This window comes from Peribacillus sp. FSL P2-0133 (genome assembly GCF_037975445.1).
GTDB lineage: Bacteria > Bacillota > Bacilli > Bacillales > DSM-1321 > Peribacillus > Peribacillus simplex_E.
Genome location: NZ_CP150254.1, coordinates 1,897,643 through 1,955,313, shown reverse-complemented (window position 1 = coordinate 1,955,313; position 57,671 = coordinate 1,897,643). Strand labels below are relative to the sequence as shown.

The window sequence follows — 57,671 nt, the reverse complement described above, 5'->3', positions numbered from 1 at the left end:
GCGGAATCGTAGACTTCGATTTTATTTCAACCATCCCATCGATGTCATCGGCAGCTACCGGTTGTTCAAGCCAATCAAGCTGGCATTCACGCAATTGATCAATCGCTACAAGAGTTACAGCACTGTTCCGCCATCCTTGATTAACATCTGCACGTATAGCGATATTATCACCTACACGGTCGCGGACAGCTTGAATGCGTGCCACATCTTCACTGACATTGGTGCCAACCTTCATTTTAAATGACTGATAGCCCTGCTCAACCATAACTGCCGCTTCTTCGGCCATTTTTTCAGGAGGAGCTATACTTAAGACATGGGTAATAGGGAACTCATCATGATAACGTCCCCCGATTAACTGGTAGACTGGCTGCCCCAGCTTCTTTCCCATGATATCAAAGCAGGCAATGTCAATGGCCGCCTTAGCTGTAGGAGCTCCATAAATCGCTTTGTCCATCAAATCATGAAGCCTTTCGATTTCAAATGGATTCTTGCCTAACAGTATGGGGCCCAACGTATTTTTCAACACCTGGTAGGTCCCTTCCAGAATCTCACCAGTCACATGTTCGTCTGCCACACCTTCCCCGTACCCAACAAACCCTTCATCCGTCTCTATTTTGACAATGATCGAGGGCATAAATTCGTAAGTATGGTAACTAACCACAAAGGGCTCTTTAAGAGGCAGATGGATTGCATAAAGGTGGATCGCTGTAATTTTCATTTCTAATACTCCCTTTCGATTCACAAGATTGTACGAGTTTGATATAGTTGTCGTTAATAAACCGTTATTTAAGAATACATTAGCTGTTTCACTTGGAGGTTAACAATGAATACAAGAATTGCTGTCATTGGTTCCACTGAATTTATCGAAAGAATTGAATCCATCACATCCGAAATTGCTGAAATTGATTTCGACGCCTATGTATATGAGAAACCAACTGAGGCCGGTATGCTTGTTAAGAAACTCAAGCCGTGTGATGCTGTGTTGTTCTCCGGGGCGTTGCCGTACTACTTTTCAAAAAAATATCATGAGCACCTTCCGATTCCATCTTTTTATTTAGCACAAGATGAAATGTCGGTCGCTTCTTCCTTACTATCCGTGCTTTATCATAAAAAAATCTCTCCTCATCGAATTTCCGTCGATGTTAGCAACGCCTTGATCGTAAAGAACGTATTAACTGACCTCGAAATCGAGATGGATCCAAGCTATATCATGGATTATCAGGAGATGCTGAATGACTCATTTGATATTTCACTGATCACTTCTTACCATTATGAACTTTGGAAGGAGGGTTTCATTGATCTTGCATTAACAAGCATCCATTCTGTATTTGATCAACTGCAACTTATTGGGGTACCATCCATGCGCATGGTTGATCCTCGAAGCTCCATCTTTAAAGCGCTGCAGGATATTAAAGCCAATACAGAACTAATTAAAAGCAGATCTTCACAGATTGCCGTTTGCTATGTCATATCGGATGAAGCGAACACTCATGAACTGGTAGATGGTTTAGCACATGAAATACAAGCCTCGGTTCAGCTTCTTGAAGACTTCCACTTCATCCTGTACAGCACTCGTGGTGAAATCGAATCGTTGATAAAGAAAAACGGCCTGAATTATTTTTTTGACAAATTCAAGAACAAGAGTAAAGTTGGTTTCGGATATGGTTCAACCATTATGGATGCAGATCGTCATGCAAGGATTGCCCTCGGATTTGCTGAAAAACATAGTGAGTACAAATGCGGATACATTCTCACGGAAGACAAAGATTTGCTTGGACCGATTCCACAGCAAACCAAACAGCAACGCTTGAAAAACGACCATCCCGAACTTCTTCAGGTTGCCAAACAGACAAAATTGAGTCCTGCAAACATATCTAAAATCATCCAGTTCAGTCATTCCCGCCAATCCGTCCAATTCACAGCTGCTGAACTAGAGGATTATTTACAGGTGACCCGTCGTACTACTGAAAGAATTTTAAAAAAGCTATCCGATCATGGGCATGTCACCATCGTCGGTGAAGAAATGACCTATTCGAAGGGACGCCCCAGAGCTGTTTATGAACTTAATTTGCCAGTATACTAGATTTAAATGTAGAGAAAGGTTCTTTTGGAAGGAACCTTTCTTCGCTAGAGGTCTCTTGCTTTATTGCAGGTCATATTTAAAATTTGGCAAGTTTTTCATATAGGTAAAGTTGCTTCCTCTTCTTTCTTGATATTCTGAATTTCGGCTTCTGTCAATTTCGTAATGGTAAAGCCAGTCATCGCATAAATGATAGAAATAACTGGGATGATAAAATTCAGAATCGCATATGGTGCATAATCGAATGCATGCACACCAAGTGTTGCAAGGATAAATACTCCGCAAGTATTCCAAGGAACAAATACTGAAGTCAATGTTCCGCCATCCTCAAGTGCACGGGATAGGTTCTTCGAGTGAAGTCCTTTATCTCGGTAAGCTTTTACATACATACGTGAAGGAATGACGATGGAAATATATTGTTCTGAGCATGTTACATTCGTCGCAAAGCATGATAAAACTGTTGACGCAACTACACTTCTCGATGTTTTTGCGAATTTTAATATTTGCTTTACGATCGCTTGAAGCATGCCTGTGTTTTCAAGTATTCCACCAAATGTCATTGCAACAATCGTCATGGACACGGTGTACATCATTGAATCCAATCCGCCGCCGTTAAATAGCTTGTCGACCATATTATTGCCCGTATCAATCACGAAGCCGCTTTGCAAAGCTGCTATTGCATCAGCCATGTTGCCTCCTTGAATGAAAATTTGTGATAAGAAGCCGAGCAACACCCCTATAATCAACGCTGGAATGGCTGGAACTTTTTTAGCAACTAGAATAATGACGATTAACGGAATGATCAATAGAAACGGAGAAATGACAAAGCTATCCTGCAATACACGCATCGTTTGTTCAATATTCTCAGCATTCATATCTCCTTTACCAAAATCATTCCCAAGAATGGCGTATATAACCAAGGCAATGATAAATCCTGGAATCGTCGTGTAAAGCATATGGCGAATATGCACGAATAAATCTGTCCCTGTAAGTCCGGATGCAAGATTGGTCGTGTCTGAAAGCGGTGACATTTTGTCACCAAAATATGAGCCTGAAATAATAGCCCCCGCAATCATTGGTGCTGGTATTCCCATACTTAGACCAATCCCCATCCCAGCAACACCGATTGTCCCCATCGTTGACCAAGAACTGCCGATTGCCAATGATACCACTGCACAAATAACGGAAATGCTAACAAGAAAAAATGAAGGAGTGAGGATTTTAAGACCATAATATATCATGGTGGCAACAATTCCTCCGCCCATCCAAGCCCCGATTGTCATCCCTACTAGAATAATGATGACGACTGCTGGCAGGGCGAGACGTATTCCCTTGTACATAGACTCTTCAATTTCGTTCCACTTATAACCTGAAATCCAAGCAACAATAGCAGCAGCTGATGTGCCTACAATAAGTGGAATATGCGGACCCTGTTCCAGCCAGACCACCGTAATTGCCATCATTACAATCATGACGATGAGCGGTATTATTGCTACACCGAATGACATTTCTTTTTTCATAAAGCATCCCCTTTGTTATTAATTTTCATGACTCTATTATTTGATGACTATTTAAAACGAATAACATGTCGCTAAATAGCCGTTAATAGAATTATCATAATATTTTTACGATTAATCGTCAATTAATATTTAGAAAGTTAGCTCTCTTAAACAAACCGGGATAAAAAAAAAACTCCCCAAAGGGAGCCTTTCTAAACATCGAAAAATCCAATTTTTATCAATCCACGTTTTTCTTACACAGCTAAATCTCACAATGTAATATCGATCATTTTCGACTCCAACAATTCTGCCCATTTTATAACTGTTCCATTTGTTCTTTCTTTTCCTTGCATTAAATACATGGACTCCCAACGGAGTGAACGGATCTGTAATAGAATGCTTGGCAACCATATCTTGCGCTCCATCATCAGTTAAAGCCGCTGAATAAGCTACTACATTGTTCCAAGATAATGTAGCTCCAGCTTCTACAAAGTTCGCTTCACTGGCAGTAGGTATTTAACGGTCAAGGATAGACCGTAGGAACTGGGATTGGACCTCTAACGCGAGTCGCCATTATATATAACCTTCCATAAAGTAATTTTCATCAGGGTCGATCTTTACCGACTTCTTTGGTTCTTCTTTTGGCTAGTTATCACATGAAACCTGGCATTCCTATCAAAGAAAATATGACAGGGATAATAAATCAATAATGATAGGCAACTTTTACAGAATGTTGAATTGATTCCCATCCAGAAAATTGATTTATGGAACTATGCATGTGGTATCTCAGTAAAATAAATACTAAACTCAAATCAAGAATAGGAATCCTCCTAATACGACGTACTGTGTACCCATTCCTTATATAACTAATCCACCTACTGACGTGCCGGTTGTTACCCCTAAGTTACCAGATACTAAAAACAATCCATTTGAGAATTCAGGAGCTACAGGATCTGCAGTCGTAATTGTATCTCTAGTCAATCACGTCATCACCATCCCATGAGAGGCGGCAACATAAGGATTCGCAAACTTGTTTCGATTTTCCGTCTTAAAGATTCATTTTCTTTAGAAAGCTGCACAACCGGTAGCTGTAAACTCTTCATAACCATCACCTCGTTTTCTTTTTATACACATGTTCAAAGAGCCTCAATGATTACTGAGATTCCTTGTCCTCCTCCAATACAGAGGGAGGCTAGTCCATACTTCTTTCCTCGATTCTTTAACTCTAGGGCCAATGAATATATAATTCTAGCTCCACTAGCCCCAACTGGATGACCTAATGCGATTGCTCCACCATTGACGTTAACTTTTTCCCTTTTCAAACCAAGCTCTCTCTCTACTGCAAGATACTGGGCAGAGAATGCTTCATTGATTTCGAACAAATCGATATCTTCAATATTGAGTCCTACTTTCCGTAAAGCTAATTGACTAGCAGGAACTGGTCCAATGCCCATAATATTTGGGTCTACCCCTGCAATCCCCCAGGATATAATTCTTGCCAATGGCTTCACATTGTGATTGGTTTGAAGGAAGGATTCACTTCCAAGTATTAAGGCAGCTGCCCCATCATTAATACCACTGGCATTACCTGCCGTTACGGTCCCATCCTTTTTAAAGGTTGGTTTCAGTTTCGCTAATCCTTCCATTGAAGTATTATGGCGAATATGTTCATCTTCCAAAATGGTTATTTCCTTTCCTTTTTTGGTGAATATCGTGACAGGGGAAATCTCTTGTTGAAATCTCCCCGTCAGTTGGGCATTTGCTGATTTTTGGTGTGATTGGACAGCCAAACTATCTTGATCGTCTCGGGTTAGTTCATATTTTTCAGCAAGAGTTTCCGCTGTTGCTCCCATCCCGCACCCTATATATTCATCGCTCAAAGTCGCCCAAAGCATGTCGTCCATTTGTGGAGACTGTAAACCCGTACCAAAGCGGACATCTCGTAATACGTGAGGAGATTGGCTCATATTTTCGGTTCCCAAGGCTAGAGCGACTTCAGCATCCTTTAAAATGATCGACTGAGCTGCCGATACGACCGCTTGCAATCCAGAACCGCATAAACGATTGAGAGTTAAAGCGGGGCTCTCGATTGGAATCCCAGCTTTCAAAGCAATATGCCTGGATAGGTAGGAGGCATTTTTCGAAGTATGTATCACATTCCCTGCAAAAACATGCTCAACCTCTTCAACTGAAATATTACTTTTTTCAATGGCTCCTTTACTTGCGATCACTCCAAGATCGATGGCAGAAACATCCTTTAATACCCCTCCAAAACTTCCGAATGGCGTCCTAGCTCCACCTAAAATGTAAACATTACTCATAATTCATTCTCCTTTATTGAAGGTTGTTTGATTCGATTTAATGGATGGAAAACATCTTTTCCATTTCTTTATTTCACCCTCTAATTTTATACCGTTATTAGGTACATGATATTAATTAACGGTATATGTCAAGGTATTATATTTTACCTTTGTGAATAAATGTAAAAATAAGTGATACATAAGTACAATTTGATTGCGAACCCATTCCTTAAAAAAAGGATAACTTCTTAATTCTATTTGGTTATAAACATTTTGTGATTTTTCCATTGCTCCTCTAATTGATCACGAATGTCTAGATGGTCTATAGAAATTAATTCTTTTGCCCGATCTTTTAATGACTTACCGAAAAGACAAGCAATTCCATATTCAGTAACAACGTAGTCAATCTCAGACTTTAAGGATGTAACCTTAATCGCAGTTTCCTTTTTCCATTGCACTTTTTAACCCTGAAGTGGATAAAAATGTAATGATTTGAAAATAGGGCACTGCATACAATAAAGGGCATCCTGCTACATTTATGTATAAAGCAGAACCTTTTAAACGTTCTTTCTGATTGACCAATTCTTCTACTAAAGTTTGTGATTCGTTACAATATCCGGAAAAAAATATTTTGATTTGGTCGAATCCTACTTATGGCATCACTAACTGAATGCGTACGAGAACGATATAATATCTCCCAATGGTTCATTATTTTCACCCTGCTTTTTTTTTGTACCCATTAACAAACATATGAAATGCTTGATTTAGAAACTTATTTTTATAATCAGATAAATTACTAATCTATTGATAACTATAAAAGCCTATTCCACTCTTTTTCCCAAGATGTCCTGCCCTTACTAATTTCTTAAGTAACGGGCATGGCCGATACTTGGAATCTGCCGTTTCGGAATATAAAGTTTCAATGACGTATAACAACGTATCAAGTCCGATTAGATCTGCTAATGCTAAAGGACCAATTGGATGATTTGCTCCTAACATCATTGCTTGATCAATGTCCTCAGCACTAGCAGTTCCTTCGTACCGAAGAAAGATTGCCTCATTAAGCATTGATGCTAATATACGATTCACTACAAATAGAGGGGCGTCATTAACCAAAATACTCTTTTTTCCTATACGATCAACCAAATTACTGATCAACTGAATAGATTCCTCCGAAGTACGCGATCCTTTAATAATTTCTACTAACTCCATCACAAGGACTGGATTGAAAAAGTGCAGTCCTATAACCTTATCGGGTCTGTTCGTAGAGCCTGCAATTTCCGTAATACTTAAACCAGAAGTATTTGATGCTAAAACTGTAAATTCTTTACATATTGAATCAAGGCGTTTGTATATTTCCTTTTTCACTTCCATTTTTTCTATAATTGCCTCAATAACAACGTCAACTTCTGACAAGTCATGCAAGTTCACTGTGCCATGAATTCGCGATAATATCTCCTGAGCCTCTTTCTCTTCCATTTTTCCTTTAGTGACCTTACTGTGGAGATTTTTTTTTATTGCATCTAGTCCTACTTGTACATATTTTTCATCGATATCCTGAAGTATGACTTGATAACCGGCCTCAGCAGCTACCTGAGCAATCCCATTCCCCATTGTTCCAGCTCCAACTACTCCTATCGTTTTTACCATGAACAATTCCCCCTTTCTATACTTTCTTGTGTTCAATATGGCTTATTAGGCTATACCCGGTATCCCTTTCTTTTCTTAATGAAAAACCTTCATTATCCTATCCATTTTCATCATAAATGTTGAATAATTGTTGGACTGCGAGTGTTGGGGAAGTATGGCCGCTAAGAAGTAATCCTTCCATTTTAGTAATGTTTTTTTTCATCGATGGATTACCATAAAATCTCGCCTTTAATTGGTCCTCTATCATAGAATGAACCCAGTCAATCATTTGTTCTTTTCTTCTTTTTCCAAAGAAGCCATTCCTACTGGTAACTTGTTTATATTTCTGAATGACCTTCCAAATGTTAGATACGCCTTCACCCGTTATGGCAGACACAGTAAATGCTTTTGATTCCCAACCCTCGGTGATTGGCTGTAAGAAATGAAGGAGGCGATTGTATTCCACCTTTGCATTCATGGCAGCTTGTTTGTTTAAGCCATCCGCCTTATTAATGAAAATGGCATCAGCTAATTCCATCACCCCTTTTTTCATTCCTTGTAGATCATCCCCTGCACCAGTCAGCATAATAACTAGAAAAAAATCCACCATGGACCGGACGGTTATTTCACTTTGGCCGACTCCAACGGTTTCCACGATTATTACGTCATACCCTGCTGCCTCACAAATAAGAAGGGTTTCACGGCTTTTTCTAGTAACCCCTCCTAACATCCCACTTGACGGTGACGGTCGAACATATGCATGTGGGTGGCGAGAAAGATGTTCCATTCGTGTTTTGTCACCTAGAATACTCCCTCTAGATACACTGCTAGTTGGGTCAACGGCTAAAACCGCTACACGGTGATTTTGCTCACAGAGCATCATACCAAAGGATTCAATTAACGTGCTCTTACCAGCCCCAGGAACGCCTGTAAACCCGATTCGAATTGATTTTCCTGTATACGGAATCAGTTCTTTCAGCACTTTTTGTGCCATTTCCATGTGTTTGGGTAAATTGCTTTCAACTAAGGAGATTGCTTGAGCAATAATTGCACGATTACCATTCATCACACCCTGCACATAATCATCAACCGTAAGGTGTCTTCGTCTTGGCGATAAGAGTTGCTTGGATTGAATGCTTTCTTTTTCTGTCATTTAAGTAACCAATCCGAGACGACGATTTAATTCTTTTATCACCTGTTGTGCGGCAATCGGGATAACCGTTCCTGGTCCAAATATGGCAGCTGCTCCTTTTTCTATTAAGTAACTGTAATCTTGAGCAGGAATAACACCGCCAATCACGACAGCAATATCTTCACGGCCTAAACGCTTCAGCTCTTCCACGACTTGAGGAAGTAATGTTTTATGACCAGCAGCAAGAGAGCTCATCCCTAGAACATGTACATCATTTTCCACGGCCTGTAAGGCTGCTTCCTCTGGGGTTTGGAATAAGGGACCAATATCAACATCAAAACCAAGGTCTGCAAATGCAGTCGAAATCACTTTAGCTCCACGGTCATGTCCGTCTTGTCCCATCTTTGCAATCATAATTCGAGGGCGTCGGCCTTCATTCTCTTCAAATTGATCGGACATTTCACGGACAATTTTCACTTGTTCCTCTTCCCCAAACTCTGCACTGTACACTCCGCTAATCGAACGAATAACTGCTTTATGTCTCCCTACTACTTGTTCGTATGCATTCGAAATTTCTCCTAGGCTCGCTCTAGCGCGAGCTGCATTTACCGCTAGCTCTAAGAGGTTTCCTTCTCCAGTTTCAGCCGCTTTTGTAATCGCTTGAAGTGCTGCTTCTACCTTTGCTTTATCTCTTTCTGCCCGGAGCTGCTCTAAGCGGCGAATTTGCGCTTCACGGACAGCAGTATTATCAATATCTAATATCTCAAGCGGATCCTCTTTTTCTAAACGGTATTTATTCACTCCAATGATCGATTCTTTACCAGAATCAATATGCGCTTGTCTTCTAGCAGCCGCTTCTTCAATTCTCATCTTTGGCAGGCCTGTTTCAATGGCTTTGGCCATTCCGCCAAGTGCTTCGATTTCTTCAATATGTTCCCAGGCTTTTTCAAGTAATTCAGCCGTAAGTGACTCCACGTAATAGGAGCCGCCCCATGGGTCTAAGACGTTGGTTATCCCCGTTTCATCCTGAAGGTATAATTGGGTATTTCGAGCTATTCGGGCAGAAAAATCGGTCGGTAAGGCAATCGCCTCATCCAGTGCGTTCGTATGCAGGGATTGTGTATGACCAAGAGCAGCAGCCATCGCTTCAATACAGGTGCGTGTCACATTATTAAATGGATCTTGCTCTGTCAGACTCCATCCAGAAGTTTGTGAATGGGTTCGAAGGGCTAGCGACTTTTCATTTTTAGGATTAAAACGTTTCATTAATTTTGCCCAAATTAATCGTGCAGCTCGCATTTTAGCCACTTCCATATAGTAATTCATTCCGATTGCCCAGAAGAAGGAAAGACGTGGAGCAAATCGATCAATATTAATCCCTGCTTTTAAACCCGTTTTGACATACTCTAATCCATCTGCAAGGGTATAGCCCAACTCTATATCGGCCGTAGCCCCCGCTTCTTGCATATGATAACCGGAGATGCTAATGGAATTAAATTTCGGCATATGCTGGGACGTGTATTCAAAGATATCTGCTATAATTTTCATTGACGGTTCTGGAGGATAAATGTACGTATTACGAACCATATATTCTTTTAAAATATCATTTTGAATGGTTCCAGAAAGCTTCTCTTGGGGAACTCCTTGTTCTTCAGCTGCCACGATGTAAAAAGCCATGATTGGCAGGACAGCTCCGTTCATCGTCATTGAAACAGACATTTGGTCTAATGGGATTCCATCAAATAAGACCTTCATGTCTAGAATGGAATCAACGGCAACGCCGGCTTTTCCCACATCGCCTACGACTCTAGGATGATCTGAATCATACCCACGATGTGTAGCTAAATCAAAGGCGATCGAAAGCCCTTTTTGTCCTGCAGCTAAGTTTCTGCGGTAAAACGCATTACTTTCTTCCGCCGTAGAAAAGCCAGCATATTGACGAACCGTCCAAGGTTGTGATTTATACATAGCTGGGTAGGGACCTCGAAAGAATGGTGCGATTCCCGCCACATAATCTAAATGATTCATTCCTATTGTGTCCATATTTGTGTAAAGAGACTTTACATCAATTTTTTCATAAGTCGGAACGGCTAAATTATCAAAAGACATTCCAGAAAGTTTCTCAGCATGTTTACTCCACTTGCTAAATTCTCCTTCTATTTCATCTGTATATGCTATTTGGGTAAAATCTGGTTTTGTCATGAAACAGCCACTCCTTTCTCCTGTAGAAGTTGACTTAATACGTCATAGCAATTTGAGCCAACATGAACAAATTCAGCTACTCCAGCCTCTTTAAATTTGATTTCATCTACTTCGCTAGGCTTTCCTGCTAATAATACGGTTATTTGTGCATCTGTTTTTTTAATAGACATTGCAAGTGGAATGGCAGCTTGTTGATAGTCTTCATCTTTTCCACAAATGATTACAAAATCTGCCATGGACGCAACGACTGCCTCGGCAGCTTCTTTTATAGAACCAAATCCATTGTTTTGAATAACATCGAAACCGCCTACTTCAAAAAATCCTGCAGCAAAATCTGCTCGCACTTTATGATCTGAAATAGGTCCTAAGTTTGCTAGAAATATAATCGGTCGATTTCCAGTTTTCTGTGCCATTTCATCAATGGATTGACGAAGTTCTTCAAACTGAAGTGCACCTCTGGTTGGCTTGATTGCTTTAACACAAACCGCAGCTTCTGACTTCCTACCTGTTGCTTTGGCTATTTCACCTAACGATGCACCTTGTTTTGCTGCTTGGATCGCGGTCTCTGTTTTATTTGAGATTACGGCTAAACTTCCTACCGATATATGTGCTCGGCCTACAACTTGATTAATATGATCATTAATTTGGGGCGTTTCATTTAACGCTATCCAATCTACCCCTTTTTCTGCCAAATTCACATACATATTGGTACCAACGAATATATCTTTTCGGTGAGCGATGCTCCTCACTCGCTTTGAAGCTGTTTGTTGAACCATATTTTGCGGTAATTCTTTTATTAATGACTGGAAAATACCACCTTTTCGCTCTGTTTCCTGGAAAAGTTCCCATGCCTTTTTGGCAACCTCATTTGTCAGTACTTCTACGTACCAAGAGCCACCGGCTGGATCGATTGTCCTCGCAATATGAGCTTCTTCTTTTAAAATAATGGAGGCATTCCGTGCAATTCGTCGTGAAAAAGCGGTAGACTTTTGAATCGCTTCATCAAAGCAACTAACATGAATGCTGTCAGCTCCACCGACTGCTGCAGAAAATGCTTCTGTTGTAGCACGCAGCATATTCACATAGGGATCAAAAACAGTTTTTGTCCATGCAGATGTTCGTGCATGCATCGTCATCTTCTGGGCTTCTTCATTCCCACCAAACGTTTCTACAATTCTGGCCCAAAGAGTTCTTGCGGCTCGAAGTTTGGCAATTTCCATAAAATAACCGGTACCGATTGAGAACGAAAAACGGATACTCCTGGCGGCTTTATTTATATCAATTCCTTGGGAAGTTAGTGCTTGTAAATATTCGACACCTGTTGATAAGGAAAAAGCTAATTCTTCAACCGCACTACTTCCACCGTCATGATAGACACTTCCATGGATTAGAACTGTTTGTAAATGGGGGGTATTCTCATTTGCCCATTTTGTTATGTCCGCCATCAATGCATAACAATCTTCCAACTCGTAAGCCAATGTTCCATTTGCTACCAGTTCCGCGAGTGGATCCATTCCTATACACCCATGTAATTCCTCCACTTGTCGTCCGGACTGTTCTAGATGAGCGATAATCAAAGCAAGGATTGGCAATGAATTTGCCCCAGCACCTACGTGAATAGGAACATTACCAAAGTCAATATCTTTTAGTGCATCGGCTACATCAGATACCCCTGAAATCGATAGTCCTGCTTTCCCTACTTCTGCAGTAGCTTCACTCGCATTTATTCCACGTTTCGTTGGTGTATCAAGGACAATATTTAATGAGGTTTGCCCCTTGCTAAGGTCATGCCGTGCTACTTTATTAAAAGAAGTTGGTATTCCAACATTGATTTCCTGATTGATTTCCCATCCATTTATAAGCTTTTTAGTGCCGCGAGTAAAAGGAGCCATACCTGGCAAAGAGTGCAGAAAAGGAAGATTGGCGGCATCCTCCTTTCGATACATCGGCTGAAGTAAAATTCCTTCATATGTTTCTGTAATAAGACTTTTTTCAAAAGAAGCTCCTTTTAAAGATTTTTCTGTTAGGTCACGCCACTGCTCATAACTTGGGATCTCAAACTCTGAAAATTGATGTACTATTTTTTTATCCATTTTAAGTTGCGTTCAGCATCAATCCCCATGCTATCGCTCTCTCCCTTCTATATCATTTTACGGTGAGCGTTTTTTTCATTTGTCGTCTTCACACGTTTTTCTTCTATTAATATAGGTAGTTCATAAACTAATAAGAAAAGGTTTATAAAGGGATATTTCCATGCCTTTTCTTAGGTAATGCTTTCTTCTTGTTTTTTAGCATTTCCAATGCACTAGCGATACATTTTCTCGTATCCCTCGGGTCAATTACATCATCAACAATGCCATTAGCTGATGCAACGTAAGGATTGGCAAACCGTTCGCGGTATTCGTTGATTTTTTCTTGCTTAAAGGCCTCCGGATCTGCACTTTCACTAATCTCTTTTGCAAAAATGATATTGGCCGCACCAGCTGGTCCCATAACCGCAATTTCTGCATTAGGCCAAGCAAATACTAAGTCTGCCCCGATTGCTTTACTGTTTAAAGCAACGTAAGCCCCACCATATGCTTTTCGAAGGATCACGGTAATTTTGGGAACCATAGCTTCCGAATAGGCATATAAAATTTTCGCTCCATGCCGGATGATCCCTCCATGCTCTTGTTGGATTCCTGGGATAAAGCCACTCACATCTTCAAATGTAATTAATGGAATCTTAAAGCAATCACAGAATCGGATGAATCGAGCACATTTGTCAGATGAATCAATATCAAGACCACCTGCCATCATCTTCGGATTATTTGCGATAATACCGACTGTATCGCCGTTTATACGGCCAAAGCCAACGACAATATTTTTGGCAAATTTCGGCTGAACTTCCATAAAATTTTGATCATCGACAATTAAATGAATCACCTTACGCACATCATAAACCTTCGTTCCATCAATCGGGACAACATCAAGAAGTTCATCGATTCTTTCATCTAAAGGAATTTTATTTACTGGCTCTTTGTAAGGTGGATTTTCTTCATAGTTTGATGGCAAGTAGCCAATTAATCTCCTGACTTCGTTTAATACGTCTTCTTCTGTTGGTCCAGTAAAATGGGCATTTCCACTTATTGTGGAATGAACGGACGCACCACCTAAATCCTCACTATTAATCTTTGCTCCCGTTACCGACTCAATTACCTTTGGACCTGTGATAAACATTTGACTTGTTTTTTCTACCATGAAAACGAAATCTGTAATCGCAGGAGAATAAACAGCTCCCCCGGCACACGGTCCCATAATCACGGAAATTTGTGGAATTACGCCTGAATACATGGAGTTTCGGTAGAAAATGTGTCCATATCCGTCTAGTGATAAAACACCTTCTTGAATTCGTGCTCCACCTGAGTCATTTAACCCGATTATAGGTGCTCCATTTTCTGCTGCTAAATCCATGATTTTGGTAATCTTCGTCGCATGCATTTCGCCAAGGGCTCCCCCGAAAACAGTAAAATCTTGAGCAAAAAGGAAAATAAGGCACCCACCAACCTTACCGTATCCTGTAACAACCCCTTCTCCTGGAGCCTCCCCGGATCCATATTCAAGGCCGCGATTTTCTATGAATGGGTTTAATTCAACGAATGTCCCTTCATCCACTAATATTTCGATACGCTCTCTAGCAGTAAGCTTCCCGCGATCATGCTGGGCATCAATCCGTGCATAACCGCCACCCAGCTTCACTTTTTCCCGTTGTTCTTCCATGATCTCGATTTTATCGAACATATCCATGCTGTGAGTCCTCTCCTATCAGTGTTTAAATTTTATTGCTTATGCTGTTTTTACGAGGAACAAGGGCTGGCCATATTCAACAACCTGACCATTTTCCACAAAGATTTCAACAATTTCACCACTAACTTCCGCTTCAAGCTCATTCATAAGCTTCATGGCTTCCACAATACATACCACTGTGTCTTCTTTTATTTGATCCCCCACTCTTACATAGACATCAGAATCAGGTGATTGAGCCGAATAAAATGTTCCCACCATTGGGGAAGTAATTTTATGAACCGATGTGTCCTCAGTAATTGTCGATGGTGTTTGTATTTCTTCCTGCTTTTGAACGGGAGCGGCTTCCACTTTCACAGGTGCGACAGCAATAGTCGTTGGGACTTGTGTTTCTTCGATAAGCGCTACTTGTCCGACATTCATCTGTTTACAAATCGTTATTTGCTGATCATTTTCACCTTTAATCGTTAATTCTCCAATTGAAGAACGGTCCACTGCTCGAATTAATTCTTTAATGTCATTCATTTTAAACATGAGGAAACACTCCTTCTATAATTTAATTTCTGTTATTTTTTTTACTCATTTCAGATTTCTTAGGATCTATGAAATCTCCACCCATAGGTTCAGTACCGATTATCCGGTCATTCTCATCAACAATTACAAAAATCTTTTTTCCTCCATTACCTCTTCTCTTTTCTAAATAATCTAGTGCCACCGAATACTTCAAATCACCACTAGTTACTTAGTGGAAACCGTTAAATCATTCATTTCTAAAAATTTCGTGTTAAAATTACCAGCTTTAAAATCCGGATGTTCTAATAAACGAAGGTGGAAAGCGATTGTTGTATCAATTCCTTCAATGACGAACTCGCTTAAGGCTCGCTTCATCCTTGCCATTGCTTCTTCACGATTTTTTCCATGTACGATTAATTTCGCAATCATCGAATCATAAAATGGTGAGATCGTATATTCTGGATAAACTGCGCTATCGACTCGGATTCCAAATCCACCTGGAGGTAGGTATAATCCAATTTTCCCAGGGGATGGCATAAAGTTTTTATCAGGATTTTCTGCATTAATCCGGCATTCGATCGCCCAACCATTGATATGAATATCTTCTTGTTTGACAGATAGCCTATGACCTGAGGCAACAAGTAATTGTTCTTTGATTAAGTCTACCCCTGTTATAAGTTCTGTAACTGGGTGTTCAACTTGAATACGGGTATTCATTTCCATAAAGTAAAAATTTTTATGTTTATCTAGTAAAAATTCAATCGTACCTGCCCCTGAATATTGTACGGCCTTCGCGGCTTTTAATGCCGCCTCTCCCATTTTCGTTCTTAGTTCTTCATCAAGTGCAGGGGATGGCGCTTCTTCAATTAGCTTTTGATGGCGTCTCTGGATTGAGCAATCACGTTCCCCTAAGTGCACGACATTGCCAAAGGAATCACCCATAATTTGGATTTCAATGTGTCGAGGCTCTTCAATGTACTTTTCTAAATAAACACCTGCATTACCAAAAGCTGTAGCTGCTTCTTGCTGCGCCATTGAAATCGCATTTTTTAACTCTTCCTCGCATTCAGCAACCCGCATCCCTTTTCCACCACCACCAGCAGTGGCTTTAACAATAACGGGATACCCGATACTTCTTGCTATAAACACAGCTTCCTCAATATCTTCAATAATCCCATCCGTACCTGGAACAATTGGTACGCCAGCGGCTTCCATCGTTTCTCTCGCTACCGCTTTCGCCCCCATCTTACTGATTGCCTCAGGTGATGGTCCAATAAAAATGATATCGTTTTCAATACATATATTAGCGAATTCTGCACTTTCTGCTAAAAATCCATAGCCAGGATGGATAGCATCTGCATGTGATACTTGAGCAACAATTAATAAATTGGTCATATTCAAGTAGCTCTTAGATGATAGGTGTGGTCCAATGCAATAGGCTTCATCTGCTAGTCGTACATGCAGAGCTTCACGGTCTGCTTCAGAATATACAGCGACCGTAGATATCCCCATTTCCTTACACGCCCTAATCACACGGACAGCAATTTCTCCTCGATTAGCAATAAGAACCTTTTTAAACATATAGGATTTCCTTTCCAAAAGTTTATTATTGTCTATCAATCACTCCATTGATAGCAGATTTATTGAGAAGAGATGCACTTATTAATCAGGAGTAATACATGTTCTATCCCGGATTTTTTTAAGAATTTACTAGTACTTTTTTAATTTCTTTCGTTAGAGGCGGGATCACCTCAAACAAATCCCCCACAATACCGGAGTCCGCTACTTGGAAGATAGGGGGCTTCCGGATCTTTGTTCATCGCAACGACAACTTTAGAGTTAGACACCCCGGCTAAATGCTGAATGGCACCTGAAATTCCGCAAGCAATGTACAAATCAGGGTTTCACCTAGCACATCGGCCAATTCTTTTATTTTTCCTTTTTCCACTGCCATGCTGTAAGGCTCTAATTCATGCCCAAGCAAATCTTTCACGTTTGACAAGCCCATTCGCCTCTTTTTAATAGATTACATTCCTGTTTTCATTAATTTTGAGTTTTTTCTATGCTTTAAGCAGATTTCCGGCAATAACAAGACGCTGAATCTCTTGCGTACCTTCATAGATTTGGGTGATTTTAGCATCTCTCATATACCGTTCTACCGGATATTCCCTTGTGTATCCATATCCGCCAAATACTTGAACAGCCTCCACCGCTACCTCCATGGCGGTGTCTCCAGCAAATAGTTTGGACATTGCAGATTGAAGTCCGTAAGGAATTCCTTGTTCCTCACGCCATGCTGCCTGATACGTCAATAAACGGGCAGCTTCGATTTTTGTGGCCATATCGGCTAATTTGAATTGAATAGCTTGAAGTGAGCTAATAGGTCTGCCAAATTGGACGCGATCCTTTGCAAATGCTACAGCATTATCAAATGCTCCTTGAGCTATTCCAACAGCTTGGGAAGCGATTCCGTTCCGACCGCCGTCGAGAGTCATCATGGCAATCTGGAACCCTTCACCAACTTGGCCCAAAAGATTGTCCTTTGGAACGCGGCAGTCCTCAAAAATGACCTCTGTCGTGGCGGAAGAGCGAATGCCCAGCTTTTTTTCCTTCTTTCCTACCGAGAAACCTGGGAAGCCCTTTTCCACAATAAACGCAGAAATGCCTTTATGCTTTAGTGCCGAGTTGGTCTGTGCGAAAACGATATAGGTGTCGGCATAGCCTCCGTTGGTGATAAAAATCTTCGATCCGTTCAAGACCCATTCATCTCCGTCTAGAACGGCTGTTGTTCTCATTCCACTGGCATCAGATCCGGATCCAGATTCCGTCAAGCAATACGCACCCATGTTTTTTCCTTCCGCCATGGCCCGCAAATATTTTTGCTTTTGATGTTCCGTTCCAAACTTGAAAACCGGCCATCCGGCTAACGATGTATGTGCGGAAAGCGTGGTCCCAATTGAAGCGTCCACCCGTGACAATTCCTCCACCGTGATCACATAACTCAAGTAATCGGCACCTGCACCTCCGTACTCTTCTGGCCAAGGAATGCCGCATAAACCAAGTTCCGCCATCTTGTGCCAAATCTTGATATCAAAGCATTCCTCTTCATCACGTTGACCAGCAGTAGGTTCACATTCGTTTAGAGCAAACTCTCGCACCATTTTTTGCATCATTTGATGTTCCTTAGATAATAAAAAATTCATCATTAGTCCCCTTTTTTGATTTTGTTATTCCAAACAAAATATCTTCTGAAAAACTATGTAAGCTATTTGCCATCGTAAATCTATAAAGATAATACTTTTAAAAACTCCAACCCTTTCAAGGATAGAACTTTAATGCTATTTACACTTTTTGTTCGATAAGCTTTCGGGTATAGATGGTTACCCATTTCCTTGGCAGCAATCCCACAGATTTAGCCATGAGCTTATTTTTAAAGCCTGGAATAATCACCGTTTTATTCTTCATTAACCCTTCAAATCCGCACTTGGCAACAGCTTGCGGTTCAATTAAGTTCTTAATGAAAATTTTTGTTCTTGTTGAGGCCAAGCCTTGCGTGAGCGGCGTTTTGGTAGAAGGGGGACATAATACAGAAGCTTGAACTCCGGTTCCTTTAAGTTCTTCCGCAATTGCTTCCGTAAAGAATAAGACGTAAGATTTGCTGGCCCCATACATCGACATCCGTGGAGTTGGCTGAAAGGCCGCTGTTGAAGCCACGTTTAAAATTTTACCTTGCTTTCGTTTCACCATGTCATCCGCAATAAGTCTAGTTAAATACGTGAGCGAAATCATGTTGAGCTGCAGGTATTCCATTTCTTTTTGAATATCCAATTCCGTCATCAACCCTAATCCGCCAGCTCCAGCATTATTAATCAATATATCGATGTCGATTCTTTCGCTTTTCAAGTATCGATGCAAGCTCTCTACCGTTGTATGGCTACTCAAATCGCCGGCAAAAGTATTCACTTGCACGCCATATTCCTTTTTTAGACTTTCGGCTTGTTGTTCCAACAACGCCGAATCTCTGGCAACTAATACCAAGTTATAACAATGCTCTGCAAAAACTTTTGTGAATTCATATCCGATCCCTTTTGTAGCACCAGTAATCAAAACCGTCTTTGCTGTCATTAATCATTATTCCTCCCAGCATTATTATCTTTTAAATTTGAATATTAAAAATTTTAAAAATATTATTATGTTAATGATTATACTTATAAGTTTTAATAAAATAAAATTAAAAATATTAATTTGTAAATTATTATAACTAATATTTAAAATGAAAAAGCCAAGAAAAAAGAGAAGCCTCTTCGTCATGTGGACGCCGGACTTCTCTTTTTTTCAAACTATCAAAATTTAGTCACATCAATAGGTTCAATTCCTTCAGCCGCGCAATGTTCATAGTATCTTTTCAGGAATGTTTCCCAATTGTCTCTGGCAAGAATTTCTCCTTCTTCACCTATATAGTCTAATGTTCCTTCTACAATATTGAAGGTGATAACATCTTCATCCCCTACAGCTGTCGGCGTATGTTTGGAGCCTGCAGGCTCATAAACCATGTCACCAGGTTTGGAGATCCAAGGCTCCTCGAGATATCTCCAAGTCCCTTGGACGGTATATACAATGACTGTTCCAGGATGGAAATGGGCCGGAAGCTGCATTTTCGCAGGAACAGATAATAAAGTAACCGTTTGTCCTGTAACAGGGTTGGCTTTAAGCAATTTAAATTTCGCATCTCCAAAATATGGAATCCAAGGCAATTCATCTACACTAACATTACCTGCATGAAATACTTCTACTTCTTTTACATCTTTTAAATTACCCACTTAAAATCCCCTCTTCCAATAAATTTTTATTAAATTCGCATATTGTTATCGCTTTCATCAGCAAGCAAATTAACTGGGTTCGAATTTATAATTTCAGTATATTCTTAATTTTCAGTTAAGTAAAATTGATATTTTTTAATTGCAATTAAGTATGATTAATTTACGCAACCACGTTATTTGGATGAAATTTACTTAGCCCCAAGTCCACCATCAAGAGTCAAAATTTGTCCAGTACAATAATCAGATGCTGCTGAAGCCAAGTAAAGGAGTGCACCTACCAAATCATTGTCACTGCCTAATCTTCTAACTGGAACTTGTGAGGCAATGAAAGGGCCTGCTTTGTGTACAAGTGTTCCCGGTATTTCTGGGTTATTCATTCCTGTAGTGAAAACTCCAGGAGCAATTGAATTTACATACACTCCATGTCGTCCCCACTTAACTGCCAGATCCTTCGTTAAAGTCATGACTGCACCCTTACTAGTTGTATATCCGACAGAATCTACAGCTTCCGGGTCAACACCTTTAAAACCGATACTAGAAGAAATGTTAATGATTTTACCGTATTCGTTATTAATCATATGTTTACCAACTGCCTGACACATCAAGAATGTTCCTGTCACATTTGTATCCAGCATAGCTTGCCATTGTTCTAAAGGCATATCCGTAGCAGGAGACTCAAAAACTGTTCCACTGCCGTTGACTAAAATTTTGATTTCCCCAAAATGAGAAACCGCTTTCTCCACACCTTGAACGACTGATTCCCGATCTGTGACATCCAATGATAGAGCAAGTGCCTGTCTTCCTAACGCCTCGATTTCTTTTACAACTGCTTCGCAAACTTCTAAACGCCGTGAACATACAACAACGTTTGCTCCGGCTTCTGCCAACGCCAGTGCCATTACACGCCCTAACCCGCTGCCGCCTCCGGTAACGATTGCTGTCTTACCATTTAAATCAAACAATTGGTTCAATGACATTCTAGTTCTCCTCCCGTTTTTAGAATATTCAAAGATTTTAAAATATTATTGATATTGATTATACTAATAAATTATAATTAAATAAAATTAAAGATTTTAATCTGTAAGTAAGTATTACTAATATTTAAAAAAGGAGAACAGTCATGAATATTGAACAATTACTATATATCGTAGAAGTCGCAAAATACAGTTCTCTGTCTATCGCAGCACAGAATCTACATGTGACTCAATCCAACATCAGCCAGTCCATAACCAACTTGGAAAAGGAGTTGGGGATTAAAGTTCTTAAGCGGTCACGGGGACACGGCGCTGTCCCAACCGATGAAGGAAGAATCATTCTGAAACTCGCCTATGAAGTACAAAAAAAACTTGAGGAAATAAAAGTGACTGCTAACTTATTGAATTCCACGGAAGTGGGGGAACTAAAAATTTCGTCATTACCTGGATTGATGACGTTCCTGGTAAAAGCGATAGCATCGTTTAGACATGATTATCCGCACGTAAATTTGGAGGTTTCCGATAAAAGTGGATCTGCTGTAATTGAAGATGTTCGACAGCACAAGACTGACATTGGACTGATTACGTATTCAAGTGATTTGAACATAAACATGGAAGGAATAGCTTTTGAAGCATTAATCGAAGGGAAGCAGAAAGTTTATGTTTCTAAGCATTCTCCCTTAGCCATCCTTGGTACTATAACTCCGCATGATATACTTGATCAAACTCTCGTGACATATAAGGGTGAATTTATGCAGTATTTTGTACAAGAATTCTTTCATAAATATAAGCCCTTGAAAATCTTATTTACATCAAATAATATGGATGGAGTTCTCCAAGCCGTCAATGAAAATTTGGCAATTACATTTGCTCCTGATTTCGTAATGAAAAACTATCCCCTTATCATTAATGGTGATATCGTTCCAATTGATTTGGTGTATCATCCGACTGTAAATATTTCTTTAGGATTAGTTCGATCAGAAAATAAACATTTGTCCACTTTTGCCAACAAATATATTCATTATTTAAAATCAGAAATTATTAAGAATTAAAAAAGAAAAAAAAGAGAAGGTTCTTCGTCTCAAGGTGGGCGAAAAAGCTTCTCTTATTACAAATCTATCTCTACCCTTAGCAGTGTAATCTCTTTACCTTGTAATAGAAGTCTTTTGGCGATCCCCTTTACCACATGTCAAATTGGTGCTGATCGTAAAGGAAGCCTCCGTCTTTTCTATCACTTCATCAAGTGAAACACCTTCTTGAGTTTCCACAAGAATCATTCCCTCGGGAGTAAAATCAAATACAGCCAAGTCAGTAATCAGTCGATTTACAACCTTTTGACCTGTCAATGGAAGGGAACAGCTTTTTTTGATTTTGGATTCATTGTACTTATTGGTGTGCTCCATTATGACCACAATTCTTTTGGCACCATGGACAAGATCCATCGCACCTCCCATCCCTTTGACCAATTTCCCCGGAATCATCCAATTTGCCAAGTCACCTTGTTCGGAAACCTCCATACCTCCCAAGATAGCCAGATCAATGTGTCCCCCACGAATCATGGCAAAGGACTCAGCACTGTCAAAGAAAGATCCACCGATTACCGCTGTAACCGTTTCTTTCCCTGCGTTAATAAGATCAGGATCTTCCATCCCTTCAACTGGATAAGGTCCGATGCCAAGCAACCCATTTTCGGATTGCAATAATACATGTAATTCTTTCGGTATTTCGTTCGCAAGTAAAGTAGGCATTCCAATTCCTAGATTCACATTCATCCCATTTTGAATCTCTTGAACCGCACGCTTAATGATTTTTGTCCTGGTATCCATACTGTTAATCCTCCTGAAAAATCGCATTGTAATTTTTGCGGTAAGTTACCCTTTAAAGGTAAGTTAAGTAGGTATGACGGTACGGCGTTCAATTCTTTTCACATAATTTTTTCCTTCCAATATGCTTTGAACATAGATCCCAGGTGTATGAATCTCATCCGGATCAAGAGCACCTACTTCAACCATTTGCTCCACTTCGGCAATCGTAATCCTGCCTGCCGTTGCTGCTAGTGGATTAAAATTGCGCGCTGTTTTCCGGTAAACAAGATTTCCTAACGGTTCACCTTTCCATGCCTTGACGAAGGCAAAATCCCCAACAATTCCTTCTTCAAGAATATGCGTTCTGCCATTAAATAATCGGTGCTCTTTGCCCTCTGCAATCGGTGTACCCACTCCAGTCGGCGTATAGAATCCAGGGATGCCAGCTCCTCCTGCCCGAATTCTTTCCGCCAGTGTACCCTGGGGAACAAGCTCTACTTCCAATTCTCTACTTAAAAATTGCTTTTCAAAGATCTTGTTCTCACCTACATAGCTTGCCACCATTTTCTTAATCTGTTTATTGGCAAGCAGTAAACCCAGTCCCCAATCATCCACCCCACAATTGTTACTGACAATCGTAAGGTCTTTTGTTCCCTTTTCTCGCAATGCTAGAATTAGATTCTCGGGAATTCCCGACAGACCAAACCCACCAACAATGATGGTTGCACCATCTTGAATATCTTGAATCGCTTCATAAAATGTTGTGTTTAACTTTCCTTGCCCAGCCAATATTTTCACTCCCTGCATTATTAACTTAATTAATAGAATTTTTTTATTATGATACCGACCATACTCATAAGTAATAATTAAATAAAATTAAATTTTTTAATCGGTAAGTAAGTATTCTTTATATACTACAAACTATAATCTTAAGTATAAGCTGTGTTAAACTTACCTGTTGATTTCCGCTCCAGGCACTTCGCTCCAATCAACATAGTTTGAAAAATCAACAATTATGTTTAACATAGCCTAAGAATAAATAAGGACCTCCGTAATAAAGAAGTTCCTTTTACAGTTCAAATCATTTACGAAACTAACTAATTTACTTAATCCTCCGCTTCAATATGATCATCAGCGTAAGTCTCGGATATCTTATCCTGACAACTCCAGCACTTACTGCGATTTCGCTCCATAATGGCTAATTCCTCATGACACAATACACAACTGTCCATCTCAGAAACGGCCTTTTCATTTTTACACATAGTCTATTTCCCTCCTTGATTCACCAATTAATGATTTTTATACAATAACTTGTTCCTCAGGTTTTATCGTTGTTTGACTTCGGTTCGCGGGACGGACAATACTCCAAAACAATAATCCGATTACTAACATAACCAAAGAAGTAACTTGGAAGCCATAACCATATCCTTTTGCCTCAGTTCCTGCATACTGGATAAAATACCCGAATATGAGCGGAGCAATAATGCTTGTTGAACTTGCTAGAGCAACATAGGCCCCTTGAGCCTTTCCAATGTTTTTAGGAGAAAAGAATTCCATTAATATGGCGGGTGCAAGTGAAAGAATAACAACCGCAAAACCCGGAGCAAGGATGAAGAATAGAATGGAGATAGCACTAGAATTAAAGGCATTTGCAAGAAATAAACAAATAGCGGATAGCACCATCGTAATCCCTGCAACATTTATTCGTGCTTTACGAATATCTTCTGTTTTGCGATAAAGCCGATCCGATAACAAGGCAAATACAATTTGACAAATGGCAGCAAAAAGAAAAGGTAAAGACACTGCAAGTTTTAACATTTTCCCATCAAAATGTTGAATTTCGGTAAAATATGCAGGAAACCATACGGCTTGAACGGACAATAACCAATAGGCACAACCCGCACACAAAACGGTAAAAATAAAATTTTTAGATAAAAGATACGGAAGAAACTGACGCCAAGAAACATTAGTAGAAATTATTGAGTGCTTTTCTTCTTGATCAAAAGCATACGAACCGATTTCTCTTGGGCTTTCTTTTCCAAGAATCAACCATAAAACTAGCACCATTAGTCCAACAATCCCCATTGCTATAAAAGCAGATCTCCATCCATATCCATGGATCAAGGAGATTAATAATGGTGAAGCAATCGCGGGCCCGATTGTTGCTCCAAAGAGAACAGCGCCAAAACCTATACCATGTCTATGTTTAGGGAACCATTTTCCTATTATTGAAGTTGATATAGCAACGGCAGGACCTTCTCCTGCTCCCAAGACCATTCTTGTGATTACTAGCAGAGACAGACTGGAAACGAAAGGTGTGGTAAATTGAACAATCAACCATACAAACGATATCCAAGTAAACATTTTTTTCGTATTTCTTGAATCGGCCATTCCCCCTAGAATGAAAGAGGAAAAGGTAAAGAACCAAAAGAACGAACTGCCGACCATTCCCCATTGTGAAGGACTTAAATGTAACTCTTTCATTAGAGGAACAGAAACCAAACCAATGATAATTTTATCAACCTGGTTGATCATGCCTGAAGCTACAAGAATTAATAATATGATCCAAGAATATTTAGGTGTTTTCAAATTAATAATCTCCCCTTCTATTCCGTTAACATGAATCAATTGGTGTTTTAAAAGTTTTTAAAGGTAAATCTTCCGTGTTTAACCTCGTCTAAACTCTTTATGTTTATTAAACCCCTTACCTCATTTTTTCTGCAATACCTCCAGCTGTTTTTTCACGTACAGGAATACCGCCGCGACCCGCTTTCCCTGTTTTCTCATCAATGAACATCGCGAAGTCTGGCGCAATTTCTCGCCCATTTGGCATCGTGAGCCACAATCTTAATAAATGACGTTTGCGTTCGGATTCTTGATAGTCTTCGTATACAGTACGTGAATGAAGAACAGTATAATTATTAACAAATTGCATATCACCCGGTTCCATCATCATATCAATATGCATGTTTTCATCATATAGAAGGGAATCTATTAAGTCATATGCTTCAGTTTCAACTTTTGACAAATATCTACCTGTTTTCGCTTGTGCCGATTCGACATATCCGCGGTTATATCTGCAGCTTAATTTACCATCGTAATAACTAAAGACTGGTGATGAATAAACAGGAGATTCACCTGGTGTTTCCTCACCACGACGATCCAAGAAATATGGAAGATAGAGAATTCCCAGATATTCTGGGTACCTATCCAGAATTTCATTGTAAACCGCGATTGAACTTACGATACTACTGTAACCGCCAGATTTAGCTTTTCGAAGACTTAATAACCCGACTACGTCAGATCCATCTGGGTGAAAGGGAAGATGAGCATTCGTTTGGTAACCACGTACATTTGAATCATTAATGTTGAGACCTTGGTCAACAACATGTCCTAATAGATCACCTTTTGCGTTTTGCGTTACCGGGATGCCCAAGTTGACTCCGAGACCCCAGTAAATGATGCTTGCTTCTTCATCTGTATACTTTTCAATTGGTAAGCCACGAATTAATAGAAAACCTCTCCCATTTTCCAGCTCGTCTATAAAGTAGGCTATTTCGTCAGAAAGCTCCGGAATTGGAAAGTCCTCCTTGTTAAAATCAGGTGCCTTTAACCCTTTTTGTTTTACACAAAATAAAGCGCTCTCAAGATCTGCAATCGTTTTCTCTGACAAATAATAAATCCATGAATCATCTTTAGCCAAATCAATACCTTTCCAAGCTACTGGTCCTTGAATTTTTCCCTTTAAAATAGACGGCACCTAGAATCCTCCTTCGTTTTATATTGAAATTTAACTATAGTACTAAAGTTTGGGCTGTTTTCCTACTTTAAAAGCGACTGCCATTATCTTAGAAACCCTTATACAAACAATTATTGCTTAATAAATGATGTTCCTTGTTCCCCCCTTTTTTTATGAAAGCGCTTTAAATAACTTCTGACTGTTATAAATGTTATTCCGTTAATTATATTCATAATTTTCAGTTAAATAAAATTAAAATTTTTAATTTGCAAATAAACTTTACTAATAAATGGAAAATGAAACACCTTTATACATGTAATTTTACAACACTTATCATTATATTAATAAAACTTAAGTGCAATTTAAAATCTTTAATTTTATATAATTATCATTTATAGGTAGAATCAAAGATAGAAATGATTAAATATTCTAATAAATCACTTTCAAGCAGAGTCTTATACAAGTTAATTCGAAACAGGAGGTTGAACTATGGACTTAAAATTATCTGAAAAAAAAGCACTTATCGTTGGAGGAAGCAGGGGGATTGGCAAAGCTATTGCCCGTCAGTTGGCTTTGGAAGGTGTGGATTGTACGATTTGTTCAAGAAACGAATCTTCACTTAAGAATGCAGCAGACGAATTGGCCAATGAAACCAACAGAAATATTTATCCAATCGTGGCAGATACTAATGATCCTGGCTCTATCCTAAATTTAGTTGAAAAATCAGCAGCAGAAATGGGAAGCATTGATATTTTAATCAACAGTGGAGCCCGTGTTGGAGGTCATGAACCAGAGGATTTTAACAGCATTAAAGATGAACTTATCTTGAAAGATTTTGAAGAAAAGTATATGGGCTATTTTCGTTGTGTCCGGGCTGTTGCTCCTTATATGATCCAAAATAATTGGGGACGTATTATCAATATAAGTGGTCTGGCAGCTAGAATTGGCGGCAATTATTTTAGTTCCGGTCCTCGTAATGCATCTGTTGTCCATATGACAAAATCCGCTTCATTAGAATTAGGAAAGCACGGAATTACTGTCAATGCTGTTTATCCAGGGATTGTCGATACTGAAACGTTTAGAGGCCGTGTCACTAATGAGGAAGCTATACGCCAGGCAGCATCAATGAATGCCCTCGGCCGCTTGATTACACCAGAGGAAATTGCTAATGTCGTTACCTTCCTAGCCTCACCTTTGGCGGCATCGATAACTGGCGATGTCATTTCGGTAACCGGTGGAATTGGAAATACCGTTTATTACTAAATGCCTAGGGTTGCTATTATTACTGTTTCATTGATTATCAATAATTTCTATTTAAAAATTAAATATGTATTTTAAAAAGCGAGCCTCACTAAATTCTGAGGCTCGCTTCATTTAGAACATTTTCTTTCATTCTATCCCTATTGTATATTTTAAGGAACTCAAGAACTTCTCGATCCTAGAAACAGTCAATTCTATGTTCTTTGAGAAAATGTCCATTTGTACAAAAAATCCGTGGACCATCCCGGGTTCACATTCATATTCAACTTGAACACCAAAATCTTTCAGACGTTCAGCATAGGCCATTCCTTCATCCCGAAGTACATCATTTTCAGCTGTAATAACAATTGCTGGCGGGAGACCACTTAAATCTTGAGCGACCAAGGGGGAAGCATACTCATTACGCCTGTCCTCATTATTCCTTAAATAATGATCACGGAACCAAATTAACTGTTCGCGATCAAGACCAAATCCTTTTGCAAAGGTTCGATGGGATTCCGTATTGAACTCAAGATTTGTAGCAGGATAGATTAAGACCTGTGCAGTGATGTTTGGACCTTTTTTGTTTCTCGCCATCATCGTAACTACAGTCGCTAGATTTCCACCTACGCTATCCCCTCCAACTACCAATCGAGAAACTTCTCCGTTAAATGAAGTTCCTTTTTCAAAAACCCATTGCAATGCGGAATAGGCGTCTTCTACTGGAGTCGGAAACTTATACTCTGGAGAAAGACGATAGTTTACGGATACAACAATACTTTCCGTTCGATTCGCTATCATTCGGCAGCTTGCATCCGTTGATTCAATGTCTCCTAGAACCCATCCTCCACCATGGTAGTAAATAAATAGAGGGAAAGGACCTTGCCCTTCCGGTATATATACCCTGCATTTGATTGTTTCATCCTGGCTTACCGGAATCATGAAATCCTCAACTTTTGAAAGCGGTTCTAATTTTACTGCAGGACGCGGTGCTTTAGAAAGCCTCTCTCTTACTGACTTATGATCCATCGTATGAATAGGTGGCAGCTGATTAAATGCTTGTAAATATTTTTCTGCTTGCGGATCTAAATTTGCCAAAAAACATCATCCTCACTTCAGGTTATTTTTAAATTACCCAGTCTATATGCGAAAGCATTATTCCTGTCAAGAAACTCTCACTTCAAAATAAAAAACATAAAATGGTGATTTCATTCATCATTTTCGTTGAATAAAATCACCATTCAAGAATTATTGGTGATTATTATTACCACCGGTTTTTATCTAATTACAGGTGCTCCTCCTATATAAAACTCGAAACCTGGAGCAATTTTTCGTCCATTTGGCATCATGAGCCACAATCTTAATAAATGACGTTTGCGGTCATCTTCTTCATAATCTTCAAATAGTGTACGTGAATGAAAAACGGTATAATTATTAACGAATTGCATATCACCCGGTTCCATCATCATATCAATATGAAAGTTTTTATCAGCAGTAAGGGAATCTACAAAATTAAATGCTTCGATTTCCTCTTTTGACAAAGAGATACCTGTTTTTGTTTGTGCTGATTCGACATATTGACGCATATATCTGCAGCTTAATTTACCATCGTAATAGCTAAAGATCGGTGATGAAACTACTGGAGATTGACCTGGTGCTTCTTCTCCACGAAGATCATGGGCGAATGGACGATAGAGAATTTCAAGGTACTCAGGGTGATTATCCAGAATTTCATTATAGATAGACAACGCACTAGCGATACTGCTTAAACCGCCAGATTTCGCTTTACGAAGACATAGTAATCCGACAACATCAGCAAGATCTGTGTGATAGTCAAGACGTACATTCGTTTGGTAACCTCTTACTGTTGTATTATCATTAAAGTCTTTACCCATGTTTTTGATATGCCCTAAGAGGTCACCCTTTTTTCCTTGGATGATCGGTAGGCCCAAGTGAAGTCCAAGACCCCAGTAAATGATACTAGCTTCATCGTCAGTATATTGATCCATTGGTAATCCACGAATCAATAGAAATCCTCTCCCATTCTCCAGCTCGTCAACAAAATAAGCAATTTCATCAGCGAGATCAGGAATTGGGAAATCCTCCTTGTTAAAATTGGGTGCCTTTAACCCTATTTGTTGAACATGTAATACAGCCTTGTCAAGAGCTGCAAGGGTTTTCTCTGACAAATAATAAATCCATGAATCATCTTTTGCTAGTTCGATACCTTTCCACGCTGAACGCCCTTGAATTTTTTCCTTTAAAATAACTGACATACATATTCCTCCTTTATATTTGTTATATCGCCGTAATTGACTGAATATTTTGAATTCGTTATTCATGGCACACTTATTATTAATTAAATGAAATTATTATTTGTAACTTATAATTAAGTTAGATCAATATAATCTTACTAAGAATCTTTCAATCTACGTTTATACCTCTTAAATACTCACTTTCTCATCTGTTTCAATTATTGTGCGGCTTTCCTTTGCGGGACGTACACCGATCCAAAACAATAATCCGATAATGAGCATCCCTAAAGAAGAAGCTTGAAATGCGTATCCGTATCCGATAGCTTCAGTCGATGCATTTTGAATAAGATAGCCAAATACGAGTGGAGCAATAACACTTGTAGTACTCGCAAGTGCAATGAACGTCCCTTGTGCCTTTCCAATATTCTGGGGAGAAAAAAACTCCATCAATATTGCGGGTGCGAGTGAAAGAATGACATACGCAAAACCCGGAGCAAGGGTGAAGAACAATATGGACATCGCCGTGGAATTCGCGGCATTTGCTAGGTATAAGCATAGAGCGGATAACATCATCGTTATACCGGCAAGATTTATTCGTGCCTTACGAATATCTCTGGTTTTACGATAGAGCCGATCTGATAGAATGGCAAATCCTAATTGGCAAAAGGCTGCAAAAAGAAAAGGTAAAGACACTGCTAATTTTAATGTTTGACCATTAAAATGTTGAATTTTGGTAAAATAGGCTGGAAGCCATACCGCTTGTACGGACAATAACCAATAGGCACCCCCCCCGCACAATACGATCAGAATAAAATTTTTAGATAATAGATGCGGAAGAAACTGACTCCAAGAAACTTTTGAGAGGCTGGATGATTGCTGCTCCTTTTGCTGTATCGACGGCCAGCCGATTTCTTGAGGACTTTCTTTACCAAAAATCATCCATAATACCAGCACAATCAGTCCCAGAATGCCCATCGTTATAAATGCAGATCTCCATCCATAATGATCAATCAAGGAGATTAATAATGGTGAAGCGATCGCAGATCCCCCTGTCGTTCCTAATAGAACCGCACCAAAGCCGATGCCGTGCCTATGTTTCGGGAACCATTTTCCCATGATTGCCGTGGATAGAGCGGGGGCAGGACCTTCACCAGCTCCCAAAATCATTCTGGTTAACAAAAGCATAGACAAACTACTAACGAAAGGGGTGAAAAATTGAACTATCAACCAAATCAACGACATCCAAGTTAACATTTTTTTCGTGTTTTTTGAATCGGCCATGCCGCCAAGAATAATAGAGGAGAAGGTAAAGAACCAAAAGAAAGAACTTCCTACGACTCCCCATTGCGATGGACTTAAATGTAACTCTTTCATTAAAGGAACGGAAACCAAACCAATAATTATTTTATCCACTTGGTTGATCATCCCGCTAAGAACTAGGAATAATAAGATAATCCAAGAATATTTTGGAGTACTTGTCATCTAAATCTCCCCACATTTCCCTATATAAGGAACACTTTTTCTGAACTCTGAAAAAGTGTTCCCACTCGTTCTTATTAACGTTTTATAAAAAATCACTTCAGGGTTTCTACAATACCGCCAGATGTTGTTTTACGTTGCGGTACGCCGCCGCGACCTGGTTTACCCGTATTCTCATCAATAAACATCGCGAATTCCGGGGAAATTTCCCGACCATTTGGCATCGTGAGCCACAATCTTAAAAGATGACGTTTGCGTTCCGGCTCTTCATAGTCTTCGTATTGAGTACGTGAGTGAAGAATCGTATAATTATTGACGAACTGCATATCCCCTGGCTCCAGCATCATGTTATAATGTAAATTCTCATCATGAAGGAGGGAATCCAGTAAGTCTAATGCTTCAATTTCCACTTTTGACAATTGGATGCCAGTTTTTGCTTGTGCTGATTCAATAAATAAACGGACATATCTACAGCTCAATTTACCATCATGATAATTAAAGATTGATGATGTAAATACTGGAGGTTCTCCCGGAGCTTCCTCTCCACGACGATCAAAGTAAAATGGACGACAGAGAACTCCTAGATATTCCGGATTCTTCTCCAGAATTTCATTGTAAACAGTCATCGAACTGATGATACTGCTGTGACCTCCAGATTTCCCTTTTCGCAAGCTTAATAATCCAACAACATCAGAACCATCAGCATGAAATGGGAGATGCAGTTTCGTTTGGTAACCACGTACATTAGAATTTTCTAAGCTAAAACCTTGATCTTTGACGTGCCCTAAGAGGTCACCATTTGCGTTTTGCGATACCGGAATGCCCATGTGAAGTCCGAGACCCCAGTAAATGATGCTTGCTTCTTCATCTGTATACCTTTCAATAGGTAATCCACGAATTAATAGGAACCCTCTCCCATTCTCCAGCTCTTCAACAAAGTAAACGATTTCTTCATATATATCAGGAATCGGAAAATCCTCTTTGTAAAAATCAGGTGCTTTTAAACCCTTTTGTTTAACATGAACTAAAGCGTTCTCAAGCGAGGCAATCGTTTTTTCAGACAAATAATAAACCCATGATTCATCTTTAGCCAGGTCAGTGCCTTTCCACGCTACTTGCCCTTTAACTTTTTCCTTTAATATGGTTGACATAATTAATCCCCCTTTAATAAGTTGGTTCATTTCTTACTTCACTTCAGTCAATTCTCTTAACTCTCTCCGCAATATCTTCCCTGTTGAGTTCTTAGGCAGTTCTTTAAAAATTTCTACTCGCTTAGGAAGCTTGTACTTCACCAGCTTATCCTGACAGAATTGAATAATGTGATTCATGGTGATCTGCTCATCCTTAACTACGACAAAAGCTTTAACACTTTCTCCGTATTCCCCATCTGGAACTCCGATTACGGCCGCCTCTACCACAGCAGGATGTTGATATAGGACTTCCTCCACTTCACGAGGATATACATTGTAGCCTCCAACAATAATAATGTCCTTCTTGCGGTCAACAATGTAGATGTATCCTTCTTCATCCATTGTTGCGAGATCACCAGTGTAAAACCACCCGTCATTAAAAGCAGCTGAAGTAGCTTCCGGCATCCCCAAATATCCCTTCATTACATTCGGCCCTTGAACAACTAATTCTCCAACTTCTCCTCTCTGCAATTCCTTTCCGAACTCATCTACAACTTTGCTTTGGACAGCTGGAATATTCAAGCCGATAGAACCTGGCTTGCGAGTCCCATTTAAAGGATTAATAGCGACGAGAGGAGCAGTTTCAGAAAGCCCATATCCTTCCAAGATAGAAACATTAAACTTGTTTTCAAATTTATGCAGCAGCTCTGCCGGAATCGAAGCACCTCCTGAGATACACATGCGAATAGATTGGCAATCCTCCGCAATCGCTTCAGGCAATTGATAAATAAAACTGTACATCGTAGGTACTCCAGCAAACACGGTTGCCTTTTTTTCTCGAATGGTGCTGACCACGTCATGAGGGCTGAAATTAGGCTGGATTAGGATTGTTGCCCCACAAGCAATTGGCGCATTCAGACAAACTGTCATACAGAATACATGGAACATTGGCAGAACAGCTACGATACGATCTTTAACATCGAGTTCTAGTAATTTTGAAATGGAGTCCGCATTTGACACCAAGTTCCGATGCGTTAACATTGCACCCTTTGGTTTCCCGGTTGTTCCTGATGTGTATAGAATGACTGCAAGGTCTTCCTCATCAATGTAAGGGCTTTCGTAAACATTAATGCTTGTGCTTGTTTCCATGAGATTCTCCCATGTCGATTCCTGGTCCTCGGCTTCGGTATAAACCACAAGCTTCAGATTTTTCAATTGCTTTTTTACTTCTGATAATTTCTGTTCTACAGATACATGAGTAATGACCGCTTTGGCTTGACTATTGTCTAATAAGTAGTTGATTTCCCCTTGGGTATACAAAGGATTGATTGGAACAACAAATGCACCAAGCCGTAAAATGCCGTGGAACGCAATGAGAAATTCAGGGCTATTTCCTAAAATAAGAGCCACTCCATCTCCCTTCCTGATTCCTTGTACATACAGACCAGCAGCCAATCGATCCACCTTCTGATTTAGTTCTTGATAAGTAACACTTTCATCTCTATAGATATAAGCGATACTTTCTGGGAATTTACTTGCGCTTCTTTTTAGATTTTCGTTTAAGTTATAGCTCATTAAATGAATTCCACCCCTTTTCTCACATAGGAGGCTTTGAACGCCTACTATTTCGAATATTTAAAATATTTACATTTTAAGTATACTCATTAATTATAATTAAATAAAATTAAAGATTTTAATTTGTATGTAAGTATTAATAATATTAAAAAGGAAATTCAGGATAACAGGAGGGCTACTTCGATGATCTCTACATCTACTTCTAAATAAAGACAAAGCCCCAGTAAAGAGCTTTGTCTTTTTTTATATTTTTGATTGATTTATAAAATTGAGCTATTGCAATAATTGGTTCTTAAGATATTTTTCTATTAACTCAATAAATAAGTTCATAGATTTCGTATGCAATTCCACAGATTCTGTTATTACTGAAAAATTTCTTTTTATCGGTGTCCCTTTTACATTTAATACTTGAATGGTACCGAGCATTCTTTCTTTTTTAACAGTAAGTTCAGATAAGTAACTAATGCCAAGCCCGGCTTCAACTGCTTCTTTTATAAGTTGTGTGCTGCCGAACTCCATTAACTTGGAAGGACGTATTTGTAAAGATTGAAATAATGTTTCTGTTGCCTCTCTTGTACCAGAACCTTCTTCACGGACAATCCAATTCTCTTGTTCTACCTGTCTTCGTGTAACTTCCTTATTGAAATAAATTGGATATTTACCCCCTGCCACGATATACATTTGGTCGGTGGAAACGGGTTTTATATATATATTTCTAAGAGAAATTTCCCCCTCTACAATTCCTACATCGATCTCATGACTTGTGATTGCTTTGGCAATATCCCTTGTGTTGCCAATCTGTACCGAAGGGTAGATATTAGGAAATAGTTTTTTCATTCTTGCAAGTATATGTGGTAATACATACTCTCCAAAGGTATAGCTGGCACCAATTTTTAATGGTCCTGTTGGCTCGTTATTTAATTCATTCACTAACATTGACATTCGTTTATATAAACCTGTTATTTCTTTAGCATGTAAATAGACTATTTCACCTGCTTTAGTCAGCTGGACAGATTTATTTGTTCGCAGAAGTAGTTTTGAACCTACATATTTTTCCAATTGTTGAATTTGCTGGCTGACTGCAGGCTGAGTCATATGAAGCTCTTCCGCTGCCCTTGAAAAGTTTCTTTTATCAGCTACAGATATAAAAACAGATAATAGTTGATCCATATGTTCTCCTTCTAACTATCGCATTTACTTATTATAACTATAATAATCATTTATTTTCCTTATTGTAAATCATTAGTTACGATAAATTATAAATAATCCAAATAAGGGGTTGAAAAACATTGGAACAAAAAGCGTTAATAACTCCCAGTCCAAATAAGCAAAAAAAAGCGGCAAAAAAGCTAAATGTTTCTTTGATTTCTGGAATTGGTTTTACATTTATTATAGCCGTGTTAGGTTTTATTTTGGCAGCGTTGCCAGGTCTAAATCATATTGGACCTCTTGCGTGTGCCATTTTATTAGCTGTGGTTTATAGACAGTTTTTTGGATATCCAATAAAATTACGTACTGGTATTCAATTTTCATCAAAAAAACTATTGAGATTTGCCATCATACTTTATGGATTAAAGCTTAACATGATTGTGATATTTCATCAGGGTTTCCCTCTATTGCTAAGAGGGACAATGACGATCATTTTTTCAATTGTTGTTCTTATGATCATTGCAAAATGGCTGAAGGCAGATTTTAATCTTTCTTTATTATTAAGTGTCGGCACAGGCATTTGTGGTGCGGCTGCCATCGCGGCCGTATCGCCAATTATAAAAGCAAAAGATGAAGATACGGCTATGGGAGTAGGCATCATCGCATTAGTCGGCACGGTGTTTTCAATAATCTATACGTTAATATATCCTTTTTTATCTATTGGTCCTATGAATTACGGAAATTGGGTTGGAATCAGCCTACACGAGATAGGCCATGTTGCTTTAGCTGCTGCCCCGGCAGGCCAGGATGCTCTTGCTCACGCATTACTTGCCAAACTTACACGAGTATTCCTATTAATTCCGGTTTGCTTTATCCTCATGTTTTGGATGAAAAAGAAAGGAAAAATAGAAGGGGAGGCAAGATTCGAGTTTCCATGGTTTTTAATTGGCTTTATCGCTATGAGTTTTGTGGGAAGCTATATCATTGGTAATAAGGTATCGGTATCACAAAAAGTGATGACTGATATTGCAGGCTTCACATCATTTATCTTAACAATGTCAATGACCGGATTAGGATTAAATATTAGCTTGAAAGAACTACGTACCAAAGCAATACGTCCACTTATTGCCATTATTATTACATCAATTCTTTTATCATCGCTAACGTATATTAGTTTTTAACAAAGAATAAAAAGGTGAATTTTTACCCACTGCAATACATATATGACGTCATGAATATGTTCAAACCGAATATTTTTTTATTTTTTTAACTCATTATAGATGCATGGATCATAGCAAAATCGTAATTTTCCTTATTGAAATTCTGAATAATATCTGTAGGGTTTTGCTCTACTAATTCAAATTCAAATGTTATTTCACTATTTTTTGAACCATGATTTCTTGAAGTATAAAAGAAAAGTAATTAAATGAGTTTGATTGCTATTTTTATAATCATACATTTCATTGTTTTAGTTCTTTAATGGTGTTTAGTAATTTATTGCTTTCGAAATAACTATTTTACCTCCAAAGTGGGAGTAACTCCTTGTTTTGAACGGATTACCGCACGATTGCTTACAAGGTCTTAACAGGTCATTTCAACGCATTCCAGTCATCACTATATTTTTTAGCATAAAATTAAAATATTTAGGGAATTAATAAATACGTTAATCTGATAAAAAGGAGATGATTATGAGTATGATTGATAACCCATTGAATAAAGAGAATTACGAAACCACTGTAGAGTCAGTTGAAGGTGAAGCTGCTATCAACTCACCTAATGAACAATCCGACGCCCTTCCAATAACTCAGTCAAAAGATCCTGAATTCGATCTTTTCGGCACAGGATTAAATGAGTATCCTTTTTATTTTTAATTCCTTATCCCATGATACCTAATGAATATTGTTGATGATATTAGTGGATTAGATTTGATACCAAGGCATTTCATCGCTGCATTCGTTTTAAAGAACTCATCCGCTCATTGGGATGGTTTGTTTAGGAATAAGATTCACAGGCCTCACCCTAATAATATTAGAAACTGCCGGGTCAGGTTACAAAAATCGCGCACACAAAGTAAACCACAAAAAGGTACAGCGTATCATGAAAGAACTAGGGCTAAAATGTCTGTCCGTATGAAAAAATATCGCTTTTACAAAGGGACTGTGGGCAAGTAACCTTTAGTCTATCAGTCCGGTGCAATATCGTTACTATTTAGAAGGAAAGGTTCAAATGGAGAAAACCATACAATCGTCTTTCGAAAATTTACTATATCAAGATAAGGACCTACAGTACGAAGCCCACAATCATACCACCAATGAATAAAAAGGAGAATACATATCGGATGTTTATAATATTCATTCTCCTTTTACTGCTTGTAAGACAAAGCACCATTATGGGAATGCATTAGTCTTTAGGTTATTAATCCAATTGCATTTTTTAGAACTTTCGGTGCCTTTTTAATTCCTTCAGTTCCAATAAAACTGCTCGCACTCGCTATTAATACGCTTGAAGAAATGAATTTGACCACATAAAAAATTCCTGATCCAATAATTAGATCCAGGATTAAAAACCTTTTAATTGTTGAGCCTTTTATTATATAAATAACGATTTGGTCGTTTTTCTTCCTACTCAGCATTGTCACACCCTTATCTTTTTACTAAATGTTATGAAAAAGAGGGGTTGTCATATTCTTCATGTGTCACCTACTGCTTTCTGTTAGTATCGGGCATAACATGTTTCTAAAAAACATATTTTTTTCTAAAATTTTGTTATGACTCCTAAAACAAACCAGTTCACACTATGACCGATATCAATCACAATTGTCAAAAGGTCATATCTGCCAATTTGGAACCTTTAATTTCTCGTTTAAAAATGCATTACGAAATGAATGGGTTTTACAGATGTAACCTCTTCTTCTAAAACATATAAATTCACTTAATTTGTTCGGAATTATGCTTTAACTGAATACCTATTTGAAACTCTCCCACAATAAAAGCCTCAAGTTGCTGATTTTACATTGTATGACCCCCTCACCCCACCTTCTTATCCAAAATGAAAGAGCCCCAATGAATGGATGCTCCAAAACTATTTAAAATGAATTTACCCCTTAATGATCGTTAGAATTGTTTCTTGTTTTTACTGTAATCACTACATCATTTTTTATCTTCTTTTTTCTTACTACTATTTTTCTCTTTACTCTTACAATATATTTCTCTAGCTGAAAAAGCACTCAGTAAATGAGTGCCTTTCGATGATTTATGAAAACGTTCAGAGGGTTCTTCTATGTATTATTTTCTTTAAAGATTTTCTTGGAACTTCACTCCAATGAAGGAAAAAGTATTACTGCTATGAACATTATGTTTATTCACTACTTTAAATAGATATAGTATTAAAACTCACCCTTTAGGTGCTTTTTAATTTTTTCACTTCCCCTTAACAGCGTCCATTCACACCCAATAGTATCACGATTAATTCCTATTAATTCCTTAATGAGAATTAGAAATGAAAAAATTTTGCCGTCTTATCACGTTCTTAGTACTAATCTCTTTTTCTCCTAATAAACTTAATAAACTAACTATTTAGGAGGGGTATAATGTTTAATCAAAAACTGGATAATAATAGTCCACTTATTTATAAAATTAATGACGTCACTTACCAAAAGTACAATCTATATAAGAAACCATATAATCGGGAAGTATTCATCATAAAAGATTACGGTGAAGACCGCGGTATTACCGATAAAAGTATTGCGTTATTCGAAGCAGTTAAAGATCATTTTGACCGTTTTAAAATTGCAAAAATTGTTAAAGAAATTAATAAAGACAATCTTTTGTTCGATAGTGATCTCATACTTATAGACAAAAAAGGAAATGAGCTACACCTATCTGGTTGTAGTTGCGGGTATGCCGGCACTGGTGCGGATGGAACTGTTGAAATTTTGAACAAGGCTGGATTCGAGATAGATAGAAGGTTTGTTTTTTGTTCAAAAGGATTCACTCTTTTTCATCCGAATGAAGAAAAGGAACTATATGGCGAACGCTTATAACTTTCTACTTGTTCCCCGTTCTTTAATAGAACTCTCACAAATACAAAAATCAAACAAGAAACTCTATAAAGAAAAGGATTATTATCTAATATAGATAATAATCCTTTTCTATTTTACAAAGAACTTAAAACTGCTTCCATCCAAATGCCAAAAAGGTCATCTAATGCATAGTTCTCCTATTTGTATACATTCCACTGCGAAATCCTCTTACTTACAAAACCTGTTATTCCTCAAGCATGCCCTTCACTCGCTTTACTTTGTCTTCCATCTTGCGGTCTTTATCACGACGGTCATCGATTCGGATATTCGTACAAACTCTAGCAAGACCTTTTTCAAAAGGTACTTCGTGCATCGCTTGGATCACTTCAAACAACTTAGGCAGGTCGCCTTCAATGATTGTATTCATGGGAGTCAGTTGAAAACGAATTTCTCCCTTTTCTTCATATTGCTTTAAAACTCTTTGAATATCTGCCACATAACTGCTGACACTTGGAGTTTGTGTACCGACAGGAATAACCGTTACATCAACTATTGCCATACTTATTCACCAATCCTTTTTATGTATTAATCAAGAAGCTTACTGACATCTATCCTATATAGACGGATGTTTTTACTATTATAACTTAAACTCCAAACTTCGCACCTACGAAAACAGATATAAGCTTTGGAGCTAGTTACCCTCTTTTTAAACCAAAGTTTGAGATTCATAAATCAAAGCACTTCTGCAGGTAAGGAACTTACTGTAAAATCGGTGAAATAAAAAAGGAAGCACTGATTCTTGACGCTTGTCCTGCCGGCTAGGCCAACAGCTGCTTTTTAAGCATCCCCTGTATGCGCACGAGATGAACTAGATGTATTGCAGGTTTAGTGTATTGGTATTAAAGGTTTGTTTTCTTGAATAGCCTTCTTAAGTAAAAGCCATATTATAATCCACTTTTTTGCAAACAATTCCACCTCTATTAACATAGAGGTGGATAGTTTTCATCGATTTATATATTTTTATACCTTGACTTTTCAATTAAATAATCCTTATATACTAAAACTGCAACAACAATAAAACTTAGACTAACAAACCTGAAGATCATCTCTAAACTAATCCATTCAGCTAAAATACCTAATACAAATGAGCTAATTCCAACACCAACGTCAAAGCTGGAAAAAAAGGTTGCGTTGGCTGCGCCTCTTTTTTCTTCTCTTACATTTTGAACAGTCCACGTTTGTAAACATGGCATAACAGTTCCATAACCTGCCCCAAATAAAATCGCCGCAATGATAAGTTGAAGATCATTCCTTGCATAAGAAAGTATAAAAAGTGACAAAAATCCTAACACAGCTGACATAATGATAATAGACCAAGGTCCTTTTTTGTCATACCATTTTCCCGTAAACGGACGTAGTAATGTAGCGACAGTTGCATTGATAAGGAAGAATAGAAAAATATGATCCAATTCCTTTTGTTTTCCAAATAGAACGATAAATGTAATGATCGCTCCAAAACCAAGTGTTGTAATAACCGTCAGTAACGCTTGGAACCAAACATCTTTTTCAAAAATCATATCCAATAATCGAAATGGTTTCTTCTCACGCTTTTCAGTGGTAGGTGAATATACAAATTGAAGCGCAATTACTGCCAATAGGCTCAGTACTACTGATGACCAAATTAAAATATCGAAGGAAAAAGAGTCATAGATAAGGATACCTATACTTGGTGCAATGATAGCCCCTACCGTTGTGGATATAGAAAAATACCCTATTCCTTCTCCTAATCGTGTCTTAGGAATTAAATCAACTACTATTGTACTATTAGCTGTGGTCGATACCCCCCACGCTGCACCATGGAAAAGTCGTAACAATAGAAGAAGCCATATAATATTAAGAAATGGATACAGCATTGTTATAATCATTAAAGCTGCACTTGCACAAATGGCTAGACTTTTCCGTTGGTTATCAATTAAATAGTAACCTACAAAAGGTCTGATTAGAACAGCACCTATCGTAAATAATGTTGTTACTAGACCAACATGAATGGAAGATGCATTCATGCTTAACATATAGGCTGGCAAAATAGGAAGCAACATTTCAAACCCTATAAAAACTAATAAGTTGCTTGTAAATAAAAAAAGAAATGATTTATTAAAGATTCTTTGATTTTTCATATAACTATTCCTCGCTTCTAAATTATTTTTCTAAGTTAGAAGCGTTTGGAACACTGAAACGTTTTTCAATTGTCTAAGTTTTTTAGTCAATTGACTCACCCTCTCTAAACCCCTTAAAAATTTTCAAATAATCATATCAGAATCTCGCCTTATAAACAAGCTAATTTTTAAACAGCTTTATCAAAAATTAAATGACTTTATTGTAAATGGAGCAACTTTATTGTCATTATACAGGAATTAACATCACAGTTTTTGTTATTGTGTATTTATTCCAATAAAAAAACATCCTCGACAGGATGCTTTAAAATTACTAAAACCCATTAAAAGCAAAAATAACAACCTAATAATCCTTCACAAGCACCCTCGTAACGAATGATCTTTTCTTTCTCCCCAAGTGATCTTTAGCGAATTCTATTTTTCTTGATTTTCTTTATGATACTCTAATAATCTATTCAACATTTTCCCTTATTATCATAAGTCTCTTCAATTTACAGTTCACTTTCCTTTTTGCCCCTCTTTCCATGTTACCCATCAATTTTTGCGTAGCTTACAAGAAGGAATTCCTAGTATAAAACAAGTTAAACGAAGTGTATCAGACCATAAATTTCTTCTTTAGTTATGTGAGATAGCCTGGGGACTTCCAATCTTTCGGCTTTATGTTCTTATTCATCCATTTTTTTTGTGGCGCGTGATATGGAGTGGAAGAAATTAAATGATCATTGTGCCAGCTTGCTGCTCCAGAACGAATCATTTCATCAAGCAGGACTCGAATAAATTCCTCTGGATTTAGCTTGAAAGAGTAGCGTGCAAAATCATGGAACCAACCACACTGTAATAGGTACTCATCAACTTCTTCTTTTGCCAATCCATTTTTAATGATTAATGTGAATGAAAAAATCCTCTTACAAGCATGCCATGAAACTTTTTCTGGTGCCTTTAGCCACTTTTCAAACCGTTTCCTTGCTGCATCAATGGAAACCATAGGATTTTCTATTTGAGGTCCATGTCCCGAATATGCCTTTCGAATTGTGAGCATGGACAATAGATCCAAACTTTCTATAGATCGTTGGATAGATGTTACACCCTCTCGGAAGATATTTAACCATCCGATATCATTTTTGTGGAAAAGATCCCCGCAAATTAGTATTTCTTCTTCCGGTTCATATAAAGAAATATGCCCTAAAGTATGTCCCGGAGTGTACAAGACTTTCAAATTTCTACTACCTGTGTAAATCTCATCGTTATCTGAGAGCTTTATATCCACTCGATAAGGTTCTACAGGCTGATCTAACCATTCTGCACTACAGGATTCAAGGTCACAAGAATTAATTAAATCTGCTTCCCATTTATGAGCAGCAATCTTAACACCGAAATTTTTTTGAAAATGAAAATTCCCCCCTACATGATCGCTATGATAGTGCGTATTCACTATAAGGTGTAATTCTTCAGGTGAAACGCCTACTTCTTTAATTAATTGCTCTGTACCTTTCGCATCACTTCCAAAACCAGTATCAATAAGGACTGGGAGCTGATCCTTAATAAGTAACATGTTTGCACTGGGAAATTTTCTTTCAAAAAAAATAATACTTGAGTTGTTCATAAGCTATTCCTCCTTAAATAATCAACTAATCTGAATAATCAAAATATAGTAACTATATCATCATTTGGATTTACACTTATGATCACTGTTATATCTATCGAATTTGCACACCGACAATGACAGTCGCCCCCAATTTGTCCCCTGTGTGGTTTTGCGTCTCAGTCACCCATGCTGCTACCTGCGGGGTAGGCGCTATAGAATCAGTTCAAAAACAATAAACAGAATAAAATTAAGCAGCTAAGTATATACGTTTATAATATGACTCCCGCAAAGCTTCCTCTTAATACTTGTTCCTCATTCTGGTTTGCGCATAGGAAAGTTGCCAAAATAGATATTCTACCATTATCTTTCTTTTCAAACTTTTCGATCGTTACTTCACATATTATTGTATCTCCTGTAAAAACTGGTTTAATAAACTCAAAATTCATAGTACGAGCCAGTACATTGTTTTCTCCACCAACTTTTGTTGGTAAACAAGCAGTCAACAACCCTTGAATAACAAGTCTCCCCTGTTCATCGGGAGTAATATGGTGATTCCCCTCATCCCAGGATACTTTTGTGAACATTTCAACATCCTCTTTGGTGAAAGTCCGTTCAAATTTAATAATATCCCCTACGTTTAAAGACAATTTTATTCCCCCTTTTATTTTTATCCTAATTTAATCGTGTAGACTTATACGATTGCCGCCATTATATTTCTTGAAGATTTTCAGGATAGATAGCCGTGGTAACGTCTAATGTGCACAAATTCTCCCCATTAAAAATGCTGTAATATTTACTTTTACCTTGTTAAAAGAATCAGTCTTAATTTATCCCTTCTCATTTTAAATGTGACATATATTCAAATGCCGTTATTCCATATACGCTTTTAAAATGTTTATTTAAATGGGTTAAATCAACAAAACCACAATCAGCAACAGCTGAATAAATATCTCCGTTTTTTTCTATTAGCTGCTTTGCACGTTCTATCTTGCAGTTAAGAAAGTATTGGTATGGTGAAATTCCAGTATGGGCCTTGAATAATCTGATAAACTGGAATTTAGATAAATTAAGCTCTTTACATATCTCGTCAAGTTTAAGTACATTGTCTAAATTGGTATGAAACATTTCCTTTGCTTTTCTAATTGGAGCGTTATCTTTCTTACAGTCTGTAGAAAGATTCGTTTGAATAAGGCTATCTGCGAGGGATAAGAGTAATTCACTGCACAAAGCCTCATCTTTTTCACTTAAAATAGCATTAGAAAGATTTAATATTCTTTGTTCAATTCTATAATCATACACAATGGGAGTTGAAAATCGTACTAAATCCTTTTTCTCAATAACCTCTAAAAGCAATTGTGGCTCAATATATAGCATAACATAATCAAGACCTGCCTCATCATGTGCCATTCCGTCATGTGCCTGTTCTGGATTAAAAAGCATAACACCATTTTGATATGATAATTGTAAACTTCCATCCAAGTTATAATGCTGAATACCACGCAATGTTACACCTATCGCATATTCCTTGTGAGAGTGCTTTTTATACGTAAAATCAGTAATACTGGCTGACAACGCCGTAATACCTGCAGATTTTTTATAGATAAATTTGTCCATTTAATTCACCCCTTATCTACATCCAAATCATTATAGCAGAATAAGCTAAAGATATTGCCATCACGGCATTAACAAACTTTTCATGCTTCTGTAAAAACTCCTTGAAGAGCGTACCGAAAAGAACCCATGTAATAAAAGCTAAAAATCCTACAATAGTTATAGAAACAACACTTATTGTCACTGCAGGCATTGCAGTATAGTGTGGCATAATAAAGCTGGGAATTACAGTCATTGTAAATAGAACCACCTTAGGATTTAAAAACTGCATAAGGAAGCCTGACATAAAAGTGGCAGTTTGGTTTACAGTTGGTTTTGATGTATCCATTTTGTAAATTTGATAAGCGAGATAGAACATATAAAAGCTTCCGATTATCTGCATAACGATCAAAATTTTTGGGATTATCGTTACTAGCATAGTATTCAACATAGCAGAAATAACAAGTAATAAACCAAAAGCAATAGTTGCTCCATACGTATATTCCATTGCCTTCTTTGTCCCCATATTATGCACTGTGGATAATATCACGATATTAGTAGGTCCTGGTGTAAAAGTTACAATAAAACAGTAAATTAAAAAAGATGTAATATTCATGAGGAAAACTCCTTTCAAGTAACCCATATATTACATCTTAAAATCAATTGGTATATAGTATATTATTGCAGGTTTATTAGGGTACCTCAAAGACTCCACAGAAAACATACTGAATATTTCAATCTTTCTTCAAGCTTTAACCCTTTATCTTGCCTTTTTGAAATGGGAGCACATAAAGGTTTATTATCATTATGACTCAAAAAGAACATTGCTAAATTTCTAAGTTACATAATCAACCGTTTTGATAAATGCTTGGAAATCCGTATAATCCTCTGAATCTGCCATCTATAAAAGCTTACCCATACTATATGAGTAAAAAGTTATTTGGAGTAATATGTTTTTTTCTACTGTCAATTAAAGCAATACAGTGAGCCAATCGCTCTACCCCTAGTTTAATTTGACTCTCGTTCACTTGTGAGATGCATAATCGAACGAGATTTTCTTTTTTATATTCTGCTAAAAACATTCTAGAGGCATCATCAACATATATATGCTGCTCGTTTAACATATGAACCACCTGTTTTGCTTTCACATTTTCGGGCAAACTGATGGAAAGATAGAATCCGGAAGTCGGTTTTGAAAAAGAAGTATTGGCCGGCAGCAATAATTGACATGCTTCTTGAAGGATCTGCATTTTAGTCCTATATACCTCTTTGACTTTTTTGAGATGGCTATTAAACATACCGCTTTTTAAATAGATTTCTAGCGCACCTTGAGAAAGTGCTGAACTATTAAAATCCGAACTAAATTTATATCGTATGAAATTGTTAATCATTAATGCAGGAAGAACGACAGTACCAATCCTTAACCCAGGGAGAAAAATTTTCGAAAGGCTTTTAATATAGATCACTCTCCCAGAAGGATCAAAAGAAAATAAAGGATCTGATTTTGGATTTGGATCAAGGTCTCCTAATATATCATCCTCCACTATATATACATCGTATTTTTCAGCTAACTCAACGATTTTTTTCTTTTCGCCATTCGTATAACAATGTCCAAGTGGATTGTGAAATCTCGGGATAATATAGAAAAATTTTATATCATTATTTCGAAAAATGTATTCCAGACGATCAAGATCAATCCCTTCCATTGATAATTCAATTCCAAAAGTAGTAGTTTGATGCAGATTGATCGACTCAATGAATCCGAAATAAGTAGGCTGTTCAATTAGAATATTGTTTTTTCCATTTGGAAATGGCATAGACACTAATAAATTAAGGGCTTGCTGCGAGCCAGATACAACGACTAATCTTTCTGATTGAGTGAAAACCTGTAAATTTTGCAGATATTTCACCAACTGTACTCGTAGTGAGTAAAGCCCTTGTTGATCAGAGTATGTAAAAAGCTCTTCTTTATAATGATCAATTGCTTGATTCATACAATGTTGAAATTCCACATAAGGCATAACATTTTTATCTGGACCGGCAGACAAAAAATCAATCACCTCATTTTCTTCCGTCGCTTTTTGGTATTCATTCACAACATAGTAGCCGCTCTTAGGAACAGAATAAATTAAATGTTCTTTTTCAAGTTCTACGTATGCTTTAATGACCGTATTTTTGCTACATGAAAAATACTCAGATAACTGACGAACAGAAGGCAGTTTACTGCCTGCAATTAGCGAACCATCTTCTAGTCGAAGCTTAATGTCTTCCATTATCATAATATATTTTGAATTCATTTAATGATCCCCCTCCAACTGTACCAGGACAGATAGGTAAAAAATTGGTTTATTTTTATTGAATGTACTCATAGTATGTTAATTATATCAAAACTGTTTTTAAGATAAGAAAAAAACGGTACAGATGTGGTACAAAGTAAAAATGGGGGTCAGAAAAGATGCAGGGAGAAAAAAGAGAAAAATTCGGATTATTTTTGGGATTAGTGGGGGTCATTTGTTTTAGCTTAACACTCCCTTCTACAAGTATTGCAGTAGAATATTTTGGAACTGCGATCGTTGGTTTAGGAAGAACAGTCGTAGCCGCTATTTTAGTAGCCGTGGTACTAATTGTTCGTAAGGAAAAACTACCTTCTCTTCGTCAATTTAAACGTCTACTCATTGTTGCTTTTGGTGCAGTTTTAGGATTTCCTCTCCTCACTTCGTGGGCAATGGAATCCTTGCCTGTTTCGCATGGAGCTGTGGAATTAGCTCTGTTGCCGTTAGCGACAGCCGGATTTGCTATATTTAGGGCAGGTGAAATCCCATCTCTCAAATTCTGGATTTCAAGTATGATCAGCTCTTTAGCGGTAATTATGTATGCACTTCATCTTGGATTCGGCCAATTGCAAATTGCCGATTTAGCTTTACTGGCAGCAGTGGTCATTCTGGGACTTAGTTACGCAGAAGGGGGAGAATTAGCGAAAGAATTAGGTAGCTGGCAAGTGATTGCTTGGGCAATTATGATCGGTGCTCCATTTTTCATTATTCCAGTTGGGCTAAACCTGACAACTGAAATGCTTCATGCCCCAATACATGCTTGGATTAGTTTTATTTATCTCGCAGTGGTTAGTCAATTTCTAGCATATGTTGCTTGGTATAGCGGAATGGCTATGGGCGGGATAGCAAGAGTTAGTCAGATTCAATATTTACAACCATTTTTGATGATTCTATTTGCAACAGTATTTCTAGATGAATCCATCACAATTTTCACTCTTGTAATAGCAGTGATTGTTGTCTTTTCTGTTATATTAGGCAAAAATGCTCCCGTATCAAAAAACGGAGCTGTATCAGAGAAAAGCTAACTGCATGTTCAAATGAGATTTCAAAAGGCATCAATGCCATGCATGACTGCTTCGGTACGTATGGAGTGATACAAATCATAATTATGCTCAGCACCAGGAAGTTAGGCATAAACAACAGGATTAGATGAGGAATCACTCAGGTGCTCCGTGAAGCGTCGGGCATTTCCCACGGGCACTAACCTGTCCTGATCACCAATGGCGGTGCTTCTTTTCCACTGTAAGCCATAGGAGATGAGAAAAATGCATTTTCTAATTCGTGAGCAAGTGTGAATCCTTATCCCACAAAACTGCCATGGTTGCATAAGAAAAAGGCTGCCTTTAAGGCAGCTCCGATCTTCAGCTATCCCCCGTTTCTAAGAGGTCCCCCCAAGCGGTGGTGTCTAACTTTTTGGATTCACTTCATTTTTTATGGTCTCCTTTATTGCATCCTATGGATGCAACTGTAACTTTAAGTACACTACTTAACATCTTTGCTACATTAAATATTGAATTCATGTTAGGAGTTAAGTGATTATGCTATTCAATTGGCTTAACCTTATATCTCAAAACGGTTTTTAATTTTGCAGGTTCAACTTTTCTAAAATCTGAAAGATATATTTCTCTATGTTGTAATGAAGTTCTTTCAAGATTATTATTTTTTATGAATTCATTCATTAATTTAAAACTTTGAGGTTCATCATCATATGGACCTACATGAAGCATTTGGACAGATAAACCATCTTGAAATGTACCGAACTTTACATCATTTAAAAATGGATGTGGTTTCTTTTTTTCTACATTTTCAAATGCCCACTCTACTATTTCCTTTGTTACAAAATCTGGTTGTCTAATCATGATAGTAAATAATAATTCATCTTTATTCAATGTATCTAATTTCTTTCCCTCTTCTGTTAAATCCCAAATTCCTTCTAATGGACTTTTCAGCGAATTCATGTTCATTTGGATTTCCTTTTCCCTTTATCAAAAAAAAATTCTGTTCTGGAATTGTTACAAGTCCAGATTTTCGTTTTGGAATATATAAATTCTTTTCTTGTTTTCTCCATTCGTATTTCATTAGTTTTTGTTCCCTTCTATATATTTTTTTCAATATATTTGATTACTAATTCAACGTCCTTCTAAATAAAACTTCTTCTGGACAATTCCTTCAAGCCCTTGTTGATTATCTTAACAAACGAAAGCCGATGTCTATGCTCATGTGTCAAAGAACTCAAAGAAAAAAGTGTATATGGATATTCAAAATACATGAATTATGCCCATAAAAGATAACTTTACGATAACCAAAATGGTTTTAGACAGTTGTTCTTTCTCAGTTAACACAACTTATGATAAACTAAGGTTATCAGAATTTTCCAAATAACGGAACGTTCCTTGTTCCGTTAAAGGGCCAGTTTAATTGAACAAGGAATTGGCATGACACCTTAATTAGTGAGCTATTTATAACACGCCGCAAATGAATTTTGACCAAAGGATATCTATTAAAGGGATTAAATTGGAGGGAATAGAAAATGGATGTAAAGACACTTTTGTTACAACAATGGGCAAGCTGCTTAGATGAAGAAGACTGGTTTCCACCACTTGAAAAAGTGCTAGAGGACATCACTTTTGAACAGGCAATTTGGAAACCAGCTGATGGGGCAATGAATTCCATTTGGGAATTAGTTTGTCATTTACTTTTCTTTGAAAAGAGATATCTGATGCGATTTCTTGGTGAAACAGCGAATGAACCACAGGCAGAAAATAATGACTCTACATTTCGATTACCAACTGAGACGTTAGAAAATTGGAAGGAAACAAAACAAGAATACTTTTATGTTCATCGTGAACTTGGAAAAATACTAGCAAAATCAGAACATGAAGATTTGTATAGACAGATTCCAGGAGATAATTCATTAGTGCTTGAACTGAAGAGTTTAGCAATGCACGACGCCTATCATATTGGGCAAATTGTATTCCTAAGTAAAATGCAAGGTGCTTGGGCAGCGAAACGAAGCTTTTAAAAAAGCTTCATTAGCTTTACAGTTATTCCATTATAGGGGGGCTTTAATGGAATAAGAACGGGAACGTCCAAATCGGACGTTCCCATATTTTATACCTGAAAAACAACAATACTACTTAACAAAGCCAAATTTGCCAAGGGTTTGAGATATTTATTGTTCGCATTCCCATCGGTGAACTTGTGTACGGAACAAACTTCCTAGCATAATCAGGCATCATAAAACCTCACAAATGCCTGTTTAATAGCTTTTTCAAATATAGATACTTCATTATTAATAGTTAAATATCATGAAGTGGTGGGCAAATGGTGGGCAAGTTGGTGGGCAAAATAAACTTACTTATTTTGAGTAAATTGATATAAAATATATTTATTAATTACTAAACCGAAAAGAGCAAAATGAATGAACATTAATATAAAGGTTTACTTGCATGCAAAGGGAACAAATTTTTTACAAAGTGGAAGCTTCCCTGTCACCAACTCAGACTATAAAAAAGATCAAGATTGGACAGCTGCAGTTGTAGCATATGAATGGATTCAGCAGATTAAAATTAGCTTTGCTGATAATGAGGATTTTAGGGTAGATCAAGTCATTTATGAAGATAATGACATTACGGAGTTGGTTAATAAGCTTAGATCAAATCAATACAAAAAATAGGCCCCTCTCAATTTAGAGAAGGGCTTTTTCAATCAGGACTTCATGTTTGAGAATTATTCTGTAATAATTTTCAAAAATTCCTCATTGTACTTTTTTATATCAACTACATCAAAACCTACAAACTCTTTATAATCATCGTCCGCAAAACAAAAGTCAATTCCATTATAGTTAAACTTACTTTTTATATCTTCTTCAGTTAAACGGAATGAAAATTTCTCTTCATTTTCCCTATAAATTTTCTTACTTCCAACCATTTTAGATAACTTTGAAGTTATTGGTCCAAAAAACTCTATTCCTACTATTCTACCATCTTCGTCAATATCTAACTCTAAATATTCATTTACTTCTAATTCATCAGTAGACTTAATCTTATACTGTACTGAAGAAGGTAAGGTATATAAATAGGCTAACTCTGCTTCTTTGTCAAATGTAATTCTAGATTCCATTTTTTATCCCTACTTCCACCTTGATTTTGGTTTTTCTGATTTATAAGTTGTGGTTAATGAGTTTCCTTTTTTCGCTACTGCTACACCCTTATAATAATAAACGGTTGATTCATATTTTGGATCGTAATATTTTTTGCCTTTTGTTACTGCATTAAATACTTGTACTGGAGAAACTCCCCTTTCGTGCATACGCTCAGCTAAATGCCAAGTTGCTTTTAATGGCTTATTAGCTTTTTTTAATAGAAAACTAACAGCAGAAATTAATCCACGCACAACAACAGCGCCAACTTGACCTTCAACTTCAGCGCTTTCATTTTCAAATGATTCTGTATTAATTTCTTCCTCATCTCGAATAAGAGCCTGAACGTCTATATCAGGATTTATAGTATCACGATAAGCTAATGATTCCTCATCTAACAACAATTCATTTGAATCTAAGTTTAGAATTTTCTCCTCTAGTTCTTTTACTTCTTGCTCAGTCAAATCTAAATTGACATCGTTTATATCATTTATTAGTTCTTTATCATCAATAACATCTTCAACATTAAACTCTAAAAGTTCTTTGTCGGTTAAATTCGTATTGTTTTGTAACTCTGTTAATTGATCTGCTTCAACCTGTCCTGTAAATACTGGTCCTATTACACTAAAAAGCATAATTGCTGTAATTAGGATAATAATCCTATTCTTCAAAATAAATCCCTACTTTCAATATTTTTGGAAATAACTCTTTTATATTACCATAATATTAAAATATATCAATATTTTACATCTTTATACTTTTTATACTATTATTTTATTTGAATGATATTTATGATAGGAGAAGTATTTATGAGAAAAGAACAAAAACGCAAATATTTAATAGTAGGGATTCTATGCTTAGTCATTTTTATGACAGTAAGTCATAGGAATACAAGTAAGAATGAACCGGTATTAGGGATAAGTAGCATACATCAGTTACAAGAAAAACAAATGCTCAGCGGAAAAGGAATATCCATTGCTATTCTTGATTCAGGGGTGAATTTAAATAATCATGCTTTAAATATTAAAGGTGGAGTGAATTTCACTAAAGAAACTAAAGATTATCAAGATTTAAATGGACATGGTACCTATTTAGCAGGAATTATAGCTTCAAAAAAATATGGTATAGCACCAAAAGCTGATGTATATGCAGTAAAAGTATTAGACAGTAAGAAAAAAGGAAGTTACGATACAATTATAAAAGGAATACAATGGGCTATAAATCAAGATGTCGATATTATTTTAATGAGTTTAGGCGGTCAAAAATTTTCTAAAAGTATGGATGAATATATAAAAAAAGCTCACCAAAAGGGTATTACAATTATTTCTGCAGTTGGGAATAATGGACTTTCTAAACTTGATACAGTTATTTATCCTGCAAAATTCAATGAGGTTATAGCAGTAGGTGCAGTAGGAGAAGATAATAAACGATGGTTTAAATCTAGCAGAGGTCAAGGGATTGATATCATGGCCCCAGGAGTGAATTTACCAAGTTTCAACTTGAAGAATGAGATAGTAATAGAAAATGGTACTTCCGTTGCCGCAGCATATGTAGCAGGAGTTGTATGTTTACTCATTCAAAAAGAAAATATGACAAATATTGAAATAGAAAACACACTTAAAAAGACAGCAATAAGCACTGGAAGTGAATTCGAATATGGTAATGGAGTAATAAATGTTAGAGAAATTATTAGAAAAGACGAATCAATGATACAAAAAATAATTGGTTTGTTTAATTTTTAATATTCCAGAAAAATAATCTAAAGAGCATATTTATATTACCATCCTCATAACATGCTCTTTAGATTTTAGTTATATAACACGAAGGGATTGTCCGGCATAAATCATATTATTGTCACCTAGTTCATTCCAACTTTTAATATTTTTAATCGAACTTCCATATTTCTCAGCAAGAGCAGATACCGTGTCACCTTTCACAACTGTATGATAGGTAACTGTTGAACCACTTAAAACAAGCTTCTGTCCAATCTGTAGAGAATTAGGATTCACCTTAGGATTTAACGATTTCAAATAGTCCACTGTTGTTCCATACTTTTTAGCGATCGAGTATAAAGTATCCCCCTTCAAAATTGTATGACTACGGGTTTCAACGCTAGTAGTAGCTATTTTCTTTTTCAAATTAAATGCTTTCACTAAACCATTAACATGTCCCTGAGCCAATGCTTCAATAAAGGCACTCTTTTTTAGTAGAGCCGCATCCGTTTTATAATCAATAAATCCGCACTCTGTCAGGACGGCTGGCATTTTTGTCTCTCTCAACACATGAAAATTAGATTTTTTCTTTCCACGGTCCTTTATATTGATTAGCTTAATAATTTCTGTGTGAATCATATATTGATAGGTCTTTGCCTTTGCACTTGCTGAAGTATGGATGTAATCTTCGTACCCTGTGCCACCACCAGCATTAATGTGGATGGATAAAAAAATATCGGCCCTCCAATTATTTACCGCCTTGGTACGATCAGTTAAGGATTGAAAAGTGTCACCAGTACGACTCATTTTGACCGTGACTTTCTCATACCCGGCTAGAATGTCTCTTATCCTTTTTCCGATTCTTAATGTTAATTCCTTTTCTTTTAACCCGTTTCCAACTGCCCCAGGATCTTTTCCACCATGCCCCGGATCAATAAAAACTTTAGTCATTTCCCATCTCTCCTTTTCATGCAAAATAAAAAGCTACCGATTGGCAGCTTATTTTAATCCTTGTTCTTTCAAAGCCTTCTCTTGTTTCGTTGCTTTCTTGGTTACAAGATATTGATTCTTGTATACTCCATATAAAGCAAAAACAAGAGGCACTAAGGCTGTAAGAAAATTAATAAATGAATTGATGGTATTTTCATTGAACCAATCCAACTGAAAGCCGAGTGATTGAAAAAATAAAAGCAGTGCACCCAGTACACCGCCTATCATAGCTATATATTGTTTTGTTTTATCCAATTCAGCCCTCTCCTTTATGTTCAATTTTATCAATGCGTTTATGAGCCTGTTTGGTGCTTTCATCTATTCGAATAACTGTCCCTGACAAAGTAGTCCAACGTTGATCACTCGCTTTAAGATCAATTCGAATGGAATCCAATGATTGACCAATATTGTCTAACTTTGTACTGATGATAGCTGATTCTGTAGCATCATTTTTGACATTGCTTTTGATTTCATTTTTTCTATTTCGGATAAATGTTAACAAGCCCAGGGCAACTCCGGTTGCCGTACACAAAAAACCAATGAGTGTAATTAATAAACCCAATGAAACATTCACCTTTACACCTCCCACTAGTAAATTCTTTTTCTTACATAACCTCCTCAGTGGCCTTCTCTCGATCTTCTCGCATTTTATCAATCACCTTAAACAGGTCAATTAGGCGATATTCATTTAATGGCTTACCAACTGTGAAAATGTCATCTGTACTCATCAGCAAATCGTAATATTCGTGTTCTATGATGTGCAGCTCACTAACTACTGGTTGTTCCTCCATATCTTTAAACACGATTTTACAAACGACCATTCTATTGGTTTTGTTCTCGTTAATCTCTTCCACTTCTTCCGTTACAGCCCGAATCGTTAATTGAATTTCCTTCGTCACAATAAAACTCTTATCTACAAATCTCACAATCTGTCCCTCCCTTTACACTTCGTACCAGCTATCTTTCATCCAAATCAAATGAAGGTAACGACGGTTCTTATTTAAAAGTATATTTTTCTCATCTTTTGTTCGTAGACGTGTGGTCCAGTTAATTTGGACCGAATGATGACCGGAATAAAATAACGTGAGTCTTTGCCCTTCAATGATTCCATCCCGTATCGGATACTGGGCAGGCATCACATCACGTGTTGAGGTCAATTCCACGACATGATTTTGATTGATGAACATTTCGTCAAACGACAATTTATAACCGGAAGTCATGGTGACAGGTTTGTGGACGGGTTTATTTATTTCACCTATATACCCATTGATTCGATTCTCTCCCCCAATAGGCTGGATGATAAATAAACGCGCCAGAGAATTGGTTATCGTGACGTCCGAGATATTGAGGTAATCAAACGACCCTTCCCCCATACGGAAGATGTACTGGAGAATGTTGATGGCGTCTAAACCTCTTAAGGAGAATCGCTTATTAAATCCATAACTGTTGACAATCGCATTATAAGCGTTGGTTACCTTCAACCCGTCTATTTTCAACACGGACTCATTGTCCGTCGATTCTACATTCGTGTGGCGATAAATAAAGACGCCATCTTTATACCCTCGAATATCGGCATTGTTGATGGATAAATCATTATCCACAGGAAATAAGGAGATACCCGCATTATTACCACTGGAAGCTTTGGAACCATCATCATAAACTGCTGTAAAATTCTCAATGAAAGACTCTTTCACCGGACTGGAAAGCCTTATAGCATATTGATACAAAGGATCGTCTTTTTCCGTTTGGACATCACAGTCAATAATCCGGAAGCCATAGTGGGTTAGTTTAGATGGATCCGGTACACCCTGTGCACTCGTCTGGAACCCATACGTCTTCCCACCGTAAGACTTACAATTGCGATACGTTTGATCACTGTCGTACCCATTATGAGACATGACGAACTGAGACGAGGTATTATTCAAGGCGTGTACATTATCCACCAATCCATCGAAAACGCCCCCACAATCAACGGTATGTCGCAAGTCTGCACCAATGCCATTCTGAACAAGCATTCTCATGGTTCCCTTCATCCCTAGTACTCCATTTCCTAGACCTGCAGCAGTGGAGGCTGGCTTAGAAAAAGCAAAACCTGATAATCTACAATCGTACGAACTAATAAAAGAAACTGCTGCATTTACATGATTCATTACCTGGAACTGCTCTACCTTAGCTCCTCTTGTGTATTCAAACCCTACTCCTCCATTTAGAAATTCTGCATGGATAACCGCTGGATTGATTAATGGAGAAATTCTGGTTACGTTGATTAGAGAGACCCGCTTTGGCAGACGAACAAAATCTCGAAGGGTTATGATGTTTCCCTGTACGTGTAACACCTCATGCACTTCAGAATTTATATCTGGAAGTCCGTCATAGTGCCGTACTGTATCATCCTTTAATAAAATTAAATCGCCAGCAGCTATATCTTTTACTTGGGCATTTAGACGCAACACCCTGTCTTTTCTTTTAGCAGGTATAGAAAGAGAATAAGTGACCTCACTTATCCCCCCCTTAAAAGTAAAAAGGTCACCCGTTCCTTTATTTATCAATTGGCTGCCTGAAAAGTTAAGCCAAACACCTTTGTTCAAAACCATTGGATCGAACGCGTAATCTCCTTTAGGGAATTTGATTTCTGTTCCTTCTTCAGAAACGGATACGGCATCTAAAACAGATTGGGTCGTAATCTGTCCATTGAATGAAAACTCAAATGCATTGACCGTCCCTTTTAATTTTCTCTCGGTCTGTATCAAACTTCTGTCAAAAGCGTCTCCCCTTAACCCCATGGTTTGAAAGACTTCGCCTGTCTCCCCGGAAACATGAAAATCTTTAATTTCTGTGATATCCGTGGCATCGGCAATTTGTTCATTGTATTTTTTCGTCAAGACATCTTGCCGGAATTGCGTTTGCTCGGTCAATTGGGTAGCAACTTCGGTTTCTTTATTGACAGCCTCCAATCCGTCAGCTAGGCTGCCACGAACATCTTTCCCATACACAGCCGTTTTAATCTTGGTCAAAAACCCGCTTATACTAGCCATTGTTTCCTCCTTCCAAAGCTTCCACTTTAGCGAACAGCCCATCCAAATCGACTGGATGACTGACAGTGATTAAATTAAACTTCTTTTTATCAGGTGCGCTGAAAAGCCCGTCAACCGTTTCGGTTGCGGGCTGATAAATCGGCATGTCTCCAATAGCATCATTCAGTTCCTGAATAGTTGCCTGTAACTGTTTGACTGCCTGGTTTAGCGCTTCCAAATCACTGTCTTTCAACGTCCATTCAATGTTATTAACAGCGTCATTAACCTTGTCAATTTGTGATTTCATTCCACCGATTGCTTTGGCTTGCCGATGGATGGTGTTCTGCAGCTGGACCACATTCTTTTGCGCTTTAGACATTTCGTTCTGATATTGGGATGCGGTCTTGAAGAGGTCACCAATAGATAGGCTGTTCGTATTGGGATGAATAATGTCGATGGTCTTTTCAACCACTCTCAGCTTTTCATCGATGCCCATAACAGGATTAATAACCGGATAGTCATTGCCGACCTCAAAGCTTTCCGGGTCAAGGCCAATCAGCGATAAGTCAAGCGCAGATAGGACATATTTGACTTTGACTCGATTGTTCTCAGATATAAACTGTTTTCCCCTGGTCATGAGATTGGCTGGAAGGGTAATGTCATCCCACGTTTCGCTTTTGGCGACTACGCCATAGATCTGTTTGGCCGCTTCATCCTCTATATAATCACGCCCCCCGTTCACCGATGCGATGGTTAACCGTGCCTGGCTCGCATCCACTGCCCCTTCATCTTCTGACTCAATGGATAC

Annotated in this window: 55 protein-coding genes and 3 pseudogenes (2 of these 58 running past the window's edge); 11 read left to right on the top strand and 47 right to left on the bottom strand. The window is 37.8% G+C overall.

Annotated features, from left to right (window positions below; translation table 11 throughout):
* Positions 1–718 carry the 5' portion of a dipeptide epimerase gene (locus tag MKY17_RS09480; protein WP_098372762.1) on the bottom strand. The gene continues 392 nt to the left of window position 1, outside the view, so the window shows 718 of its 1,110 coding nt (coding positions 1–718); the start codon lies at positions 716–718; its stop codon lies off the left edge, out of view.
* 105 nt (positions 719–823) lie between these two features.
* Here MKY17_RS09480 and MKY17_RS09475 point away from each other — a divergent pair, with 105 nt between their 5' ends.
* A complete protein-coding gene (locus tag MKY17_RS09475) occupies positions 824–2,083 on the top strand; it encodes a transcriptional regulator (RefSeq protein ID WP_098372761.1) in 1,260 nt (419 codons plus the stop codon).
* 95 nt (positions 2,084–2,178) lie between these two features.
* Here MKY17_RS09475 and nhaC read toward each other — a convergent pair whose 3' ends face one another.
* The 19 genes and pseudogenes from nhaC to MKY17_RS09380 all read right to left on the bottom strand — a co-directional run bounded on the left by nhaC (position 2,179) and on the right by MKY17_RS09380 (position 20,935).
* On the bottom strand, positions 2,179–3,600 hold the full coding sequence (gene nhaC, locus MKY17_RS09470) for a Na+/H+ antiporter NhaC (RefSeq protein ID WP_339201747.1): 1,422 nt from the start codon (positions 3,598–3,600) through the stop codon (positions 2,179–2,181).
* A 248-nt stretch (positions 3,601–3,848) separates the two neighbouring features.
* The gene (locus MKY17_RS09465) at positions 3,849–4,007 is read right to left on the bottom strand and encodes a hypothetical protein (RefSeq protein WP_179891144.1); all 159 of its coding nucleotides are present in this window, start codon (positions 4,005–4,007) and stop codon (positions 3,849–3,851) included.
* A gap of 275 nt (positions 4,008–4,282) precedes the next feature.
* A pseudogene (locus MKY17_RS09460) lies at positions 4,283–4,545 on the bottom strand (hypothetical protein); the annotation flags it as partial.
* A gap of 170 nt (positions 4,546–4,715) precedes the next feature.
* Positions 4,716–5,900: an acetyl-CoA C-acetyltransferase gene (locus MKY17_RS09455; protein ID WP_098372759.1), complete on the bottom strand. Its 1,185-nt coding sequence runs from the start codon at positions 5,898–5,900 to the stop codon at positions 4,716–4,718.
* A gap of 233 nt (positions 5,901–6,133) precedes the next feature.
* Positions 6,134–6,337 carry an acetyl-CoA hydrolase/transferase C-terminal domain-containing protein gene (locus tag MKY17_RS09450; RefSeq protein WP_098372758.1) on the bottom strand — a complete coding sequence of 68 codons (204 nt, stop codon included), beginning with the start codon at positions 6,335–6,337 and terminating at the stop codon, positions 6,134–6,136.
* A 343-nt stretch (positions 6,338–6,680) separates the two neighbouring features.
* Entirely contained in the window at positions 6,681–7,529 is an 849-nt protein-coding gene (locus MKY17_RS09445) for a 3-hydroxybutyryl-CoA dehydrogenase (protein WP_098372757.1), read from the bottom strand.
* 97 nt (positions 7,530–7,626) lie between these two features.
* Positions 7,627–8,661, bottom strand: a complete 1,035-nt coding sequence (gene meaB, locus MKY17_RS09440; protein ID WP_098372756.1) for a methylmalonyl Co-A mutase-associated GTPase MeaB — start codon at positions 8,659–8,661, stop codon at positions 7,627–7,629.
* Positions 8,662–10,842 carry a methylmalonyl-CoA mutase gene (scpA, locus tag MKY17_RS09435; protein ID WP_098372755.1) on the bottom strand — a complete coding sequence of 727 codons (2,181 nt, stop codon included), beginning with the start codon at positions 10,840–10,842 and terminating at the stop codon, positions 8,662–8,664.
* Positions 10,839–12,935, bottom strand: coding sequence for a methylmalonyl-CoA mutase family protein (locus MKY17_RS09430; RefSeq protein ID WP_098372754.1), 2,097 nt, complete (start codon positions 12,933–12,935; stop codon positions 10,839–10,841). The genes scpA and MKY17_RS09430 overlap by 4 nt, the downstream gene beginning before the upstream one ends.
* Before the next feature lie 142 nt (positions 12,936–13,077).
* Positions 13,078–14,628: an acyl-CoA carboxylase subunit beta gene (locus tag MKY17_RS09425; protein WP_098372753.1), complete on the bottom strand. Its 1,551-nt coding sequence runs from the start codon at positions 14,626–14,628 to the stop codon at positions 13,078–13,080.
* A gap of 39 nt (positions 14,629–14,667) precedes the next feature.
* Positions 14,668–15,159 carry an acetyl-CoA carboxylase biotin carboxyl carrier protein gene (gene accB / locus MKY17_RS09420; protein WP_098372752.1) on the bottom strand — a complete coding sequence of 164 codons (492 nt, stop codon included), beginning with the start codon at positions 15,157–15,159 and terminating at the stop codon, positions 14,668–14,670.
* A gap of 22 nt (positions 15,160–15,181) precedes the next feature.
* On the bottom strand, positions 15,182–15,340 hold the full coding sequence (locus MKY17_RS09415; RefSeq protein WP_179891143.1) for a hypothetical protein: 159 nt from the start codon (positions 15,338–15,340) through the stop codon (positions 15,182–15,184).
* A 23-nt stretch (positions 15,341–15,363) separates the two neighbouring features.
* Complete coding sequence (accC, locus tag MKY17_RS09410) at positions 15,364–16,719, bottom strand: acetyl-CoA carboxylase biotin carboxylase subunit (protein ID WP_098372751.1); 1,356 nt, start codon at positions 16,717–16,719, stop codon at positions 15,364–15,366.
* Between the two features lie 118 nt (positions 16,720–16,837).
* Positions 16,838–17,039, bottom strand: a pseudogene (locus tag MKY17_RS09405) (FAD-binding protein); the annotation flags it as partial.
* Positions 16,991–17,140 carry a hypothetical protein gene (locus MKY17_RS09400; RefSeq protein WP_339201741.1) on the bottom strand — a complete coding sequence of 50 codons (150 nt, stop codon included), beginning with the start codon at positions 17,138–17,140 and terminating at the stop codon, positions 16,991–16,993. The gene MKY17_RS09400 and the pseudogene MKY17_RS09405, both read right to left, overlap by 49 nt.
* 58 nt (positions 17,141–17,198) lie before the next feature.
* A complete protein-coding gene (locus tag MKY17_RS09395) occupies positions 17,199–18,341 on the bottom strand; it encodes an acyl-CoA dehydrogenase (protein ID WP_098372750.1) in 1,143 nt (380 codons plus the stop codon).
* Positions 18,342–18,480: 139 nt separating this feature from the next.
* On the bottom strand, positions 18,481–19,263 hold the full coding sequence (locus MKY17_RS09390; protein WP_098372749.1) for an SDR family oxidoreductase: 783 nt from the start codon (positions 19,261–19,263) through the stop codon (positions 18,481–18,483).
* 218 nt (positions 19,264–19,481) lie between these two features.
* On the bottom strand, positions 19,482–19,958 hold the full coding sequence (locus tag MKY17_RS09385; protein WP_057213822.1) for a 2,4'-dihydroxyacetophenone dioxygenase family protein: 477 nt from the start codon (positions 19,956–19,958) through the stop codon (positions 19,482–19,484).
* Positions 19,959–20,146: 188 nt separating this feature from the next.
* On the bottom strand, positions 20,147–20,935 hold the full coding sequence (locus MKY17_RS09380) for an SDR family NAD(P)-dependent oxidoreductase (RefSeq protein ID WP_098372748.1): 789 nt from the start codon (positions 20,933–20,935) through the stop codon (positions 20,147–20,149).
* A gap of 143 nt (positions 20,936–21,078) precedes the next feature.
* Here MKY17_RS09380 and MKY17_RS09375 point away from each other — a divergent pair, with 143 nt between their 5' ends.
* Positions 21,079–21,984: a LysR family transcriptional regulator gene (locus MKY17_RS09375; RefSeq protein ID WP_057213827.1), complete on the top strand. Its 906-nt coding sequence runs from the start codon at positions 21,079–21,081 to the stop codon at positions 21,982–21,984.
* 93 nt (positions 21,985–22,077) lie between these two features.
* On the opposite strand, the gene MKY17_RS09370 is transcribed toward MKY17_RS09375, so the two are convergent.
* The 4 genes from MKY17_RS09370 to MKY17_RS09355 form a co-directional block, all read right to left on the bottom strand.
* A complete protein-coding gene (locus MKY17_RS09370; protein WP_098372747.1) occupies positions 22,078–22,758 on the bottom strand; it encodes a 3-oxoacid CoA-transferase subunit B in 681 nt (226 codons plus the stop codon).
* Between the two features lie 63 nt (positions 22,759–22,821).
* On the bottom strand, positions 22,822–23,544 hold the full coding sequence (locus MKY17_RS09365) for a CoA transferase subunit A (RefSeq protein ID WP_098372746.1): 723 nt from the start codon (positions 23,542–23,544) through the stop codon (positions 22,822–22,824).
* A gap of 492 nt (positions 23,545–24,036) precedes the next feature.
* A complete protein-coding gene (locus MKY17_RS09360; protein WP_098372745.1) occupies positions 24,037–25,326 on the bottom strand; it encodes an MFS transporter in 1,290 nt (429 codons plus the stop codon).
* Positions 25,327–25,441: 115 nt separating this feature from the next.
* Complete coding sequence (locus MKY17_RS09355; protein ID WP_098372744.1) at positions 25,442–26,497, bottom strand: TauD/TfdA family dioxygenase; 1,056 nt, start codon at positions 26,495–26,497, stop codon at positions 25,442–25,444.
* Between the two features lie 468 nt (positions 26,498–26,965).
* On the opposite strand from MKY17_RS09355, the gene MKY17_RS09350 reads away from it, so the two are divergent.
* Positions 26,966–27,739 (top strand): SDR family oxidoreductase, encoded by a 774-nt coding sequence (locus tag MKY17_RS09350; RefSeq protein WP_339201737.1) that lies wholly within the window; start codon positions 26,966–26,968, stop codon positions 27,737–27,739.
* Positions 27,740–27,865: 126 nt separating this feature from the next.
* On the opposite strand, the gene MKY17_RS09345 is transcribed toward MKY17_RS09350, so the two are convergent.
* The 6 genes from MKY17_RS09345 to MKY17_RS09320 form a co-directional block, all read right to left on the bottom strand.
* On the bottom strand, positions 27,866–28,813 hold the full coding sequence (locus MKY17_RS09345; RefSeq protein WP_098372742.1) for an alpha/beta hydrolase: 948 nt from the start codon (positions 28,811–28,813) through the stop codon (positions 27,866–27,868).
* A gap of 179 nt (positions 28,814–28,992) precedes the next feature.
* Positions 28,993–29,991, bottom strand: a complete 999-nt coding sequence (locus MKY17_RS09340; protein WP_141995164.1) for a TauD/TfdA family dioxygenase — start codon at positions 29,989–29,991, stop codon at positions 28,993–28,995.
* Positions 29,992–30,159: 168 nt separating this feature from the next.
* Positions 30,160–31,452, bottom strand: a complete 1,293-nt coding sequence (locus tag MKY17_RS09335) for an MFS transporter (RefSeq protein ID WP_144553466.1) — start codon at positions 31,450–31,452, stop codon at positions 30,160–30,162.
* A 92-nt stretch (positions 31,453–31,544) separates the two neighbouring features.
* Entirely contained in the window at positions 31,545–32,600 is a 1,056-nt protein-coding gene (locus MKY17_RS09330; RefSeq protein ID WP_339201735.1) for a TauD/TfdA family dioxygenase, read from the bottom strand.
* A gap of 33 nt (positions 32,601–32,633) precedes the next feature.
* The gene (locus MKY17_RS09325; protein ID WP_098372738.1) at positions 32,634–34,154 is read right to left on the bottom strand and encodes a long-chain-fatty-acid--CoA ligase; all 1,521 of its coding nucleotides are present in this window, start codon (positions 34,152–34,154) and stop codon (positions 32,634–32,636) included.
* 273 nt (positions 34,155–34,427) lie between these two features.
* Positions 34,428–35,324: a LysR family transcriptional regulator gene (locus MKY17_RS09320; protein WP_098372737.1), complete on the bottom strand. Its 897-nt coding sequence runs from the start codon at positions 35,322–35,324 to the stop codon at positions 34,428–34,430.
* Between the two features lie 137 nt (positions 35,325–35,461).
* On the opposite strand from MKY17_RS09320, the gene MKY17_RS09315 reads away from it, so the two are divergent.
* The 3 genes and pseudogenes from MKY17_RS09315 to MKY17_RS09305 form a co-directional block, all read left to right on the top strand.
* Positions 35,462–36,484 carry a putative sulfate exporter family transporter gene (locus MKY17_RS09315; protein ID WP_339202343.1) on the top strand — a complete coding sequence of 341 codons (1,023 nt, stop codon included), beginning with the start codon at positions 35,462–35,464 and terminating at the stop codon, positions 36,482–36,484.
* A gap of 507 nt (positions 36,485–36,991) precedes the next feature.
* Complete coding sequence (locus MKY17_RS09310) at positions 36,992–37,174, top strand: hypothetical protein (RefSeq protein ID WP_339201733.1); 183 nt, start codon at positions 36,992–36,994, stop codon at positions 37,172–37,174.
* A 184-nt stretch (positions 37,175–37,358) separates the two neighbouring features.
* Positions 37,359–37,471, top strand: a pseudogene (locus MKY17_RS09305) (IS3 family transposase); the annotation flags it as partial.
* 239 nt (positions 37,472–37,710) lie between these two features.
* On the opposite strand, the gene MKY17_RS09300 reads toward MKY17_RS09305, so the two are convergent.
* The gene (locus MKY17_RS09300; RefSeq protein WP_076368639.1) at positions 37,711–37,935 is read right to left on the bottom strand and encodes a hypothetical protein; all 225 of its coding nucleotides are present in this window, start codon (positions 37,933–37,935) and stop codon (positions 37,711–37,713) included.
* Between the two features lie 957 nt (positions 37,936–38,892).
* Here MKY17_RS09300 and MKY17_RS09295 point away from each other — a divergent pair.
* A complete protein-coding gene (locus MKY17_RS09295) occupies positions 38,893–39,345 on the top strand; it encodes a hypothetical protein (RefSeq protein WP_098372735.1) in 453 nt (150 codons plus the stop codon).
* Positions 39,346–39,568: 223 nt separating this feature from the next.
* On the opposite strand, the gene MKY17_RS09290 is transcribed toward MKY17_RS09295, so the two are convergent.
* The 7 genes from MKY17_RS09290 to MKY17_RS09260 all read right to left on the bottom strand — a co-directional run bounded on the left by MKY17_RS09290 (position 39,569) and on the right by MKY17_RS09260 (position 46,970).
* Positions 39,569–39,883, bottom strand: coding sequence for an MTH1187 family thiamine-binding protein (locus MKY17_RS09290; protein ID WP_098372734.1), 315 nt, complete (start codon positions 39,881–39,883; stop codon positions 39,569–39,571).
* Between the two features lie 451 nt (positions 39,884–40,334).
* A complete protein-coding gene (locus MKY17_RS09285; protein WP_339201730.1) occupies positions 40,335–41,501 on the bottom strand; it encodes an MFS transporter in 1,167 nt (388 codons plus the stop codon).
* 616 nt (positions 41,502–42,117) lie between these two features.
* Positions 42,118–43,101 (bottom strand): MBL fold metallo-hydrolase, encoded by a 984-nt coding sequence (locus MKY17_RS09280; protein WP_339201728.1) that lies wholly within the window; start codon positions 43,099–43,101, stop codon positions 42,118–42,120.
* Positions 43,102–43,352: 251 nt separating this feature from the next.
* Positions 43,353–43,730 (bottom strand): MaoC family dehydratase N-terminal domain-containing protein, encoded by a 378-nt coding sequence (locus MKY17_RS09275; RefSeq protein ID WP_098372731.1) that lies wholly within the window; start codon positions 43,728–43,730, stop codon positions 43,353–43,355.
* 190 nt (positions 43,731–43,920) lie between these two features.
* A complete protein-coding gene (locus MKY17_RS09270; RefSeq protein ID WP_144528696.1) occupies positions 43,921–44,697 on the bottom strand; it encodes an AraC family transcriptional regulator in 777 nt (258 codons plus the stop codon).
* A gap of 16 nt (positions 44,698–44,713) precedes the next feature.
* On the bottom strand, positions 44,714–45,289 hold the full coding sequence (locus tag MKY17_RS09265) for a LysE family transporter (protein ID WP_339201727.1): 576 nt from the start codon (positions 45,287–45,289) through the stop codon (positions 44,714–44,716).
* A 304-nt stretch (positions 45,290–45,593) separates the two neighbouring features.
* Positions 45,594–46,970 (bottom strand): PLP-dependent aminotransferase family protein, encoded by a 1,377-nt coding sequence (locus MKY17_RS09260; RefSeq protein WP_339201726.1) that lies wholly within the window; start codon positions 46,968–46,970, stop codon positions 45,594–45,596.
* A gap of 158 nt (positions 46,971–47,128) precedes the next feature.
* Here MKY17_RS09260 and MKY17_RS09255 point away from each other — a divergent pair, with 158 nt between their 5' ends.
* The gene (locus MKY17_RS09255; protein WP_098372727.1) at positions 47,129–48,031 is read left to right on the top strand and encodes a DMT family transporter; all 903 of its coding nucleotides are present in this window, start codon (positions 47,129–47,131) and stop codon (positions 48,029–48,031) included.
* 516 nt (positions 48,032–48,547) lie between these two features.
* On the opposite strand, the gene MKY17_RS09250 is transcribed toward MKY17_RS09255, so the two are convergent.
* On the bottom strand, positions 48,548–48,970 hold the full coding sequence (locus MKY17_RS09250; protein WP_286177176.1) for a GyrI-like domain-containing protein: 423 nt from the start codon (positions 48,968–48,970) through the stop codon (positions 48,548–48,550).
* Between the two features lie 566 nt (positions 48,971–49,536).
* On the opposite strand from MKY17_RS09250, the gene MKY17_RS09245 reads away from it, so the two are divergent.
* Positions 49,537–50,028: a DinB family protein gene (locus MKY17_RS09245; protein ID WP_098372726.1), complete on the top strand. Its 492-nt coding sequence runs from the start codon at positions 49,537–49,539 to the stop codon at positions 50,026–50,028.
* A gap of 399 nt (positions 50,029–50,427) precedes the next feature.
* Positions 50,428–50,682 (top strand): hypothetical protein, encoded by a 255-nt coding sequence (locus tag MKY17_RS09240; protein ID WP_339201724.1) that lies wholly within the window; start codon positions 50,428–50,430, stop codon positions 50,680–50,682.
* A gap of 53 nt (positions 50,683–50,735) precedes the next feature.
* On the opposite strand, the gene MKY17_RS09235 is transcribed toward MKY17_RS09240, so the two are convergent.
* On the bottom strand, positions 50,736–51,128 hold the full coding sequence (locus tag MKY17_RS09235; protein WP_339201722.1) for a DUF2283 domain-containing protein: 393 nt from the start codon (positions 51,126–51,128) through the stop codon (positions 50,736–50,738).
* 9 nt (positions 51,129–51,137) lie between these two features.
* The gene (locus tag MKY17_RS09230; RefSeq protein WP_339201721.1) at positions 51,138–51,818 is read right to left on the bottom strand and encodes a DUF4258 domain-containing protein; all 681 of its coding nucleotides are present in this window, start codon (positions 51,816–51,818) and stop codon (positions 51,138–51,140) included.
* Between the two features lie 138 nt (positions 51,819–51,956).
* Here MKY17_RS09230 and MKY17_RS09225 point away from each other — a divergent pair, with 138 nt between their 5' ends.
* Positions 51,957–52,889 carry a S8 family serine peptidase gene (locus MKY17_RS09225; RefSeq protein ID WP_339201720.1) on the top strand — a complete coding sequence of 311 codons (933 nt, stop codon included), beginning with the start codon at positions 51,957–51,959 and terminating at the stop codon, positions 52,887–52,889.
* Between the two features lie 69 nt (positions 52,890–52,958).
* On the opposite strand, the gene MKY17_RS09220 is transcribed toward MKY17_RS09225, so the two are convergent.
* The 6 genes in view from MKY17_RS09220 to MKY17_RS09195 are tightly spaced (at most 48 nt apart) and all read right to left on the bottom strand, a layout consistent with a single transcriptional unit that may run on beyond the window.
* Entirely contained in the window at positions 52,959–53,810 is an 852-nt protein-coding gene (locus MKY17_RS09220) for an N-acetylmuramoyl-L-alanine amidase (protein ID WP_339201719.1), read from the bottom strand.
* A gap of 48 nt (positions 53,811–53,858) precedes the next feature.
* Positions 53,859–54,104, bottom strand: a complete 246-nt coding sequence (locus MKY17_RS09215) for a phage holin (protein ID WP_339201718.1) — start codon at positions 54,102–54,104, stop codon at positions 53,859–53,861.
* Position 54,105: 1 nt separating this feature from the next.
* Complete coding sequence (locus MKY17_RS09210; protein ID WP_339201717.1) at positions 54,106–54,423, bottom strand: hypothetical protein; 318 nt, start codon at positions 54,421–54,423, stop codon at positions 54,106–54,108.
* A 31-nt stretch (positions 54,424–54,454) separates the two neighbouring features.
* A complete protein-coding gene (locus MKY17_RS09205) occupies positions 54,455–54,775 on the bottom strand; it encodes a hypothetical protein (protein ID WP_339201716.1) in 321 nt (106 codons plus the stop codon).
* 15 nt (positions 54,776–54,790) lie between these two features.
* Positions 54,791–56,884, bottom strand: coding sequence for a hypothetical protein (locus MKY17_RS09200; protein WP_339201715.1), 2,094 nt, complete (start codon positions 56,882–56,884; stop codon positions 54,791–54,793).
* A protein-coding gene (locus MKY17_RS09195; protein ID WP_339201714.1) for a phage tail spike protein crosses the window boundary here: on the bottom strand, positions 56,877–57,671 show its 3' portion. Its footprint extends 696 nt past the window's final position; 795 of the gene's 1,491 nt are visible here — the last part of the coding sequence; its start codon lies beyond the right edge, outside the window; its stop codon occupies positions 56,877–56,879. Before MKY17_RS09195 ends, MKY17_RS09200 begins: the two co-directional genes overlap by 8 nt.

Bases quoted from the DNA above. Each gene is read 5' to 3' on its own strand.
- MKY17_RS09380 (WP_098372748.1), bottom strand. From the start codon at position 20,935: ATGTCATTGAACCAATTGTTTGATTTAAATGGTAAGACAGCAATCGTT.
- MKY17_RS09235 (WP_339201722.1), bottom strand. From the start codon at position 51,128: ATGGAATCTAGAATTACATTTGACAAAGAAGCAGAGTTAGCCTATTTA.
- MKY17_RS09285 (WP_339201730.1), bottom strand. From the start codon at position 41,501: ATGAAAAATCAAAGAATCTTTAATAAATCATTTCTTTTTTTATTTACA.
- MKY17_RS09375 (WP_057213827.1), top strand. From the start codon at position 21,079: ATGAATATTGAACAATTACTATATATCGTAGAAGTCGCAAAATACAGT.
- MKY17_RS09240 (WP_339201724.1), top strand. From the start codon at position 50,428: ATGAACATTAATATAAAGGTTTACTTGCATGCAAAGGGAACAAATTTT.
- MKY17_RS09280 (WP_339201728.1), bottom strand. From the start codon at position 43,101: ATGAACAACTCAAGTATTATTTTTTTTGAAAGAAAATTTCCCAGTGCA.
- MKY17_RS09310 (WP_339201733.1), top strand. From the start codon at position 36,992: ATGAGTATGATTGATAACCCATTGAATAAAGAGAATTACGAAACCACT.
- MKY17_RS09245 (WP_098372726.1), top strand. From the start codon at position 49,537: ATGGATGTAAAGACACTTTTGTTACAACAATGGGCAAGCTGCTTAGAT.
- MKY17_RS09390 (WP_098372749.1), bottom strand. From the start codon at position 19,263: ATGACAGCAAAGACGGTTTTGATTACTGGTGCTACAAAAGGGATCGGA.
- MKY17_RS09465 (WP_179891144.1), bottom strand. From the start codon at position 4,007: ATGATGGAGCGCAAGATATGGTTGCCAAGCATTCTATTACAGATCCGT.
- MKY17_RS09320 (WP_098372737.1), bottom strand. From the start codon at position 35,324: ATGGATCAACTATTATCTGTTTTTATATCTGTAGCTGATAAAAGAAAC.
- MKY17_RS09325 (WP_098372738.1), bottom strand. From the start codon at position 34,154: ATGAGCTATAACTTAAACGAAAATCTAAAAAGAAGCGCAAGTAAATTC.
- MKY17_RS09335 (WP_144553466.1), bottom strand. From the start codon at position 31,452: ATGACAAGTACTCCAAAATATTCTTGGATTATCTTATTATTCCTAGTT.
- MKY17_RS09250 (WP_286177176.1), bottom strand. From the start codon at position 48,970: ATGAACATGAATTCGCTGAAAAGTCCATTAGAAGGAATTTGGGATTTA.
- MKY17_RS09300 (WP_076368639.1), bottom strand. From the start codon at position 37,935: ATGCTGAGTAGGAAGAAAAACGACCAAATCGTTATTTATATAATAAAA.
- MKY17_RS09365 (WP_098372746.1), bottom strand. From the start codon at position 23,544: ATGCAGGGAGTGAAAATATTGGCTGGGCAAGGAAAGTTAAACACAACA.
- MKY17_RS09330 (WP_339201735.1), bottom strand. From the start codon at position 32,600: ATGTCAACCATATTAAAGGAAAAAGTTAAAGGGCAAGTAGCGTGGAAA.
- MKY17_RS09455 (WP_098372759.1), bottom strand. From the start codon at position 5,900: ATGAGTAATGTTTACATTTTAGGTGGAGCTAGGACGCCATTCGGAAGT.
- accB (WP_098372752.1), bottom strand. From the start codon at position 15,159: ATGTTTAAAATGAATGACATTAAAGAATTAATTCGAGCAGTGGACCGT.
- MKY17_RS09430 (WP_098372754.1), bottom strand. From the start codon at position 12,935: ATGGATAAAAAAATAGTACATCAATTTTCAGAGTTTGAGATCCCAAGT.
- MKY17_RS09225 (WP_339201720.1), top strand. From the start codon at position 51,957: ATGAGAAAAGAACAAAAACGCAAATATTTAATAGTAGGGATTCTATGC.
- nhaC (WP_339201747.1), bottom strand. From the start codon at position 3,600: ATGAAAAAAGAAATGTCATTCGGTGTAGCAATAATACCGCTCATCGTC.
- MKY17_RS09425 (WP_098372753.1), bottom strand. From the start codon at position 14,628: ATGGATATGTTCGATAAAATCGAGATCATGGAAGAACAACGGGAAAAA.
- scpA (WP_098372755.1), bottom strand. From the start codon at position 10,842: ATGACAAAACCAGATTTTACCCAAATAGCATATACAGATGAAATAGAA.
- MKY17_RS09370 (WP_098372747.1), bottom strand. From the start codon at position 22,758: ATGGATACCAGGACAAAAATCATTAAGCGTGCGGTTCAAGAGATTCAA.
- MKY17_RS09295 (WP_098372735.1), top strand. From the start codon at position 38,893: ATGTTTAATCAAAAACTGGATAATAATAGTCCACTTATTTATAAAATT.
- accC (WP_098372751.1), bottom strand. From the start codon at position 16,719: ATGTTTAAAAAGGTTCTTATTGCTAATCGAGGAGAAATTGCTGTCCGT.
- MKY17_RS09220 (WP_339201719.1), bottom strand. From the start codon at position 53,810: ATGACTAAAGTTTTTATTGATCCGGGGCATGGTGGAAAAGATCCTGGG.
- MKY17_RS09260 (WP_339201726.1), bottom strand. From the start codon at position 46,970: ATGAATTCAAAATATATTATGATAATGGAAGACATTAAGCTTCGACTA.
- meaB (WP_098372756.1), bottom strand. From the start codon at position 8,661: ATGACAGAAAAAGAAAGCATTCAATCCAAGCAACTCTTATCGCCAAGA.
- MKY17_RS09265 (WP_339201727.1), bottom strand. From the start codon at position 45,289: ATGAATATTACATCTTTTTTAATTTACTGTTTTATTGTAACTTTTACA.
- MKY17_RS09290 (WP_098372734.1), bottom strand. From the start codon at position 39,883: ATGGCAATAGTTGATGTAACGGTTATTCCTGTCGGTACACAAACTCCA.
- MKY17_RS09350 (WP_339201737.1), top strand. From the start codon at position 26,966: ATGGACTTAAAATTATCTGAAAAAAAAGCACTTATCGTTGGAGGAAGC.
- MKY17_RS09445 (WP_098372757.1), bottom strand. From the start codon at position 7,529: ATGGTAAAAACGATAGGAGTAGTTGGAGCTGGAACAATGGGGAATGGG.
- MKY17_RS09270 (WP_144528696.1), bottom strand. From the start codon at position 44,697: ATGGACAAATTTATCTATAAAAAATCTGCAGGTATTACGGCGTTGTCA.
- MKY17_RS09255 (WP_098372727.1), top strand. From the start codon at position 47,129: ATGCAGGGAGAAAAAAGAGAAAAATTCGGATTATTTTTGGGATTAGTG.
- MKY17_RS09200 (WP_339201715.1), bottom strand. From the start codon at position 56,884: ATGGCTAGTATAAGCGGGTTTTTGACCAAGATTAAAACGGCTGTGTAT.
- MKY17_RS09340 (WP_141995164.1), bottom strand. From the start codon at position 29,991: ATGTCAGTTATTTTAAAGGAAAAAATTCAAGGGCGTTCAGCGTGGAAA.
- MKY17_RS09395 (WP_098372750.1), bottom strand. From the start codon at position 18,341: ATGAATTTTTTATTATCTAAGGAACATCAAATGATGCAAAAAATGGTG.
- MKY17_RS09475 (WP_098372761.1), top strand. From the start codon at position 824: ATGAATACAAGAATTGCTGTCATTGGTTCCACTGAATTTATCGAAAGA.